We start from the raw sequence: 45990 nt of genomic DNA on the forward strand, positions 1-45990 counted from the left end.
TAATCCACATCAACCCGCCGAGCACGGATCCCCGCAGCCTCACACCGCGCCGCCAACGCATCCAACGACTCCGGCGCCCCCGAAACCACCACCTGCTCAGCCGCATTGACCGCCGCAACCACCAGCCCATCGGCCAGCATGCCCTCAACCACCTCGGCAGCCGCCACCACCGACAACATCCCACCAGTACCCGCCAACGCCACCAACGCCCGACCCCGCGCGATCACCAGACCAAGAGCGTCCTCCAACGACAAAGCCCCCGCGAAACACGCCGCAGCGAGCTCACCCTGCGAATGACCCACCACAGCCGAAGGAGCGACCCCCGCGGCCTCCCACACCCGAGCCAAACCGACCATCATCACAAACAAAGCAGGCTGAACAACCTCCACCCGCTCCAAACCAACCCCGGACACCAACGCATCCCGCAACGGAAAGTCCACCAACCGCTCACACTCGGCCACGAACTCCGCGAACACCGGCGAACAGGCCAGCAGCTCACGGCCCATCCCCAACCACTGAGACCCCTGACCCGGGAACACAAACGCCACATCACCGCCCGACACCAACGGCCCACCCGACTCCACCCGCACCAGAGCCCCATCCAACTCCACACGGTCAACACCCAGAACAACCGCCCGGCACCCGAGTCCAGCCCGGCCACCCGCCAGCGACACCGCAACATCCGCGACCGGCGTCCCAGCCGGAACATCCGACACCAGCCGACCCGCCAACGCCGCCAGCCCCGCACCCGACCGGGCCGACAACACCCACGGCACCACACCGCCCGTCACCACCGGCGCGACGTCGTCCTCGCGAGGTGAGACCAGCTCGGCAGGAGCCTCCTCCACGATCACATGTGCGTTCGTCCCGCTGATCCCGAACGACGACACACCCGCCCGGCGAGGCCGCCCGCCGGACTCCCACGGCCGCTCCTCGGCCAGCAGCCGCACCTCCCCGGCCGTCCAGTCCACATGCGGCGAAGGTTCGTCGGCGTGCAGCATCGCCGGGAGCACCCCGTGCCGCATCGCCTCGACCATCTTGATCACACCGGCCACACCGGCCGCACCCTGGGTGTGCCCGATGTTCGACTTCACCGACCCCAGCCACAACGGCCGGTCCTCGGGCCGGTCCTGCCCATAGGTCGCCAGCAACGCTCGTGCCTCAATCGGATCCCCGAGCGTGGTCCCGGTCCCGTGCCCCTCAACCACATCCACATCACCCGGGACCAGTCGGGCGTCAGCCAGCGCCCGGCGAATCACCCGCTCCTGCGACGGACCGTTCGGCGCCGACAGGCCATTGGAAGCCCCGTCCTGGTTCACCGCACTGCCCCGCAGTACCGCCAGCACCGGATGCCCGAGCCGCTGAGCCTCCGACAGACGCTCCAGCAGCACCACCCCGACACCCTCGCCCCAGCCCGTACCATCGGCAGCGGCCGAGAACGGCTTGCACCGGCCATCGGACGCCAAGCCGCCCTGCGCCGCGAACTCCGCGAACACCCCTTCCGTCGCCAGCACCGTCACACCACCGGCCAGCGCCAGCGAGCACTCCCCGTTCCGCAGCGCCTGAGCCGCCAGGTGCATCGCCACCAGCGACGACGAACACGCCGTATCCACCGTCACCGCCGGACCCTCAAGACCGAACGTATACGCCACCCGGCCGGAAACGACGCTCGACGCGTTCCCCGTAAGCCGGAAGCCGCCCGCGTCGCTGTCGGACAGCCGCGAGCTGTAATCCTGGCCGGACAGTCCGGCGAAGACTCCGGTGTCGGAACCGCGCAGCCCGGTCGGGTCGAGGCCCGCCCGTTCCAGTGCTTCCCAGGACACCTCCAGGAGCAGTCGCTGGTGCGGGTCCATCGCCACCGCCTCACGCGGCGATATCCCGAAGAACTCGGCATCGAACTCGGCGGCGTCAGACAGGAAACCGCCCACCCGCGCATACCCGGCCGACTCGGTTTCCCAGCCGCGATCGGTCGGGAAGTCGCCGATCGCGTCCACGCCCTCGGACACCAGCCGCCACAAGTCCTCCGGCGATGCCACCTCACCCGGATAACGGCACGCCATCGACACGATCGCGATCGGCTCACCCGCCGACCGCTCCAGCACCACCTTCTTGTCCCGGGCGGCCGCGCCGGTCACCTGGGCGACCAGATGTTCGGCCAGCAGCTGCGGGGTCGGATAGTCGAAGACCGCGGCCGGCGACAGCGCCACTCCGGTCGCGCCCGTGAGGCGATTGCCGAATTCGACGCCGGTGAACGAGGTGAAGCCCAGATCGTGGAAGGTCAGCGTGGACGCGATCGAACCGGGATCGTCGTGGCCGAGCACCGCGGCAGCGTGACCACGGACCAGATCGAGCACGAGCCGGGAGCGTTCGGCCTCGGGCGTCTCGGCCAAACGGCGGGCCAGCTCGCCCACCGGACCAGTGCCGGCCGCCACCGCGCGGCGCGGGGGGCGGCCGAGGCCGTGCAGGAGCGGGGACAGCGGCAGCCCGGCGCCGAGCGCGGCCCGTACCACGGCGATGTCCAGCCCGGCCGCCACCACCGGTTCCTGGCCCGCCACCGCCGCGTCCAGCAAGCTCAGCGCGTGCTCGGTCTCCAGCGCCACGCCGCCGCCGCGGGTCAGCCGGTCCGCGTACACGATGGGCAGGTCTTCGGTCAGAGCGCTGCTCTGCTCCCACATGCTCCAGGCGATCGAGACCCCCGGCCGCCCTTCGGCCCGTCGGCGGGCGGCCAGCGCGTCCAGGTAGACGTTGGCCGCGGCGTACGCCCCGAAGCCGGCCGTGCTCAGCAGCCCGGACAGGGAGGAGAACAGCACGAAAAGGCCCAGGTCCAGGTGCGCGGTGGCCTCGTGCAGATGCCACGCCGAGACGGCCTTCGCCCGCAGCGTACGCACGAGCCCGTCCGCTGTCAGCGCCTGCACCGGCTCGGGGGCCAGCACCCCGGCCGCGTGCACCACCCCGGCCAGGTCCGGGATGCTCGCGACCAGCGCGTCGGCTGCCGCGCGTTCGGCCAGGTCCGCGGCCACGACCCGAACCCGGGCCCCGGCCGCTTCCAGCTCGGCGACCAGTTCGGCAGCACCGCGCGCTCCCGCGCCCGAGCGACTGGCCAGCACCAGGTCCCGGACACCGTGCCGGTCCACCAGATGCCGGGCGACCAAGCCGCCCAGCGTCCCGGTCCCGCCGGTGACCAGCACCGTACCGTCCAGGGCGGGCCATCCGGGCAGCCGCGTCGCGGGGAGCGGGCGCAGCCGGGGCACCCGCACCTCGCTGCGGCGTACGGCAACCTCCAGCTCACCGCCGGCCGCCGCGCCCGTGAGCACGGCGGCCAGGTCGTCGGTATCGGTGTCGGCCAGCACCAGGACGTGGCCGGGATGCTCACCCCGGGCCGCACGCACCAAACCCCACACCGGCGCCTGGCCCAGACCCTCCACCGTGTCACCCGGACCGGCCGCCACCGCCTGCCGAGTCACCACCACCAGGCGAGATCCGACCGGCCGATCCACACCCGTCCACTGCCGCACAACACCGAGCACCCAGCCCAGCGGATCCTCGCCCTCGCACACCGCGGCCACCGTCACCGGCTCGCCACCCGACGCCGGAACGCTCTCGCCGGGCCGGATCACCGTCCACTCCGCCATCCCGGGGCCGTCCGCCGACACCGGCTCCCAGCGCAGGCCGAGCAGATCGCCACGCCCCGGCCCACCATCCGGCGCCGAACGCGCGGTCATCCGCGCGATCTCCAGAACCGGCTGCCCGCCACCGTCCACGGCCAGCAAACCCGACCCGTCCGAGCGGACCCGGAGCTCCCGCGCCCCGGCCGCATGCAGCCGTACGCCCTCCCACCGCGACGGCACCTCATCCGGGCCCAGGTTCAGCGCGGCCTCCAGCAGCGCCGGGTGGATCGCATAGCCGGCGGCGTCCGCCACCTCCACGGCCACCTCGTCGCCGACGTGATCCGACACCGGCCGCATCTGCTCCGAGACCACCGCGCTGGCGTACCGCACCCACTCCACCGCCCCGGCCGGGCGCGCGAACACCTCCAACCGCCGTTCGGCGACACTCACCTGTACCTGCACCGGGCCCTCCGGCGCCAACGCCTCCTCGAACACCAACTCCTCGAGCACCGGCCAACCGGCCTGCCCCGCCGCGTGCACCGCCAGCTCAGCCACCGCCATCGACCCGTCAATCAACGGATCGGGCACCAGCCGCCCCGCAAACACCGTCCCGGCACCACTGGCCAGCGGCACGCCTTCACCCAGCACCGGATGGCCCGACCCCGACGCCGCCCGGCCCGCCGCCCAATACCGGCGATGCTGGAACGGATACGTCGGCAAGGTGACCGGGCCACCCTCGGGAACCAGGCGCGTCCAATCCACCGCCGCCCCGTGAGTCCACGCCCGCGCCAGACCCGCCAGCAGGCGCCGGGCCCCGGCGTCATCGCGCTCGGCCAGACCGGCCGCCCACACCTGCGCCCCACCGTCATGGACCACGGACGACAGCACCGTGTCCGGACCGAGCTCAACGAACCCGGCGATACCCCGCTCGTGCAGGAACCGGACCACATCGTGGAACCGGACCGTACCGATCGCCTGCTCCACCCAGTGCCCCGGATCGCCGAGCACATCCGCGCCTGCCACCGCCCCGGTGACCGCCGAGACCAATGGGATCCGCGGCTCGGTGAACTGAACCCCCGTCACCACCCGCGCCAGCTCATCGGCGATCGGACGCATCAACGGGGAATGGAACGCGTGGCTGACCTCCAGCCAACGCACCTTCCGACCGGCCAGCCGCCCAACCGCCTCCTCCACCGCATCCCGGTCACCAGAAAGAACCACCGCCGACGAACCATTCACCGCCGCCACCGCGACCCGGTCCTCCAGACCGGACAAATCCACCTCATGCTCGGCGGCCTGCACCGCCGCCATCGCCCCACCCGACGGCAACCCCTGCATCAACGCACCACGCGCCACCAACAACCGCACCGCGTCCTCCAACGACACCGCACCCGCCACATACGCCGCCGTCACCTCACCGACCGAGTGACCAGCAACGAAGTCCGGCTTCAAACCCGCGGCCTGCGCCACCGCGGCCAGACCAGCCTCGAACGCGAACACCGCCACCTGCGTAAACCCCGTCTGATGCACCTCAGCACCGGAAAACATCACCTCCCGCAGCGAACGCCCCAGCAAGGGATCCGCCACCGCACACACCTCATCCAGCACACCCGCGAACACCGGCGAACACTCCGCCAACTCACGCCCCATGCCAACCCACTGCGACCCCTGACCCGGGAACACCCACGCCACCGGACCCCGCGCCACCGCCCCGGTCGGCTCGACCCGGGTCAATCCCGCGTCCAGCTCCTCCCGGTCAACGCCCAGCACCACCGCCCGGAACTCCAGCCCCGCCCTCGACGCCGCCAGCGCCCCTGCCACATCCGCGACCGGCGTCCCGACCGGGACATCCGACGCCAGACGCCCAGCCAGCGCCCGCAATCCCGCATCCGACCGCGCCGACAACACCCACGGCACCACACCACCGGCCACCACCACCGGCGGCACCGACGAAGCCCCAACCGGCCCAGCGGAAGCCTCTTCGAGGATCACATGCGCATTGGTCCCGCTGATCCCGAACGACGACACACCCGCCCGCCGCGGACGCCCCTCCGACTCCCACGAGCGCGCCTCGGTCAGCAGCCGCACCTCGCCCGCCGTCCAATCCACATGCGGGGACGCCTCATCCGCGTGCAGCGTCGCCGGCAGAACCCCATGCCGGAACGCCTCGACCATCTTGATCACACCAGCGACACCGGCCGCCGCCTGAGTGTGCCCGATGTTCGACTTCACCGAGCCCAGCCACAACCGCTGGTCCTCCGACCGCCCCTGCCCGTACGTCGCCAGCAGTGCCTGCGCCTCGATCGGGTCCCCGAGCGCGGTCCCCGTCCCGTGCCCCTCCACCGCATCCACGTCCGAAGCGGAAAGCCGGGCATCGGCCAGCGCCCGCCGGATCACCCGCTCTTGAGACGGACCATTCGGGGCGGTCAGGCCATTGCTCGCCCCGTCCTGGTTCACCGCACTGCCCCGCAGGACCGCCAGCACCGGATGCCCGAGCCGCCGCGCCTCCGACAGCCGCTCCAGCACCACCACCCCGACACCCTCGGCCCAGTTGGTGCCGTCGGCATCAGCGGAGAACGCTTTGACCCGCCCGTCGGCCGCCAGCCCGCCCTGCACCGCGAACTCCGTGAACATCCCCGGGGTGGACATCACCGTCACACCACCGGCCAGCGCCAGCGAGCACTCCCCGTTGCGCAGCGCCTGCGCCGCCAGGTGCATCGCCACCAGAGATGACGAACACGCCGTATCGACCGTCACCGCCGGACCCTCAAGACCGAACGTATACGCCACCCGGCCGGACGCCACGCTCGATGTGTTCCCCGTCAGCCGGAAGCCGCCCGCATCATCCTCCGGCAGCCGCGAGGCGTAATCCTGCGAGTACAGCCCCGCGAAGACCCCGGCGTCCGTGCCCTTCATCGCGGCCGGGTCCAGGCCGGCCCGCTCCAGGGCTTCCCAGGACACCTCGAGCAGCAGCCGCTGCTGCGGGTCCATCGCCACCGCCTCACGCGGCGACACGCCGAAGAACTCCGCATCGAAGTCCGCCGCGCCGGACAGGAAACCGCCCGCCCGGGCGTACCCGGCCGACTCCGTATCCCAGCCGCGGTCGGTCGGGAAATCACCGACCGCGTCCACGCCCTCGGACACCAGCCGCCACAAGTCCTCCGGCGAAGACACTCCGCCCGGGAATCGGCACGCCATCGATACGATCGCGATCGGCTCACCCGCCGACCGCGGCCGAACCACCTCACCGGCAGTCTTCTTCGTACCCGAGCCCAGCCGCACCAGATGCTCGGCCAGCGCCTGCGGCGTCGGGAAATCGAAGACCGCGGTCGGCGACAGCGCGACTCCGGCCGCTCGGGCCAGGCGGGTACCCAGATCGACACCGGTGAACGAGGTGAAACCCAGGTCGTGGAAGGCGAGCGTCGGGGCGACCGCACCCGGATCGTCATGGCCGAGCACGGCGGCGGCGTGCTCGCGCACCAGGTCGAGCATGACCAGCGTACGTTCGGTCGGTGCCAGCCCGGCCATCCGCCGGTCGAGGGCGGCGCCGGTCGCGTCCGGTTCCGGCGCGGCCGCTGAGCCGAGCCAGTAGCGGGAGCGCTGGAACGCGTACGTCGGCAGGGGCACATGGGCGGCCGGGGGCGCGCCGAACACCGCGCTCCAGTCAATCCGTACGCCTCGGACGTGCATTTCGGCCAGAGCGGCGATCACGGACCGCGTCTCCGGCTGCCGGGCCTGAAGCACGCTGACGAACACGGCGTCACGGCCGGGCAGACAGGACCGGCCCATCGCGGACAGCGCCGTGTCCGGGCCGAGCTCGACGAACGTGGTGACTCCGGCCTCGTCGAGGGCGCGGATGCCGTCGTGGAACCGTACGGTCTGCCGGACGTGCCGGACCCAGTAGTCGGCCGAGCTCATCTCGTCGCCGGTGACGACGCGCCCGGTGACGTTGGACACGACCGGAATGCGCGGCCTGGCGTAGGTGAGACGCTCCGCGACCTCACGGAACTCGTCGAGGATCCGGTCGGTGTGGGAAGAGTGGAAGGCCCGGTTCACCTCCAGCCACTGGCACCTGCCGCCGTCGGCGCGCCAGCGCTCGGCCAGGTCGGTGAGCTGGTCGCGGTTTCCGGCAAGGGTGGTGCTGACCGGACCGTTGAGCGCGGCGATCGAGACGTCCGTCGCCGCCGACTCGTCGAGGAACGTGCGTACTTCATGCTCCTCGCCGCGCAGCGACAGCATGGCGCCGTCCGGGAGGTCCTGCATGAGCCGGCCGCGCTCGGCAACCAGCGTGCAAGCGTCGTCCAGGCTCAGAATGCCGGCCACATGCGCGGCCGCGAGCTCACCGATGGAGTGCCCGGCCAGCAGGTCCGGGGTGATGCCCCAGCCCTCGTAGAGGCGGAACAGCGCGACCTCGACGGCGAAGAGGGCGGGCTGGCTGTAGGCGGTCTCATGGAGCAGGTCGGGGTCACGCAGGATCTCGGCCAGGGGGTGGTCGAGGTGCAGATCCATGACCCTCTCGACCTCGGCGAAGGCGCGGGCGTACGCCTCATGCGCGGCGGCGAGTTCGAGGCCCATCCGAACGTGCTGGCTGCCCTGCCCGGAGAAGAGGAATGCGGTGCCGGCGGCGTCGGCCGTGCCACGGACGACGCCGCGGCGAGCGCGGTTGTCCGCGATGGCGGCCAAACCGGTGGTCAATCCCGCGCGGTCGGGGGCGATCACGACGGCACGGTGCGCGAACGCGGTGCGCGTGGTGGCCAGCGCGTGCGCCAGCTCCGCCAGCTCCGCTGCGGGCAGCTCCGGCCGATCGAGGTGAGTGGCGAGGCGCGCGGCCTGGGCGGACAGGGCCGCGTCGGTTGCTCCGGAGACGACCAGCGGAAGGACACCGAGCTCGGGACGGTCCGGCGCGGTCGGCGCCGGCGCGGTCCACTCGCCCAGGACGACGTGGCAGTTCGTGCCGCCGATGCCGAACGAGCTGACTCCCGCGATCAGTTCGTCCTGCGGACGGGGCCAGGGGGAGGTGTCCCTCTGGACCCCCAGACCGAGCTCGTCGAACGCGATCGCCGGGTTCGGCCGCTCGAAGTTGAGGCTGGGCACCAGTTCCCGGTGGGCGATGCAGAGCACTGTCTTGATCAGTCCGGCAATGCCGGCCGCGCCCTCGAGGTGGCCGATGTTCGTCTTCACCGAGCCTATCCGCAGCCGGGCGTTCGCCGGCCGGTGCCGGGCCAGTGCGGCACCGAGCGCGACCGCTTCGACCGGGTCGCCGACCCGGGTGCCGGTGCCGTGCGCCTCCACGTACTGGACGTCGCCGACCGTCACCCCGGCCCGCTGGTAAGCGCTGGTCAGCAGTGCCTCTTGGGCCACCGCGCTCGGGTCGGTCAGGCGCTCGCCGTCGCCGTCGTTGTTGATGGCGCTGCCCCGGATGACGCAAAGCACCCGGTCGCCGTCGGCGATCGCCGCGCTCAGCCGTTTGAGGACGACCAGACCGGCACCCTCGCCCCGGACGAATCCGTTGGCCCGCTCGTCGAAGGCGTAACAGCGGCCGTCGGGTGACATCGCGCCCATCCGGGCGGTGAGTTGGCCACTGTCCGGGTCGGCGATGAGGCTGACGCCGCCGACCAGCGCCGTGTCGCACTCGCCGCGTCGTAGGCTCTCGACGGCCAAGTGGACGGCGACCAGCGACGAGGACTGTCCGGCGTCGATGGTCAGGCTGGGTCCGTGCACGCCGAGGAAGTGCGAGACCCGGTTGGCGATGATGCTGCGGTAGACGCCGGTGGCGCTGTACGCGCTCGGGCCGTCCGGGTCGCCGAGGGTCAGCCGGGCGTAGTCGTCGCCCATCACACCGAGGTAGACGCCGGTCGTGGTGGAGTGCAGAGAGGCCGGGACGATGCCCGCCTCTTCAAGCGCCTCCCAGGCCAACTCCAGGACGAGGCGCTGCTGAGGATCCATGGCGTGGGCCTCGGCCGGCGGGACCCCGAAGAAGCCGGCATCGAACTCGTCGATCCGGGCGAGGAAGCCGCCCTGTGCCGGCACCGTCGGATCGGCGGGACGACGATCGCCGGAGGCTGCTCCCACCGTCTCGACGCCGTGCCGCAGAAGGTCCCAGAACGCCGTCGGGCCGTCCGCGCCGGGCAGTCGGCAGGCGACGCCCACCACCGCTACAACGTTGTCATGACGACCATGGTGCTCGGAAGACATAGCGCGACCTTAGTCTTGTGTGTCAGAGCATTGGCGGAGCTGCCGAGAGAATCGCCGAACCTGTGGTCGACAACTAATAGTTCACCCAGGACTTCGCGGATACGAACCCGGGATCTGAGCATGCCTCAGTGGAATCGGCGCTCGAAATCAGGGTCGGAGAGTGTGTTTGCGGATCTGCTGCGGGCGTTGGCGCGGACAAATCTGCCCGGGGTCAAGCAGCATTGGCCGCACCCCGGCCCCCGGGCCGCTCCAGCATGGATCCCCCGTTACCGCGACGCGGCCGGATCGTGCTGGGTCAGAGAGGTCGCCAGAAGACCATATCAACCGGTTGATCCACAAATCAATGTGGTCGATCTAACAGAGATGATCTACCGTCAACGGCGGCCGACGCTCACGCGCCGTCACCGCCCGCCTCCTGAGCGGAGGAGTGCACCCGGTCGTGCAACGCCTTGGCCACCTCATCGATGGTGGAAAAACGACCGAAGAAGTCCGGCTCGATCTCGAACTCGAAGGTCTCCTCGATGCTCAGACCGAGCGCGACCATTGTCAGCGAGTCCACTCCGGAATGCATGAGGTTCTCGGTGGTGTCCATCTCCTCGGGCGACCTCTCCAGCTTCGCCGCGAGGTAATCCGTCAGCCAGTCGCGGATTTCGGTGAGGGTAGCGGTACGCGCTTCCATTCCGTCCCCTTCGGTGTTACGCAGATCGGTGTTACGCAGACGCTTGTCGATCGGTACATCGTGGATGCGCGGCACTCCCGGGCTCCGTAACGCGGCTTCGCGTCGAGCCGCGTGGAGCACATCCCCGGCCGGGCGACATAAGCGTATCAAGGGTCTCCCCCGATGATCGGGATTCCGGGTAACCGGAGTACCGCACCACCCCTGGCCGCCCCGCCACCGAACGAGAGATCATGGTGGCCGGCGTGGGACGAGCCCACCGGGCAGAGCGGAGCGACAGAGGGTGGAAGCGATGACCGGCCGGACAGTGACCACAGCCTCCGCCCCCGTGGAGGCCGAGACCGGTTACACCGAGCACCTGGTGTCCGAGGTCAGCAAGATCTCATCGCGAGAGCTGACCGAGCGGGTGATCGAGCGAGCGCGACACGCCGTGCTCGACTGGCTCGGGGTCAGCATCGCCGGAGCGCAGGAGCCGTCGGCCCGCGCGATCCAACAGCTCCTGACGGCCGAGGGCGGCAGCCCCACGGCCCAAGTGATCGGCACTTCACACCGGCTGACAGCGCGGCAGGCGGCGCTGGCGGGCGGCATCGCCGCTCACGCACTGGACTACGACGACATGAGCATCGGCGGCCACCCGTCGGCCGTCGTCCTTCCCGCGGTGTTCGCCCTGGCCGAGGAGTTGGACACGGACGGACCGACGACCATCCAGGGGATGCTCTTCGGCTATGAGGCCAGAAAGATGGTCGCCGTCGCGTGCGGCAACGCCTCGTACGACCGCGGCTACCACGGCAGCAGCACCTTCGGCGCATTCGGCGCGGCGATGGGCGCGGGCCGCCTTCTCGAGCTGGATCCGCCGCGGCTGCGGCACGCGCTGGGGATCGCCGGAACCCAGGCGTCGGGCTTGCGGGCGAGCTTCGGGACCATGTCGAAGCACCTGAACGTCGGGAACGCGGCAGCGGTCGGAATCCTGTCGGCCCGGCTGGCGGAAGCGGGCTACACCGGGGACACCACCATTCTTGAGGCGCCGCAGGGATTCGCCGCCACACACAACAACGGGCCCGCCGACTTCAACCCGGCGGGCCCGGGAACGTCGCTGCGCCAACGGCTGGCCGTCGAGTGGCTCGTGTTCAAGCCGCACGCGCTGTGCGGCGCCACGCACTCCGCGATCGACGGCTTCCAGCTCCTGAGGGAGCAGCACGCGTTCTCCGCCGACGATGTCGACGAAGCCGAGGTGTTCGTCTCCGCCCAGCACCTGGAGGTGTGCGACATCGCGGAACCCAAGACCAGCGTCGAAGGGATGTTCAGCATCCGCTACGCCGCGGCGCTGGCCCTCGCGGGAAGCGCGACGGGACCCTCCGCGTTGACCGACGAGAGGATCCAGGACCCCACCATGGCCGCCCTCCGCGGTCGCGTCCGGGTCACGCCGGTCACGCGTGTCCGCAACATCACCATGCCGACCGAGGTCCGGGTACGACTCACGAACGGCGAGGAGCTGAAGGCGCGCGTCAACGCGCTGGCCGCCAAGCCCGACAACGAGCTGCCACGCCAGTGGGAGACTCTGAAAGCCAAGTTCGTCGGCCTCGTCAGCCCCATCCTCGGCGCCGACCGCGCCGACGAGATCATCGCCCTGGTGCGGCGCATCGAGACGCTCGAATCAATCCGCGAACTCACCGACCGGACCTCGGCCGAGCGTTGACATCCGCCCTGCCTTCGTCAACAAGTCCGCCGGCAGTGCGAGGACCGCACCGGTGCGATCACCTTCGAGGGACCCGTTTCGCCGTTGTGCCGGTCGCGCCGACGGGGCTCACTTGAGGAAATCGGCCGCCCGCTCGCCCCATGTACGGAGGTCGGCGCGGGTCTCGGACACGTGCAGGGTCGAGCCGGGGATCGCGGCGGCGAGCGTCTCCGACAGGGACACCGGATGGCCCGGGTCGCCGGCCCAGGCGAGGATCAGCGTCGGCTGGGTGATCCGCGCGATAACGTCCAGCGGCGGCAGATCGCTGAGGCCCGCCCCGAGCAGAACGGCCGGGAGCAACTCGGCCGTGACGTCCGGGGTGGGCGGAAAGCCCTCCACCTCCGCGAAAACGGCCGGCACCGGGGCATTCGCCAGGACCTTGGCCAGGGCCTCCACCCCGTTCTGCTGGGCGTAGTCCGCCAGTTTCCGGTACACATCGCCCTGCGCGGCTCGTGCCTCCCAAGCCGTCGGAGGCGCGGTGAGGACGAGCCGGTCGAAGCGCTCCGGATCGGTCGTCACGGCGTGCAGCAGCGCTCCGGTGCCCATCGAGCAGCCGATCGCCGAGACGGGCGCCGCCGGGGAGAAGTGCCGGGCGAGCTCGACCATGTCCTCGCCGAGCGACTTCCATGAGTAGTCGGCCGGGTCGCCGGTCCCTTCGGACTCGCCGTGGCCACGGGCGTCGTAGGAGATGAGGCGGCGGCCGGCGGAGGTCACCACGGAATAGTCGGTCAGGTTCGCCCGCCGTTCGGAGGCCCGGCTGCCGCACAGCCCATGGGCGGTGAGGACGACCGGGCCGGAGCCCTCGTCGGAATAGGCGAAGCGGATTCCCCGCAGACTTAACGTCACTGTTCTGCCTTTCGAGTGTCGGCCACTCCCGTCGAGGACGATCTTAGAGCGCGGTGACGCGGTGAGAAGGGCGCCGATATCGGAGGACGAGCATCAAGCAAGCAGCGTATACAGTGCAGTTGCGACAGATGTGATCATCATCGGCCAGGTAGCAAGGAGGCTCGTCCCCCGTGAAAGCCACCCCGCGGAACACCAACCCGCAGCGGCCGATCCCGCCGGAGATCTTCGAGCGCAACGGCTGCCCCTTCGATCCGCCCGCCGCCATGAAGGCCTTGCACGACCGGGGCCCGGTGACCCGGATCGACCTGCTCAACGGTGCCCACGCGTGGATCGTCTCCGGCTACGAAGAAGTGCGCGCCGTACTCGGTGACGCCCGCTTCAGCTCCGATCGCCTCCGCTACCCGAGCACATTGAGCATGTCACCCGAGGAAGTGGCCAACCGCCAGGCCCAGCCGGGCGGGCAGTGTCCTGTCGCCCCGCGGGAGCGCAAGGACGGCATGTTCATCTTCATGGACGCGCCCCAGCACCCGCGGCTGCGGCGGCTGTTGTCCGGCCAGTTCACCGTCAAGCGCATGAAACACCTGGAAGACCACGTCCGCGAACTCGCCGTGCGGCTCATCGACGTGATGCGGGCCGACGGCACGCGGGCCGACCTGGTCAAGGCCTTCGCGCTGCCGCTGCCGTCGCTGGTGATCTGTGAACTGCTCGGCGTCGACTACGCCGACCGTACCGAGTTCCACCACCGCACCGCGATCGCCCTGGACCTGTCACGCCCCAGCGAAGAACGCCGGCAGGCCAGCGGCGAGCTGCGCCAATTCATGGCCAGGCTGGTGGGCGCCAAACGCAGGCACCCGGGCGACGACATCATTTCCGGGCTGATCCACGACGACTACGATCCGCCGCTGACCGACCGGCAGTTGGCCGACATCGCCACCACCCTGCTCAGCGCCGGCCACGAGACCACCGCCAACATGCTCGCCCTGAGCGCCTTCGCCCTGCTGGAAAACCCCGACCAACTCGCGTGCGTACGCGACGACCCGACCCTGCTGGACAACGGCGTCGACGAACTACTGCGCTACCTGTCGGTCTTCCACAATGGCCCGACACGGTTCGCCACCGAGGACCTGACCGTCGGCGATGTCACCATCCCGGCCGGCGACACCGTCGTCATGGCCGTACCGGTCGCCAACCGCGACGAGCAGCGCTGGCCCGAGCCCGACCGTCTCGACCTCACCCGCCCCCGAACGTCCCACCTCGCCTTCGGCCACGGCGCCCACCTGTGCCTGGGCCAGCAACTCGCCCGGGTCGAGCTGCGCACGGGCCTCGCGGAACTGATCACCCGCCTGCCCGGCCTCCGGCTCACAACCCCGGCGAGCGAGATCCCACTGCGCGAGCAAATGGTCGTCTACGGCGTTCACTCGCTGCCCGTCGCCTGGAACTGACGCACGGTCAGCCACTCAGGGGCCTCGCGCACGCGAGGCCCCACGACGGGATCAGACGGTGAGGACGAGCTTGCCCTGGAGGTGACCGCGGTCGAGCAGGCGGTGCGCGTCGGCGACGCGCTCGAACGGGAACGTCTCCTGCACATGGACCCGGAGCCTGCCCTGTTCGACGAGTTCGACGAGACCTCGCAGGGCGACCGGATCGGGGTCGACCGCGATGCCGCTGAAGCGCATGCCCGCCGCCTCGTACTTGGCGACGAGTTCCGAATCCTCCTCGGCGACCGCTGTCACCAGGTGACCGCCCGGGCGGAGCACGTCCAGCGACCGCTCGACGGTGTCGCCGCCGATCGTGTCGAGCACGACGTCGATGTCGCGGACCGCCTCGCTGAAGTCGACCGCCGTGTAGTCGATCACCTCGTCGGCGCCGCACCCCTCGACGAACTTCCGCTTGCTCCCGCCGGCGGTCGTGATCACGTGCGCGCCGAGCGCTTTCGCGATCTGGATCGCGACGTGGCCGACCCCGCCACCCCCGCCGTGGACCAGGACGCGGTCGCCCTCTCTCACGCCGCCGAGGTCGACGAGGCCCTGCCACGCCGTCAGCCCGACGACCGGCAGCGCCGACGCCTCGACGTGCGAGAGCGACGACGGCTTGCGTACCAGGTGCAACGCCGGGGCCGACACGACCTCGGCGTACGCGCTCGCCGCCCGCGGGAACAGCGGCATCCCGAACACCTCGTCGCCGGGCCTGAACCGATACGTCAGCGACCCCTCCTCGACCACGCCGCTGATGTCCCAGCCGAGGATGAACGGCGGCCGGCCGATCAGCGGGGGGAACGCGCCGGCGCGCAGGAGCGCCTCCAACGGGTTCAGCCCGATCGCCTTGACCCGGACGAGGACCTCGGTCGGGAGGGGCTGGGGCTCGGGCGCGTCCACGATGGTGAGCACCTCGGGACCGCCGAGTGTCTGCTGGGTGATGACTCGCATGACTCTCCTGGCTCTGGAAGGGGAGAGAACCCAGGCTAGGTTTCCGATAGGAACCACCAGGTACCTTTGGCGCCATGAGCGGTTTCGGTCCCGGTGATCCCTTTCTCTCCGACTGCCCGGCGCGTCTGACGGTCGAGCTCATCGCCGACAAGTGGACGGCGGTCGTGCTCTACGGCCTCAGCAAGGGCCCGGTGCGCCATGGCGAGCTGATCGAGATCATCGGCGGCATCTCCCGCAAGATGCTCACCCAGACGCTCCGACGGCTCCAGGCGCACGGACTCATCCGCCGCCACGCCTACGCCGAGGTGCCGCCCCGCGTCGAGTACGAGCTCACCCCGCTCGGGGCGACGCTGATCGATCCGATCCACATGCTGACCGAGTGGGCGAGGGCGAACGGCGACGCGGTGCTCGATGCGCTCGACGCCGATCCCGAGCCGGTCGCCCCTGGCAACTGAGGCCCTCGCCAGTCTCAGCCGGCGGCTGATGGGGTCAGCTCGTCCCGGGCGAAGAATTTGATCACGTCCTCGAGCGTGGGGTTGTCGGGGTCTTCGGCTGTCGCGAGCTGCTCGGCACTGCGGGGGAACATCGCTTGCTCGTATGCGGAGAGCGCGGTCTCGATGTCGCCGGGGTGCGCGGCGAGGGCCTCACCGAGTTCGGCGCCGTCCAGCATGGCCAGGTTGGCGCCCTCGCCGTTCGGGGGTATGAGGTGGGCGGCGTCCCCGACCAGGGTCGCCCCCGGCACCCGGTCCCACCGGTGCCCGGCTGGCAGCGTGTAGAGGGGGCGCAAAACCGGTGCGGTGTCGCTGTCGGTGATCAGGGCGGTGAGTTCCGGCGCCCAGCCGTCGAACGCCCGCGCGATCCGTGTGGCGGCCGCGGCGGGATCGGTGAAGTCGATACCGCCGAACCAGTCCAGCGGCTCGGACAGCATCGCGTAGACGTGGAGGGTCCCGCCTTTCTCCCGTTGAGCCCCGATCTGCCTCTTGCCCTGATCGCCTGCGAACATCGACCCGCCACCGACCGCCTTCGCGGCAGCGGGGTGCCGCGTGTCGGCGTCGAACAGGTAGGTCTCGACGAACGACGTGCCGGCGTACACGGGGTCGGCGGTGGAGAGCACCGGCCGGACCCGTGACCAGGCGCCATCCGCACCGACCAGCAGGCTCGTGACGACGGTGCCGTCGTCGGCGAAGGTCACCTCATGGCGGCCCTCGCCGAGCCCGCGAACACCGCTGACCTTGTGCCCCCACCGGACGGTGCCCGCCGGGAGCGAGTCGAGCAGCATCTGCCGCAACTCGCCGCGTTGCACCTCGGGGCGTCCGCCCGTACCGTCGTCGTCCTCGTCGACCAGGACGTTTCCCTCCCGGTCCAGGCCCCGCACCGCCTGGCGGCCCTCCAGGACGATGCTGCGGAACTCATGCATCAGACCGGCCGCCCGCACAGCCAGGAGGCCATTGTAGTCGTGGATGTCGAGCATCCCGCCCTGCGAACGCGCCGTCGGTGAGGCCTCCGCCTCGTAGACGGTGGCCGGGATGCCGTGGACGTGCAGGACTCGGGCGAGCGTGAGCCCGCCGAGTCCGGCACCGATGATCGTGACGTGAGTGGTCATGCTGATTCCTTGCCTGTCGCACACCTGCCGGATGGACACCCGGCAGGCTCTGCGGCAAAGCTCCGGCCCTCCGCCGACAAGCCACCGGCATCGGACCGACACCCCCGACATATCACCGACACCACGGCTCCGCGCCGCCTGGACCGATCACGCCCCAGATGGCAGGTCTCGGCATACGAAGATGCGACCCCCTCGGCGTGCCGCGCTGGTCAGCCGCCGCTGCCGGGCTGTTGCTGGAACACATCGTTCATGATCTTCTCCGCTGTGTCGCCGTGGCCGGCCGGAGCCGTGACGCGCAGCCACAGGAAGTAGTCGCGTGGTGTCCGGTCCTTCTGTCCGGGCAGGCGCCACCAGGTCCTCAGGGAGCGGACCAGGTAAGCGGTCCTGCCTTCGTCGGTGTCGACGAGACGGTAGCGCGTGTAGGCGTCGTGCCGGGGCAAGGTGTCCGGACTCGGGCCGGGGCGGCGAGAGTAGAACGTGTCACGGTCGCCCTCTGTGCAGGCGGAGGGACATTCGTACACCACCAGCTCCATGCGCAGCGGCCCGTCCGGGGTCTTGAGCGTGCACGACAGTCCGTCCTCGTGCGCTTTCTCTTCGCCGTACGGTGTGTCGGCACAGCGCACGGAGCGCGGCAGCCGCAGGGCCATCCAGAATTCGCTGTGCAGCTGGATCCCGAGGATCTCGGAGCGCTCATCGCCGCGCCACCGCGCGCCGTGGAGTCGCTTGGCGGGCTCGTCGCGGTACAGACCGAACCGGGACCTCTTCGGCAACTGCGGGCGCGGCAGATCCCGCAGCATGCGCTCGCCTGGCCGCGCGCGGCTGATGAGTTCGGCGTTGCGCAGCACGGTACGCGCGATGACCTCCGCCATCCCGCGCACCTGGGCCGCCGTGGCGAATTCCATGCTGACGTCCACGACCACCACCGCGTTGTCGGCCCGCGCCCGCATGACGCCCATGGGGATCGAAGCGGTGCCGCTCAGCCGCGGGGCGGTCGGATCGGTGACGGGCAGGGAGGCGTCGCTCGCCATTGCCGAGTCTCCGACGCCGTCGCGCCGTACGGCGTCGCGCATCCGAAAGCTCCGTACCCACTGTTCGGCGGACTCGCTGCTGCTACGGCCCGGCTCGGCCGCGGTGAAGCCCACGCCCACGGTGACCACGGCGTCCGGACGGAACGGAGTCTGCTCCGCGTAGACGCAGCTGCTGGTGCTGTGCGGTTTCGGGTAACCCACATCGATCAGCTTGGGCGCGCGCCAGACCCCGATGTCCTTGTTGTAGCCGGTCACCCTGGCCGGGTCCGCCAGTACGGGACGCAGATCACGGGGTGTGAGCAGGGCGCAGGCCCGGTCGAGCGAGCGGATCGGACCTGCCGCCGGGGGACCGCCCAGGGCCCCGGTGATCAGGGCGAGCGCGGCCAGCGACGCCACGAGGCCGCCCGTCATGGCCAGCGCCCTGTCCTCCAGCTCGACGCGGCGGGCCGGCAACCGCTCGGACTCCTCGTCGAGCGGGAACTCCTCGCCGCCGGTCTGCTGGGTTCGGCGGGTGGCCGCGTCCGCGGCGAGCGCGTGCTGTAGCTCCAGGTGCCGGAAGCGGTAGGAGCCGCCGGACTGCCGCAGTACTCCGCGGCGGTGCGCGTCCCGCAGGAAGTGCGTCAGGCGCCAGGGCAGATGCCCGCCGAGGCCGAGCCAGAACCGCGCGGCGCAGTATCGGCCCCAGGCGGAGACGGCGCAGCTCCACACCCCGACGCCGATGGCCAGCGCGACGGCGGCCGTGGTCCAACGGGCCGCGTCCACGAGGTCCTGCCCCTGCCGGAGCCCCCACAGAGGCACAGCGATCGACACACACGCCAGAAGGCCCTTGTGGAGGCGCAACGGGGCCGGGCTGCCGGGGAGGGAGACGACGGCGAACCAGAGCGCGGCCCGGCGGTCGGCCCGCAAGAGGGCCTCGGGGCCGTGGGTCTCGGGGTCGGCTGGAGCCCGCACGGCGTTGCGCAGGGCGATGAGGCCCAGGGCCAGCAAGCCCCCCGTGCAGGTCACGGCGGCGGTCCGCGTCGTGTCGCCACCTGTCGTAACGGCCGCCACCCACAGGACGCCGAGCAGCGCAGCGCCGAGGCCGAGCGACATACGCCAACGGGGCTTGCGCAAGGCCGACCGGACGTCGCGGGGCGTGGGGCGCCGTAGCCGCTGCGGCAGCGGGAGTTCGTCGTCCGCGGTCTGGTACCAGTCCGCGACCACGGCCCCCACCCCGCCGATGAGGGCGACCAGCCACATGGGCAGCGGCATCGTGGAAGCGCTCTCGGCCCATGGCAAACCGGTCAGGGAGACGATGATGGCGAGCAGCGCGGGCAGGGGCAGCGTCAACAGCATGCGGGCGCGCACCGGCACCATGCGGTCCACGTGCCACCAGGCGATGTCCGGCTGCTCCGTCTCGGTCTGGCGCAGTGCCAGTTCACCGAGCCAGCGGTGGGCTTCCGCACCCGTCCATGTCGGTCCGGCGCCAGGTGGGGCGGTGCTGTCGCGCGCGTAGGCGGCGTCCACGAAGGCGCTGAACAGGTGCCGTTCCAGGTCATGTGCGGTGCGAAAGCGCCCGGGAGTCAGGAGTTCCGCGGGGTCGGCGCTGGTGTCGCTGTAGGCGGCACGCGCGAGCGAGACCATCAGCGGCGTACGCAACACGGCGCGCAGCAGCCGTACTTCATGTGCGTCGTCACGCTCATCCGCCAGCGGGGCGAGCACCGGGTCCCATTTGGTGCCGGTGCTCCCCTCCCGCGGCGCCTTGACCGTGCGGGGGCGCGCCGAACGCGGCAGGTAGGCGCGTACGTCCGCCACGTCCAGCGGGCGCAGTTCGACGGCGGCCATGCCGGCCAGCCGTACGTCCCCCTCCTCCACCGCCATGGTGAAGGCGGCGCTGCGGCTGGTGAGGATCAGCGGCCCGGTGCCGCGCAGACTGTCACGCAGCTGTCTGAGCGCGGTCACGCGTACCCTGGCGGGGAGTTCGTCGAAACCATCCAGTACGGGCAGCACCAGCCCGGACGTGATCAGCTGATGGGCCACCGCACGGCGTGGTGCGACGGGCGAGGTGAGTACGTCGGGGTGGTCTTCGGCCAGAGCTCCGGCAGCCCACCACCACAGGGACGGTTGTACGCGCGGATTCCAAGAACCCAGCGGCAGGACGACCGGCACCGGCTCGGTGACACGGCGTCGGCGCAGCAGATCCCTGGCGAGGCGGAGGACGAGGACGGACTTGCCCGCTCCCGGAGCGCCGAGCACCAGCAGCCGGCCGCGTGGCAGCCGAGTGTACTGATCGACGATATGCCTGAACTCGCCTTCCAGAACGGGGGCTTCACCGTCATCGGCGAGGCTCTCGTGGTGATCGCCCAGACCGGGCGCCGCGGGCGCCCAGCGAACGGTGAGCGGCATCGGATCGTCCGTGCGGCCGCGCGCCTCCTCTTGTTCGTACCGTACGACCAAGGTCTGGGCGAGCGCCTCCGCGGCGTCGTGCAGGCCGCGCTCGGGAACCTGGATGAGAAGGCGGCGGGCCTCGCGGCGATGACGCGACACCAGCCCCGCACCCAGTAAGACCGCGAGGCCCACGCACCCCGCCGCCGCCAGCCACCTGGCTCGGGCTCCGGACACGAGGCTGCTGCCCCCAGCCCCCAGGAATACCCCCAGCGCGACCAGGACGGCACCGGCGAGCGCGGCAAACAGATAGTCCCGGCCCACCGGCCGCACCTGGGCGATGACGCTGCCCACACTCTGCGCCTGGATGACGGGGCCATGGAACGTACCGCCCGATATCTCATTGCGGCCGCCGCGCACAGGACCGCTCCCGCGGGCCTCTCCCAGCTTCCGCCGCATGGCCGAACCACCTCCCCCCAGGCAGACCGCGATCCCATACTGCACGCTCTGTCCACGGGCGGGACCCTCACGCGGCCCGCTGTTGCGCACCCGTGATCCCGGATACCGGGCCTCCTCAAGCGGACACGGCGCCCAGCCGCGGCTGCGCGACCTCGCGTGGGCGGACGGCTAGATCCATATCAGCACGATCGAGGCGACGAGCAGCCCGGCCAGCAGCAGATTGACCGCGCCCCATTGCCGGTCGGTACGCAGCAGCCTCGCCAGAAGCAGACCTGCCAGACACCAGAGCGACAGCGACAGGGACGCCGCCACGGCGAAGGTGGCCCCCATCAACACGGCGAGCTGGGCCGGCCCGGCGGCCAGAGCGGCGAACGAGGCCGCGGCACCCAGTGTCATGGTCCACCCCTTGGGGTTCTGCCAGAGCATCCACACCCCGCCCAGAAACCCGACAGGCCGCGCGGCGGCCCCCGGACTGCCGGGTGCGCCCGCACGCGCGGTGCCCACCGCCAACCACAGCAGATAGAGACTCCCGGCCAGCTTCATGACCACCTGCAGCCAGGGAACGGCCAGCAGAACGCCGCCGAGCCCCGCGGCGGCTGCGGCGGCCATCGAGGCGAGCCCCGCGGCGATCCCCGCCATCAGCGGAACCGAACGCCGGAAGCCGAAATGAGCGCCCGATGCCGTGGCCAGCGTCGTGGCACCGCCTGGCGTGACGGTCGCGATCAGCGCGAAGACGACCAAGGGAGAGAGTTCCGCGACATCCATGGTCAAAGGTTGATCGCGCCACCATGGATTAGTACAGCGAATGTTTCACATGTGGTCCATTACGAAATATGATGTCTGGATGTCGCGTGATCTCGACCTCACACTGCTCCGGACCTTCGTCGTCGTGGCAGAGCGGGCCAGTATGACCGCAGCGGGAAATGCCCTGCACGTGACGCAAGGAGCGGTCAGCCAGCAGATCGCCCGGCTCGAGTCGGCCCTCGACTGCGCGTTGTTCATCCGCAGCAGGCGGGGCCTCCGCCTCACTCCGCACGGTGAGCGCCTGATCGGCCGGGCCCGCACCATGCTCAGCCTCAATGACGAGATCTGGGCCGACATGACCGAGAACACCGTCACGGGTGCGGTGCGTCTCGGCGCTCCCAACGATCTGGTCGGCACCATCCTTGCCCACGCGCTCAAGAATTTCGCCGAACGCTGCCCGGACGTCGAACTGACGCTGCTCTCCGGCTCCTCACCAGAACTCGCTCAAGCCCTGGACAGAGGTGACCTCGACGTCGCCGTGCTGGAGGAGCCGACCGGGCCCACCCCCGGGGAATGTCTCATGACCGACCAACTCGTCTGGGTGGGCGCACGCGGCGGCACGGCCCACCGGACACGGCCACTGCCCGTGTCCATGGTCTCCACCACCTGTGCCTTCAGGCCCGCCGTCCTGACAGCACTCCGCACGGGCGGAACCGACTGGCGCACCATGTTCGAGAACGGAACCATCGAGGCAACCGCCGCGACGGTCCGCATGGACATGGCCGTCACCCCCATGCTCGCCTCCACGGTCCCCCAGGACCTCGCCGTACTCGATCACCACACCGCGCTGCCGCCGCTGCCCTCATTCGCCGTCAACCTTCACCTCCCCGACACCGGACCCAGCCCGAGCGCCCACGAACTCGCGGCACGACTGCGCGAAGCGATCCCGCACCGGCCCGGATGACGACCACATCGAGCCGCCGCACCCGCGAGGACGAGACCGCCGCGGCTCCGGCCCTCCCAAGGTCCGTCGGGCGGAATACTCTGTCGGTATGAGCGAACGAGGAATGCAGGAGCTGGCCCTGCTGCTGCTGACGGCGCTGGCGAATGCCCCTCGGCACGGGTATGCCATCGCCCAGGAGGTCAAGACCATCACCGACGGCCGAGTGGCGCCGCGTACCGGGGCGCTCTACGGGGCGCTGGACAGGCTGCTGGCGGAGGGTTTGATCCAGGTGGAGCGCGAGGAGGTGGTGGGCGGCCGGGCTCGTCGTATCTTCGCTCTCGCTCCCGCCGGGCGGGAGCGGCTGGAGACCGAGGCGGAGCGGCTGGCCGCGACCGCTCGGGAAGTCAGGCGGCGGCTGGCCGACGGTACGGCTGCGCCGGCGTGAGCGACCTCCTCGTCCGTCTGTATCCGGCTGCGTACCGGGATGCTTACGGGCAGGAAATCATCGACGTGCACCGGGAGATGACGGCGGACCTACCGCGTCCGGCCCGGCTGCGTGCGGACGCCGACCTGGCCGCGCACGCCCTGCGGGTTCGGCTGGGGCTCGACTCGGCGTCGCCCGCGGGGCGTTTCTTCGCCCTGGCCGCCCCGTTCGCACTGGCAGCTGGTGCGGTGGGCAGCGGGCTGCATCTGACGCGCTGGTACGCCGGGCTTGTTCTCTCGCCGGCCCCGGGATGGGTGCAGCTCTCCGCCATGGATGGTGCGTTGAGCCTGTACATCCTGCTCTCACTGCTGGTGTGCGTCGGCGCGGTCATCGCCTTGACCGGCCGGTGGGGACCGGGTGTGGGGCCGGCAGTGTGCGGGCTGCTGGGGACGGCCGTGCAGTGGGCCGCCGGCGCACACGTGTACGACGACGGGGCCATCGCTCCGGTCGCGGCGTTGCTGACCGTCGCTGTCCTCCTCGCCTGCCCTCCGGATCGACGCGGTGACAGGCGGCTGTCGGCGGCGGCCGGAGCCATGGCCGCCGCAGGGTGGTTTCCCGTCGTCGTCGTGAACACCGGGGCCTACACAGGGGCCCTCGGTGTGACCACGGACTACGGCGCCTGGCCGATGCTGGTCCTCGCCTTCACGGGGGCCGTCCTCGCCCTCCGCGCGCGTTCGTCAGGTCTGCGTGAGATGGGCGCGATGGCCGTGGCCTCTCCGCCGCTGATCGCCTACTCCTACGCGGCTGTCTGGGGCGATCTCCGGCCCGTCCTCGGCACCCTTCTCCTGCTGTCGGTCGTGGCCGCGCTCACGGCGTTCTTCCAGACGGTGCGCCGCCGAAGCTGACCCCGCTTCCTTCCGGCCGGCCGGTCGCCCGCGAACGGGCGGCCGGCTTTGCCGTGTCGGTGATGTGTCGTGCCCGGTGGCTTCCCCATGCCGGCAGCACACCGTGCCCCGCACACGTTGCAATAGTCCGTTGAGATGAATACTCTCTCCGGAGTTCTATCCGTGAGCGCTGTCCGGGCCGGCCGTGCGATCTCGGGTGCCCCCAGCGAAAGGGCGCCCGCGGTGCGGCGTGCGGCGACCCCGCCCGGTCCCTTCCGAGCAGAGAAGATCATCGAGTTGCCGTTCACCTTGTCCCACCCCGCTGCAGTGCTGCCGCTGATGCGTCGGCCCTTCGTTCCGGCGTCTCTGGTCGCGGGTGCCGTGGCACCCGACGTCCCGTACTTCCTGGCCGTCCTCGGCGTGTCCGAGACCAGCCCCCGGGACTGGTACGGGCCGCTCCTCAACGCCACGGAGACCCACTCCCCCGGTGTGGGCCTGGTGTCCGATCTGTTCCTTGCCATCGGTCTGGTCGCCGCCTGCCGGATGCCGCGCGCGCCGATCACAGCACTGCTCCCATCCGGCCTCCGCCTTCCGGAACCCGAGCGGACGACCGGCCTGCCGGACAAGGTCCGGTACACCATGTGGCTACTGGTCTCCGCCTTGATCGGTATCGCGTCCCACCTCGCGTGGGACTCCTTCACCCACGGCGACGGCTTCCTGGTCACCCACGTGCGGCCGCTGCGCGCCCCGGCCCCGGGAGGCTTGACGGTCGCCCGGCTGCTGCAGTACGCGAGCACTGTCTTCGGCCTGGCGGCCGTCGGCTGGCATCTTTGGCGGCGCCGGGACCGTCCGCGCACCCGCGGTGGCACCGACACCGTTGCCCGCCTGGGTCCCGTCATGCGGTGGAGCGTGGTGACTCTGCTGGTCGCGGCACCCGTGCTGGGCGGCGCCGTCAACGCCCGTGACGACTTCAACGCCTACCGCCATGTGACCGAAGTGGACTACAGCCAACCGACTACCGTCGACCTGGGCGACGGCGCGAGCGAGACCACCTATCCCTCCAAGAGGGTCCATGCTCCGTGGGGGACCCTCGCCGAAGGCGTGTTGACCGGGGCCGCCAAGAGAGCGGGCGCTTCGTTCGCGGTCGCGCTGCTGCTGTACTCCGCCACCTGGCAGATCGGCGCCATCTCGCGCCGGCCGGCGACGGCGTCCAGCCCCTGAAGGGTGTGATTATTTACGAGCGGGAGCGGGCCGCCAGGAGTCGGTGGCGGTCGCGGCGAGCGCGAGAGGGCCGAGGACGACCAGCAGCAGGACGGGGGACATGGTCACCAGGACGGCGGCGGCAGCCGTCGAGCCGGCCAGCAGCACGGGTACCAGCGGCTGCCCCGGCACCGACCGGAACGCCGCGGCGAGGACGGCACGCCAGCGCAGTCCGTCCCGCCAGGCCGCGGCGCACCGCAGCCCCAGTGCGGCGAGGACGGCTGTCGCGACGGCGAAGACCGGACCGGCGTCCGGTCCATGGGCGTCCAGGGCGAGCGCGTCCAGCCACAACAGGGCCAGCACCCCGGTGGGTGCGAGCCAGACCGAGGGCCCCGAGCGCACCACCCGGCGCAGCGCCGCCAGGAAGTGGCGAGGGGTCACGCCGGTGCCGCCGTGCGCCTGCTCGCGCAGCACGGTGCAGCCGGCCACCAGGGCGGGATAGGCGGTGACCACGGGGAGCGAGGCGAGCAGCAGGAACACACCGAGCAGCAGGCAGTCGGCGAACGGGGCGAACCAGGAACGGCGCATGTCCCCGGCCCCTATCCCTTGAGCCCGGAGGTGTGCACGCCTTCGACCAGCAGCCGCTGGAAGGCGAGGAAGAACAGCAGCACGGGTACGAGGGTGAGCACCGACATGGCGAACATCGGCCCGAACGCCGCGCTGCCGGACTGGTCGACGAACATCCGCAGGCCCAGCTGCAGCGTGTAGTCCCGCGGGTCGGCGAGATACATCAGCTGGGAGAGGAAGTCGTTCCAGCTCCAGATGAACGAGAAGATCGTCGTGGTGACCAGGGCCGGTTTGAGCAGCGGCATGATGACGTACCAGAAGGTGCGGTACGGCCCGCAGCCGTCGATGACCGCCGCCTCGTCGAGTTCGCGCGGCAGCGAGCGGATGAACTGGACGATCAGGAAGACGAAGAAGGCCTCGGTGGCCAGGAACTTCGGCAGGATGATCGGCAGGAAGGTGCCGACCATGCCGAGCTTCTGGAAGATGATGTACTGCGGGATCAGCACGACGTGCATCGGCAGCATGAGCGTGCCGATCATCACCGCGAAGTAGAGGCCGCGGCCCCGGAAGCGGAGCCGGGCGAAGGCGTAGGCGGCGAGGGAGCAGGACAGCACGTTGCCGACGATCGCGCCGGTGGAGATGAGCAGCGAGTTGCCGAACAGCCGCCACAGGGTGATGCCGCTGACGCCCTCGGCGGCCTGGGTGTAGTTGCCCGGGGTGAAGGCCTTCGGGACGGGGCTCAGGTTGGAGAGGATCTCGGTGCCGGACTTCACCGACGCCGTGACCAGCCACAGCACCGGGTAGAGCAGCACGAGGCCGATCGCCACGCAGACGATGTGCCACACCGCGGAACGCAGCGGCGGGGTGGCGGCGGCCGGGGACGTCGCGGTCGTCATGACGCCTCCTCCTGTCCGTAGAAGACCCACATCCGGGAACTGCGGAAGACCAGGAACGTGACCAGGGCGATGACGGCCAGCAGGACCCACGCCATCGCGGAGGCGTATCCCATGTGGAAGTTGGTGAATGCCTGTTGGTACAGGTACAGCGAGTAGAACAGCGTCGAGTCGGACGGGCCTCCGGTGCCATTGCTGACCACGAACGCCGAGGTGAAGGACTGGAAGGAGTGGATGATCTCCATGACCAGATTGAAGAAGAGGACGGGCGTCAGCATCGGCAGGGTGATGGAGAAGAAGGTACGGATCCGGCTCGCTCCGTCGATCGAGGACGCCTCGTACAGCTCCTTCGGGATCTGCTTCAGCCCGGCCAGGAAGATCACCATGGGGGCGCCGAACTGCCAGACGGTCAGCATGATCAGCGGGTACAGGGCGTAGTCGGGGTTGTCGGTGAGACCGCCGATCTCAAGGCCGAAGAAGGCCAGGGAGCGGTCGGTGAGACCCCCGGTGGCGAACAGGGACCGCCACACCAGGGCGACACTGACGCTCGCGCCGAGCAGTGACGGGGCGTAGAACGCGGCGCGGTACAGGCCGACTCCGCGGCGGGCGCGGTTCAGCAGCAGCGCCACGGCGAGGGCGGCCGCGAGCTTGAGCGGCGCGCCGATGAGGACGAACTTCAGGGTGACGCCCACCGAGGTGAGGAACCGGTCGTCCGCCAGCATGTAGCGGTAGTTGGCCAGCCCCACCCAGTTCGGCCTCGAGAAGAGGTCGTAGTCGGTGAACGACAGATACAGCGAAGCCAGCATCGGGCCCAGGGTCAGGACGACCGCGCCGATCAGCCAGGGCGCCAGGAAGACGTGTGCCGACAGAGCCGTGGAACGGCGGCGGCGCCGCACCGCGGGAGCGGCGTCGGTGACGCCGCCGCCGGGGCGGGGCAAGGGACGGGGCGGTGCGGTCGCCTGGGCCATTCGTGCTCCTGCAAGGCGAGGATGGATGACGGCGGCAACGGTTGCATGCGATCGCGCCTGCGGCAAGAGGTGGGATTCGGCGAACTTTCCCTGATGATTCGGTTCTTGACATTGACTGAGGCCTGCTGGCGAGCGTAATTTCCGGCTCAGCCTGCAACAGAGTGGCAACGTTTGCAGTCATCCACAGTCATCCTCCGCCGTCCCCCGACCCACCGAGTGAAGGGCCGCGATGTCCGCAACACGCCGTCCCCCCACCCCCATCTCGCCCTCGCGCCGCCGGCTGCTCGCTTCGCTCGGCGCACTGGGTCTGGGCGCCGCCACCGCGGGGTGCGCCACGCCGAAGGCCGCCGCCGACGACGCGGTGACGCTCGGCTTCCAGTGGTGGGGCCCCGACGATCGCAACCTGGCCACCGCCAAGGCGCTGCGGATCTTCGAGAGCCGCCATCCGAAGGTCGAGGTCGAGACCTCGTTCACCGGGTACGACGCCTACTTCCAGCGGCTGGCCACCCAAGTGGCGGCCGGCAGCGGCCCCGACGTTCTGCAGATGGACTACTACCAGATGCGGTCCTACGCGGACTACGGGCTGCTCGCGAACCTCGACGGCCCCGAATTCTCCGCCCTCTCCCTGGACCAGGTGCCCGCCACCTATGTGAACGCCAACCGGTTGGGCGGCAAGCTGTACGCGGTACCGACGGGCCTCACGACGCAGGCCCTGTTCGTCGACCCCACCCTCTGGCGCAAGGCGGGGGTCGGCCTCCCGAAGAAGGGGTGGACCTGGGACGACCTGCTGGACGACGTCGGCCCGGCCCTGAAGCGGGCCGTGCCCGGTCGAAGCCCGCTCACCGATTTCGGCGGCTACAGCGAGTGCTTCAACGTATGGCTCGCCCAGCGGGGCAAGTCGATCTACAAGGCCGACGCCTCGGTCGGCTTCACCACGGCCGATCTCGCCGGATTCTGGGAGCTGACCTCGCGGCTGCGGGACAAGGGCATCTTCACCCCGCCCCACATCACCGCCTCCTACGACGGCTCGATCGAAAGCTCTCCGCTGGTACGGAAGATCTCCACGGCCGAGTTCAAGCTCACCTCCTCGGTCACGCCCTACTTCGAGGCCTACGGCGAGGTCGCCGCCGTGCCGTTCCCCACCGTGTCCTCCGGCGCCCCGCTCGGACTGACCGCGGGTGCGGGAATGATGTGCGTACAGCAACGCTGCCCGCACAAGCGGGAGGTCGCGCTGCTGCTGGACTTCCTGCTCAACGACCCCCAGGCGGGACGCGCGCTCGGCGTCGTACGCGGACTCCCGCCGAACCGGCCGAACCTCAACCGCCTCGCCCCCGGCTTCAGCAAGGGCGACCGCATGGTCTACGACTACGTCGAGGAATTCGAGAAGGACTTCGCGCCATCTCCGCTGCCTCCGCCCGGCTCCGACGAGGACAAGCTGGAGTTCGAGGGCGTCTACCAGGACGTGATCTTCGGCAAGCGGAGCGTACGGGCGGCGGCCGCCCACATGATGGAGAAGTACACCACGACCGTGCCACAGGGCTGAGCCATGATCATCCGTGAACTGCGGGTCACTCCCATCGCCTTCCGCGACCCCCCGCTGCTCAACGCCGACGGAGTACACCAGCCCCACGTCCTGCGCGCGGTCGTCGAGCTGGTCGTGGACGACGGCCGCGGTGGCGAGGTGACCGGCCTCGGCGAATGCGCCGGTCACGCCTGGCAGCTCGACTGGCTGACCCTCGCCGGCGCACATCTGGCGGGCATCCACGTCTTCGATACGGCGGCGGTCGGCCGGACCGTCCGCGCACTGCTGGCCGGCCGGGCGGACGGCGTCGACTACGGCACCGGCGCGCCTTGGCGGCGCTGGGCCGACCGCACGAGCCCGCCCGAATCACGCGGCCCCGCCCCGATTCCCGCGCCCGCCTTCGACGTACGGCGCGTCTACGCGGCGATCGAGGTCGCCTGCCTGGACGCACAGGGCAAGCTGTCCGGCGTACCGGTCGTCGACCTCCTGGGCGGCCGGGTGCGCGACGCGGTCCCCTACAGCGCCTACCTCTTCTACAAGTGGAAGGAGCACCCGGAACGGAACGGTGCTCCGGCGATCGGGGACGACTGGGGGGCCGCCCTGGACCCCGACGGCATCGTCGCCCAGGCGCGGCGCATGGTGGACCGGTACGGGTTCCGCTCGCTCAAGCTCAAGGGCGGGGTCTTCCCGCCGGACGAGGAGATCGCGGCCATCCACGCGCTGCGGGCGGCGTTCCCCGGGCATCCGCTCCGTATCGACCCGAACGCCGCGTGGACCCTCCAGACCTCCCTGGCCGCGGTTCGCGAGCTCGAAGGCGTCCTCGAATATCTGGAGGACCCGGTGGCCGGGGTCGCGGACATGGGCGCCCTCGCCGCGCACACCTCGATCCCGCTCGCCACGAACATGTGCGTGAACTCGCTGGAGACCATGCGCCCCGCCCTCGACCACGGCGCCGTGCGGATCGTGCTGGCCGATCACCACTACTGGGGCGGGCTGCGGGGCACCGCCGCGCTGGGCGACGTGTGCAAGGCCGTCGGCTGGGGCCTGTCCATGCACTCGAACTCGCACCTGGGTATCAGCCTCGCGGCCATGACCCACGCCGCCGCTGCCACCGAGGACCTGGCCTACGCGTGCGACACCCACTACCCGTGGAACGCCGCGGACGACGTGGTGGCGCCCGGCACCCTTGCCTTCACCGACGGAGCCGTGGAGGTCCCGCGCGGCCCCGGGCTCGGGGTCGAGCTGGACCGCGCCGTACTCGACCGGCTGCACGCCACGTATCTGGGCCTGGGACGCGAGCACCGGAACGACAAGACCTACCTGAGGACCGTCGAGCCGGATTTCGATCCGACACTGCCGCGCTGGTAGCAGCCGCTCCGCCGGCGAACGTCGCCCCGCCGGTGGCCGAGGTCTCTCACTCGACCTCGGCCGTCGACCCCCGTACCACCAGATGCGTCTCCAGCACCCGCTGCATCGGCTCCGCTCCGTCCACCGCGGGCGTGCCCAGGATGCGGGACAGCAGATCGACGGAGGCCCGCGCGGCGTACGCCTTCGGCACCGACACCGTGGTCAGCGGCGGCGCGGCCATCCCGGACAGCGCGATGTCGTCGCAGCCCACCACGCTCATCTCGTCCGGCACCCGCACCCCACGCGCGGTGAACCGGCTGATCAGCCCGAACGCGACGATGTCGTTGAACGCCACCACCGCGCTCGCCCCGCTGGCGAGCACCACGTCGGCGGCCCCGGTGATTCCGCCGTCGAACTGCGGGGCCACGCTCCCCACATGCACGATCTCGACCTTGCCCGACTCCGCCATCGCCTCGACGCCCGCCGCCCGCTCCCGCGCGGCCCATGAACTGCGCGGACCGCCGACGTACGCGATCTTGCGGTGGCCCAGTGCGTGCAGATGGGCCACCGCGTCGGTCATGCCCGCTATCAGATCGGCCGTGACGCTCGCGAAGCCGGGCTCGCGGCGGTGCAGCAGCACAGTCGGCTTGTCGACGAGTTCGTCCAGCGACCGCAGCTCATCGCCGCTCAGCTGCGGGGAGACCAGGACAAGGCCGTCCACCTGCGGGGCGAGGGTGCGGATCGCGTCCAGCTCCAGGGCCTCGTCCCGTTCGGCGTCGGACACGAACACCGAGTAGCCCAGGCCCCGGGCCCGGGACTGCACCCCCTTGCAGCACTCCGCGAAGAAGGGATTCAGCAAGTCCGGGACGATCACTCCCAGTTGGCCCGTACGTCCCGTGATCAAGCCTCGCGCCGCACGGTTGGGCTGGTAGCCGAGCCGGTCGGCGGCGGCTCGTACACGCTCGCGCGTCGTCGGGCTCACCGTCCCGCCGGGCGCCAGCGCCCGTGACACCGTAGAGGGGGAGACCCCCGATGCCCTTGCCACGTCCCGAATCGTCACCTGCACGACCCGAGGTTGGCACCCCTTTCCACCAGCGTCAATCAAGATCGACCACGAGGCTCAGCGGCGACTGTCCGAACCCGTGCCGAGCAGTCCGTTGACCACGAGCGTCGCCAGCGATTCCGCGGTGGCCGTGAGCTGTTCCGGCGAGGAGGCCTCGGACCGGCCCAGGCGCCTCGCCAGAGGCACCTCCACCATTCCCGAGATCGGGGGGATGATGGCGAAGAACAGCACGTCCATCGGGATGGGCGCCATACGCCCGGAGGCGACGAGCCGATCGATGCTGGGCACCAAGGTCTGCAAGGTCGGGGCGATGTAGTGCTCGTACAGGTAGTCCAGCCGCTCGGTGTCCAGGGTGAATTCGTTGACGAAGAGACGTCCGATCAGCGGCGCGTCCGCCGCGGTCCGGTAGAAGCCGGTGATGGTCTGCCGCAGCAGCTCGGCATCCTCGAGTGACTCGTCCACCTGCGGGATACGCGCCAGCTGCGCCCCCAGCGCCTGATCCACCACCGCCCGCCAGAAGGCCGCCTTGGACCCGTACCGGTCGTTGATGAAGTTGTGACTGACGCCCAGACGTCGAGCCAGCTCGCGCGCGGAGGCGCCCTCGTAGCCCAGTTCCGCGAAGGCTTCGAGCCCGCGCAGCAGGATGCTCTCCCCCTCGGGTACCACGGGTGTGCCCGCGCCAGGACGCCCCGGCCGTCGAACGGATTCGGCTCGCGCTGCCACCACTGCCTCCATTGCCACGTACTCGTTCCTGGGTGCCATGAACAGCTTACTTGACACCTGTCAGATTCAAACTAATCTGACAGGTGTCAGAGGTCGTGACGAGCTCCGCCGACGCAGCCATCCGCACCGCGCCTCCGGCCTCCCCCCTTCCCCCGTCTCTGGAGTTGTCGTCATGCCCCGACCCCTCGCCGACGCATCCGCCGGCGCGGCCGTCACGTCCCTCTCCTCCGCCGACGCACCGCCCCGCCATCGCTGGTGGATCCTCGCCGTCATCGGCCTGGCCCAGCTCATGGTGGTGCTGGACGCGACGATCGTGAACATCGCCCTGCCCTCGGCACAGAAGGACCTGGGGTTCTCCGACGGGGACCGGCAGTGGATCGTCACCGCCTATGCCCTCGCCTTCGGCAGCCTGCTCCTGCTCGGCGGCCGCATAGCCGACCTGTTCGGCCGCAAGATGACCTTCCTCGTCGGGCTGGCCGGCTTCGCCGGGGCCTCCGCCCTGGGAGGCGCCGCGGGCAGCTTCGAGATACTCGTCGCCGCCCGCGCCGCACAGGGCCTGTTCGGCGCGCTGCTCGCCCCGGCCGCCCTCTCCTTGCTGACCACGACCTTCACCGACGCCAGGGAACGCGCCAAGGCCTTCGGCGTCTACGGCGCCATCGCCGGTGCGGGCGGTGCCATCGGCCTGCTCCTGGGCGGTGTGCTGACCGAGCACCTCACCTGGCGCTGGACCCTCTACGTCAACCTCGCCTTCGCCGCCGTCGCCTTCATCGGCGGCGTCCTGCTGCTGCGGCGCGCCACCCGCGACACGACCGCCACCATTGACCTCCCCGGCGCCGTCCTCGTCTCCGCCGGTCTGTTCGGCCTGGTCTACGGCTTCTCCAACGCCGAAAGCCACGACTGGGACTCCCCGGCCACCTGGGGCTTCCTCGTCGCGGGCGCGGTGCTGCTCGCCGCGTTCGCCTGGTGGCAGACCCGATCCGCACATCCCCTGCTGCCCCTGCGCGTCCTGCTCGACCGCGACCGCGGCGCCTCCTTCATCTCCGTACTGATCACCGGCGCCGGAATGTTCGGCGTCTTCCTCTTCCTCACCTACTACCTGCAGCAGAGCCTCGGCTACTCGCCCATCAAGACCGGACTGGCGTTCCTGCCCATGGTCGCCGCGCTCATGCTCACCTCCGCCCTCGCCTCCACCGTGCTGGTCCCCCGGATCGGCCCCAAGACGGTGGTGCCGCTGGGCATGGGCACCGCCGCCGCGGGCATGGCCTGGCTGACCGCCCTCGACCTCCAGAGCGGCTACACCACCGACATCCTGCCTCCGCTGGTCGTGGCGGGACTCGGCCTCGGCCTGGTCATGGCCCCCGCCATGAGCCTGGCCACCGCCGGGGTGAGCGCCGAGGACGCCGGTGTCGCCTCCGCCGCGGTCAACACCATGCAGCAGGTCGGCGGCTCCCTGGGCACCGCCCTGCTCAACACCCTCACCACCAGCGCCGTCACCGACTACCTGGACGGCAAGAATCCCAGGGACCCTGCCGTCCTGGCCCAGGCCGGCCTGGAGGGCTACTCCACCGCGTACTGGTGGTCAGCCGTCTTCTTCGCCGCCGGCCTGATCATCAGCGTGATCCTCTACCGGCGCGGCACACCCGCCCAGGACCCCGACGCGGCACCCGTGGTCCACATGTGAGGCCTCGGAGGGCCGGAGGCCGTACCGGCCCTCCGGCCCCCGGCCCTCCGGCCCTCCTGACCCGCGCACGATGCGCAGCAGCCCGCGTTCTTCCAGGACGCCGAACGCCTGGCGCAGGACGTTGCGGCTGACCCCGAAGACTTCCGAGAGCTCCCGATCCGCGGGCAGCGCGTCACCGGGTCGCAACCGTCTGACTTCCACCAGTTCGAGGATGCTGTCCACGACCGTCTCGTAGAGCCTCCGCGACCCGGGGCACAGGCTGCCCCGGCCACCGCCGCGTCCGCGATCGAGATTCGGGACGTACCCAAGAGCTTCGGCTCCATCGGTGTCCTGCGCGGAATCGACCTGCGGATCGAACCGGGACAGGTGGTCGCCCCCTGGCGCAGTTGTCCGACGGGCAGCAGCAGCGCGTGGCGATCGCCCGCGCGCCGGCCATGCGCCCGTCGGTGATGTTGGTCGACGAGCCGACCAGCGCCCTGGACATGAACCCGCGATGCCACGCCGGCAGGGTGCCGGGCGTGGCCATGAATACCCCACGCCACCGGTAGCGGGGTATCAGGCCCGACAGCGCAACCGGCCGGCCCTGGCGTCACCTGCAGCGACGGCTTTTCGAGCCCCGCAGGCCACCTCACACCGCCCCGCCGCCCTTGTCGTGGACGCGCTGCGGATGGCCCACGGCCGGGCCGCACCGCGGCCCGGCTGCATCACACACAGCGACCGCGGCAGTGAATACATCTCGGCCGAATTCCGGTGTGTAATAAGGGAGTTGAGACTACGGCAAAGCCGCGGACGCACCGGATCGTACTTCGACAATGCCGCCGCGGAGGGTTTCCGGGCCCTGCTCGAGACGCTTGGCTACCTCACACCAGCTGAGATCGGACAGCGGCAGCAACATGCACTCGCAACACAGGAATCGAGTGTCCAAAATCATGGAAAAGCTTCAGTCAACAGGGGAAAGATTCAGTCAAGACGTCCACCCGGGAAGGGAGTTGCGTCGCTGCCGCGCGAGGCCCTGCCCACGGTGCGGGCGATGGGCATCACCGCACAGATCATCGTCCGCGCCGACTCCGCGCATTTCTCCGCCAAGGGTCCGTCTTCCACGCCAGAGCGAGGAAGACGGCGCCATCCGCCGCCGCCTGATCCACATCCCGGCGCGCATCGCAACCAGCGCTCGCCGCATCATCCGCCACCTGCCCTAATGCCGGTGCGGGAAAGCGGACTTCGCCGACCTGTGGACCGCCGCCGGCCACCGTCTGCGCACCTGAAACGGCAGTGGTAGTTCCGGTGTCCGTGCCGGTCGGGGGCCGCTTGGGGGATGAGTACGGCCACCGCGATGATGATGCAACCGATGCCCGCAATTCACACGGCGATCGAGGCTGAGTGCATTATCACGATGCGCGACAATAGATCATGGAATAACCTGCATGGACGCGGCCTTTCGATGGAAAACGCTACGGACCGCAACCGAAACAATTCAAGATCATTCCCGCACTCGCCCAAGTTAAATCCGAGTATCGGGAGTCCAGAGCAGTGATCGCAAGCACTGAGATAGCTTCACATGTGCGGACATCGGAGCTAGGATCTTGTGCGGCTACAGGCATTGACACGGGGTGTTTTGACGTCGCTACGAAAAGTAGCGACAGACGGGGGACTTTTCAGGATGGCTCCTGTGGAGTACATGGACGCGCTCTCTCAACTCAGAGAAATATATCGAGAAACGTCCGACGGTAATGCAGGCATATTCCTCGTTCGCGGTGGGATGGCGAGCGGTAAAACCAGACTTCTCTACGATTTCCTGCTGAATTCGCGGGACGCGGGGGCGCTCACGTTAATTGCGCACGGCTCCCAGGTTGAGCGCACGGTCCGCGGCGGGGTGATCGAGCAGGTCCTGCGCGGCGGCGGGCTGGGCATGGACGCCAGCATGGACGCATGCGCCGACGACGGCAGCGCCGACCGGCTGGTCCAGCGAGTGTGCGAGCGGCTGCTGGAGGTGTCGAGGGAACGCCCCGTCGTCATCGGCGTGGACGACGTGCATTTCGCGGACGACGTCTCCCTGCAAGCGCTGCTTCATCTGCACCGCCGCATCCACGGGACGCGCATACTCGTGGTGCTCAACATGTGGGAACGATCCCGCCCGACCATGTCCTTATTCTGCGCCGAACTGAACCGGCGCCCCGTCCACACGCTGCGGCTCGCGCCGATGTCGCGGGACGCGGTCGTCGAGCTGACGGCCGGTTCGCTCGGCCGGCAGACGGCGCTGCGCATCGCGCCGGTCTTGATGGAGCAGAGCCGGGGAAACCCGCTGCTGGTGAACGCGCTGGTCGAGGAATGGAGCGTCGACCGGGTCGGCAAGGACGGGCCGCCGGAGCCGGGAACCGAGTTCGGGCTTGCCGTCCTCGGCAGCCTGCACCGCTGGGAACCGGAGCTGCTGGACGTCTGCCACGCGCTGGCCGTGCTCGGCGAGCACGCCACGGAGTCGCTGCTCGTCCAGCTCGCGCAGGCGCCGCCGGAGTACGTCACCGAGGTCATCGAGATCCTCGACGCGGCGGGGTTGCTCGCCGACGGGCAGTTCCGGCATTCCGCCGTCCGCCTGGCGGTCCTCGGCGACCTGGCCCCCCACGCGCGCTCGGCCATGCACCGGCACGCGGCTGAGCTGCTCCAGCGGCGCGGCGTGTCCGCGACCGACATCGCCGAGCACTGCCTCGCCGCGGGCGGCATCAGCGGCCCCTTCCAGATAAGGACCCTGCGGGAGGCCGCCCGGCAGGCGCTCGCCACCGACCGGCCCGCGCGGGCCCAGCGCTACCTTGAGCTCGGGCTGGCGGCCTGCGACGACGAGCAGGAGCGGTTCGAGCTCACCAGGGCGTGCGCCGAGGTCGCCTGGCGGGTCCACCCCTCCACCGCCGCGTACTCGTCCGCGGCGGTCCTCGACCGGGACCTCGCCGCCCTGACCAGCCGGGATGCAGTCACCGTGGTCCAGCGCTCCCTGTGGCACGGCGAGTTCGGCGCCGCCGCCCGGGTCCTGGCCCGGCTCGGGGAGTCCGGCGTCCTGCCGGAACCGCAGGTCTCAGCCGAGCTGCGCCTCACCCTGCACTGGTACTACGGCGCCACCGTCGACCGTTCCTGCGGGCCGGTCGACATCACGGCGCTCGGCGAGCACTGGACGCCCGCCGACGACCCGTGGACCGCCATCGCCGACTCCCTGAGCACGCTGTGGACCGGAGCCGACAGCAAGGAGGCCGTGGACAGCGCCGAACATGTCCTGAGGAGCTGCCGGCTCGACGAGATCGGGCTGGAAGTCCTGGCCACCGCACTGCTGACCCTGGCGTACGCGGGTGAGGGCGACGAGGCGGCCCGCCAGTGCGACCGGCTCATCGACGAGGCCGTGCGGCGCGGCGGCGTCACCTGGCAGGCGCTGCTGCGCGCGGTCCGCGCGGAGATCTCGCTCGCCCAGGACGATCCCGGGTCGGCGACGACGCAGGCGGTTCAGGCGCTGCGGCTGCTGCGTCCCGGAGAGTGGGGGGTGCTCATCGGGTATCCGCTGACGTGCCTGCTGTTGGCCGACGCGGCGCGCGGGCGCGCCGACGCGATCGCCGAACCGCAACAGCTGATCGTTCCAGAGACAATGTTCGACACCGTCATCGGCCTTCGGTACCTGCACGCCCGCGGGAAGTACTACCTGGCCACAGGGCATCTGCTCACCGCGATCACCGACCTGCAGGCGTGCAGACAGATCATGCGCGACCGGGGCCTCGGCGCGCCCATGCTCGTGCCGGTCGACAGCGACCTCGCCGAGGCCCGGATGGCGCTCGACCGGGGTCCGCTCCGGGCGCCGGAGCCGCCCGTCCTGAGCGACGCCGAGCACCGGGTCGCGGTGCTGGCCGCCGACGGCCACTCCAATCGGGAGATCAGCCGCAAACTCTGGATCACCGTCAGCACGGTGGAGCAGCATCTGACGCGCGTCTACCGGAAGTTGGAGGTAAGCGGCCGGCCGCAGCTCCAGGACCGGCTGGCCCGCTGGTCGTCGGTCGGGGTCCAGCCGAGGGGCGCCTGACGTGCCGGCCCGCGGCTGGTGCGGTGCGGCGCGCGCGGACGGGTCGCGCCGACCGCCCCGTGGTCAAGAACGCGGGAGGCTCCGTTTCTCGCGTCACTCGGGCGAGGACCCCTCCCCCGGCTTGCTGATCGGCGCGGGGCGGCCCGTGCGTTCCGGCGGGGCCCGCGCCTTGTGGGGTTCGGGGATGAGCAGCTCCTGGATCCCGCGGTCGAGCACCGCGCAGATGATGTCGAGGTCGGCGAGCTTGATGCCGGCCGGCTCTCCGGACCACAAGCTCGGCATCTTCCCGGCGCTGATCCGCAGGCCGTGGTCGGCGAGCATCCGCCGCAGCTCGCCGGACTTCCAGATGGCGCGGTTTGCGGCGGCCGGCCGCAGGTTCCCCTTCACCGTCGCAGCCCTCCCGGCCGGCCACGCACCCCGTGCCGCCCGTCGGACCGGGGATCCTCGACGCGGTTCCGGATCACGCGGGACTCCCGGACGGCGGGGTCGGCGGCCGGCGGCCGGCTCGACTCAGGCGTGCCCGAGCAGCGCCTGGATCTCGGTCAGGTCCCGCCCGGCGCGCAGGAGGCGCACGACGCAGTAGTACCGGAGCGCGTGCGGGGTGACGGGCTCGGCAACGCCGAGACCGTGCGGGCGGCCCTGGCCGAGACCGTGCGGGCGGCCCTGGCCGAGACCGTGCGGGCGGCCCTGGTGAGCGCCGCCCGCACGATCTCGGCGCTGTCCGGACCCCTGCGCTCGGACGGCAGCGGTGGCGCGCCCAGGGGCGCGGGGTCGGCTCCGGACCGGCCCCGGACGTCCTCGACGAACCGCGGCAGCGTCGCCGCCGCACCGGCGGTCATCGGCACCACACGCCCGTGCCTCGCGGCGTGCGCGCCGCCGCCCTCGGACGCGGGCGCGAAGCACGGCCGCGGGAGGCGGCCGTCGAGCCGCACGCGGCCGGGGCCGGTTCCGGCCCCGCGGGAGGGGCCGGAACCGGCGGCACGGCCCCCTGCGGGGGACAGGGGGCCGTGCGCTGGGAAATATGGCGTTCTCCGTGGGGTCCCCCGCCCCAGCGGATGTCGGACAGGGTGAGGGCGCAGACCTCGCCAATGCGCAGGCCGAGCTCCCACCTCAGGCGGCAGGCGGTGTGGTTGCGCGCCGCCGCGAGCCCGTGCGTGCGGCAGGTGGCCAGTTCCTCGCGCCGGCCGGCGAACAGGGACCGCATCCGCTCGGTGGAGGGCGGCGGGCGGAGTTCCGAGCGGCGGACGTCGGCGGGCTGGCCCGGCCCGTCGACAGGGCATTCAACGGGCCAGCCGGTCAGCGACCGGACCTGCGTCCGGTATCGGAGGCCGAGGAAGAGGAAGTAGATCCCGATCGACCGCGCGCTGCGGAGGCGGGCGCCTCGGGAGGCACTGCTCAGCACCATCCCCAGGTTCAGTACGGCGTCCTCGGCCCCGAGGTCCCGGAGCGACCGGCCGCACCACGCCCTGGTCTGCTCCGGGCAGGTCACCTCGGAGCCGGTCGTCCGGTCGGACAGGCCGACGGCCGCCCGGGCGAACACGGGTTCGGCGGGTATCTCTGGCTCCAGCTTCTCGAGCGTCTCCGGCAGGGGTGTCAATGGGCCCTTTCGCACTACCGCCAGGCTCAAAACCCATCCCTCCTCTTTCCTCTTTCTCGCGCCGCCCACGAACGATCCGCTTCGATGGCCCCGGTTCTCGGACTTCACGAGGCCCGCTCGGGTTCCCCGCGGGCCGCCCGCGTTCACTTTCCTGCGACCGCCGCGGCGTCCCCCTCCTGCTGCCGCTTCGCCGCCGAGACGACGGGGACGCGGCGCAGCAGCAGACCGACGCCGACCGCGCAGGCGGCGACGACGCCCATGCCGGTGATCGCGGCGACGTTCATCCCCTGGACGAACGCGTCTCTGGCCGTGGCCAGCAGGTCGGCCCCGCCGCCGGGCAGGTGGGCGGCGACCGCATCGGCGCCGGCGAGCGTGCTGCGCGCGGAGTGGACGGCGTCGCCCGGTGCCCCGGCGACGGTGACGTCCGCCATCTTCTGGTGGTAGACGGCGGCGCCGACGCTGCCGAGGATGGCGAGGCCGAGGGCACTGCCGAACTCGTCGCTCGTCTCGGTGATGGCGGACGCAGCGCCCGCCTGCTCCTCGGGAGCGGAGTTCAGCACGAGGTCGGCCACGATCGGCCCGGTGATCATCACTCCGGAGACGACGGTGCCCGCCCCGACCAGCACGAGCCACAGATGCGAGTCGGCGGTGATCCGGGTGACCACGACGAGCCCGACGCCGATCACCACGAGCCCGCCGATGAGGATCCGCGCGGGGGGCACCTTGGCCGACAGCGCGACCGACGCCACCATCGCGAGCATCAGCGCGGGGAACGCGCTGAGCGACCAGAGCGCGGCCTCCAGCGGCCGCATGCCGAGGACGAGTTGCAGGTACTGGTTGGAGAACAGGCTGATGCCGGTCAGCGTGAACGTCGCGATGATCTTCACCAGGACGGACGCGCTGAACATCGGGGCGCGGAACAGCCGGACGTCGATCAGCGGGGACGCGTGGCCGAGCTGCCGGAGCACGAACAGGGCGCCGAGTACCAGTCCCACGGCCAGGCTGCCGACCGCGAGGGTGCTGTAGCCGTCGACCGCGAGTTTCTTGATCCCGTAGATCGCGGCGAGGACGCCGCCGAGCGACAGGGCGGCTCCGAGGAGGTCGAACCTTCCGACGCGCGGAGGCCGGAACTCCGGCAGCAGGATCGGGCCGAGGACGAGCAGCAGCACCATGATCGGCCCGTTGATGAGGAAGACCGACCCCCACCAGAAGTGGTTCAGCAGCAGGCCGCCGATGACCGGGCCGAGGACCGCGCCCGAGGTGAGGGCGCCAGTCCACATGCCAATCGCGGCCTTGCGCTCCTTCTCGTCGCGGAACATGTTGCGGATCAGCGCGAGCGTGGACGGCATGAGCGTGGCTCCGGCGAGTCCGAGCAGCCCGCGCGCGGCGATGAGCATCTCCGCGTTGGGCGCGTAGGCGGCCACCACCGAGGCGCCGCCGAACGCCGCGGCGCCGAGCAGGAGCAGGCGGCGGCGCCCGATCCGGTCGCCCAGCGCCCCCATCGTGATCAGCATCCCGGCCAGCGCGAAGCCGTACATGTCCATGATCCATAACTGCTGGGTACCGGACGGCTCGAGCTCGGCACTGATGAACGGCAGCGCGAAGAACAGCACGCCGATATCCATGGAGATGAGCAGGCAGGGCAGGACGAGGACGGCCAGGCCGATCCATTCTCTTGAACCTGCCTTAAGGCTCGTGTCAGGCATATGTGTCCCACCTCTCAGGTTGCTGTGCCAGGCTGCGAGAGTGGCACTGATTATGGCGCATACTTTTTAGTATGGGCCGCATACAGTTGCTTGACGTATATAGTGCACACAGAAGAGGGTGGATCGTCAACCCCGGACAGCGAAGGGGGATCTGTGAGAGAGACCGACGGTGCGAAATTGCCGGCTGCCATCGAGGCGGTCTGGGGGCTGCGCGAGCGTCCCCAGAAGGGTCCGAAACCCGGGCTGAGTCTTGAGCTCATCATCGGCGGCGCCGTCGCGATCGCCGAGGCGGAAGGCATCGGCGCGGTCTCGATGAACCGGGTGGCCGTGGACCTCGGTGTCACCACAATGGCGCTCTACCGCTATGTCGGCTCCAAGGACGAGCTGCTCGTCCTGATGACCGACGCGGCGTTCGGCGCTCCGCCCGACCTGGCGGCCGAGCCCGGCGGCTGGCGGTCCGGGCTGACCCGCTGGTGCCGGGCGCTGCTGCACGTCCAGTGCAAGCACTCCTGGATGCTGCGGATCCCGGTCAACGGCTACCCCACCACGCCGAACCAGCTCGGCTGGCTGGAGACCGGTCTCGCCTCGCTGGGCGACACTCCGCTGAACGAGCACGAGAAGCTGTCGGTGATGCTGACGCTCTCCGGCTTCGTCCGGATACAGGCGACACTGGCGTCCGACATCGACGACTACACCCGGGCGACCGGCACCGCCGCCGACGAGGCGCCCGCTTCCTACGCCCGGGTGCTGGAGAAGCTCGCGAGCCCCGAACGCTTCCCCGCCCTCAACGCGGTGATCGCGTCCGGCGTCATGGACAGGCACGACGAGCCCGACACCGAGTTCATCTTTGGGCTGGAACGATTCCTCGACGGAATCGAGCTTCTCGTGCGGGAGAAATCCTGACGTTCTCGGAAAGGAAGGCGTTTCCGGAAGGAAAATGGAACCTCCCGGGGACGGAGGTGGCCGTAGCTCGCGGCCCCGTCCCCGGGGAGGTCAGCCGGAGAGTCCGAGCTCGTTGTCGAGGATGCCGAACAGTTCCTCGGCGGTCGCCTCGTCCAGCTCCGGCCCGGACGCGTCCGGTACCGCGAAGAACTCCGTGTGCAGGTACTCGGCGACCGCCGCCACCGTCGGGTAGTCGAAGATGAGGGTGGGCGGCAGCCGGTGCCCCGTCACGGCGGTGAGCCGGGTCCGCAGTTCCAGGGCGGTCAGCGAGTCGAACCCGATGTCCAGGAATCCCCGGCCGGTGTCGACCGCGCCGGACCGCTCGTGCCCGAGCACTGCGGCGGCCTGCGCCCGCACCTCGTCGAGCAGGGCGCGCCGACGGTCGGCGTCGGCCCGTCCGTCGAGCCGTTCCCGCAGCCCGGAACGGGCGGCGGCGTCCACGCCGGCGCTCGCCGAGCGGCGTGCGGACATGGGCGTGAGGCCGCGCAGCAGCGGGGGGATCTCGCCGGTGCGGGCGCGGAGCGTGGCGTGGTCCACCCGGAGCGGCACCAGCAGCGTGTCGTCGCGGCCGAGGGCGGCGTCGAACAGCTCGAGGGCGTCGTCCACCGGGATCGGCGGCAGGCCCTGGCGGCGCATCCGGTGCCGGTCGGCATCGGTGAGCATCCGCTCCATCCCCGCACCGCTCCACAGCCCCCAGGCCTGCGACTGCGCGGGAAGCCCCGCGGCGCGGCGGTGCGCGGCCAGCGCGTCCAGGAACACGTTCGCCGCCGCGTACGTCGCCTGACCGGCCGCCAGCACCATGCCGCCGGCCGAGGAGAACATCACGAACATCGCCAGGTCGGCGGTGGCGGTCAGATCGTGCAGATGCCACGCCGCGTCGGCCTTCGCGCTCATCACCCGCCCCAGGCCGACGGGCGTCTGCGTCTGGACCAGCGCGTTGTCGATCACCCCGGCGGCGTGCACGATCCCGGTGAGCGGATGCTCGTCCGGAACGGCGTCGAGGGCTTCGGCGAGCCCGTTCCGGTCGCCGACGTCGCAGGCCAGAATGGTCGCCTCGGCGCCCAGCGCGGCCAGCTCCGCCCGGAGTTCCGCCGCCCCGGGCGCCGCCGGCCCGCGCCGGCTCAGCAACAGCAGCCTCCGGACGCCGAACCGGGCGGCCAGGTGCCGCGCGACGACCGCGCCGAGCCCGCCGACACCGCCGGTGACCAGCACGGTCCCGTTCCCGTCCAGGCGCGGCGGGGACGCGGCCGCCGCGACCGCCCGCGCCAGCCGCGGTACCAGCACCCTGCCCTCGCGCAGCGCGCATTCGGGCTCCGCGAGGCCCGCCACGGCGGGCAGCAGCCGCGCCGACTCCTCGCTCCCATCGACGTCCACCAGGACGAACCTGCCCGGGTTCTCGGCCTGGGCCGCGCGGACCAGGCCCCACACGGGCGCCGCGCCGAGGTCCGCGTCCTCGCCCGGGGCGGTCGACATGGCACCGCGTGTCACCACGACCAGCACGGACTCGGCCCGTTGCTCGTCCCCCAGCCATTCCTGGAGGGCTCCGAGCGTACGCTCCGCCGTCTCCCGTGCGCGCGTGGGCACGTCCCCGGAGAGCGTCTCGATCTCCAGGACGGTGACGCCGGCGGTGTCCCCGCCGGGCTCGCCAGGAGGGACGCGGTCGGCGGGCAGCGGCGACCAGGTGACCCGGTACAGGTCGCCGCCGCCCGCGCGTCCGGCGCCCAGTTGGTCCGCCGTCACGGGGCGGCCGGCGAGCGACCGCGTGGACAGCACCGGCCGCCCGATGCCGTCGGCCACCTCCACCGCGACCGTCCCGCGCTCCCCCGGCGCGATCCGCACCCGAAGCACCGAGGCCCCGGTCGCGTGCAGCGCCACGCCCGACCAGGCGAACGGCAGGACCGTCGCCCCGGACGACTCGCCATCCGCGACGAGCCCCGCGTGCAGCCCCGTGTCCAGCAGCGCGGGATGCAGCCCGTACCGCTCCGAGTCGGCGTCGACCGGGGCGGGCAGCGCCACCTCGGCGAAGACCTCGTCCCCGCGCCGCCAAGCCGCCCGCATCCCCTGGAACGCGGGCCCGTAGCCGTAGCCCTGGTCGGCGAGCCGATCGTAGAAGCCGTCGAGCACCATCGGGCTCGCGTTGGGCGGCGGCCACTCCGCGAGGTCGAAGCCGGGCGGGACGGCGCCGGAGACGAGCGACCCCTCGGCGTGCAGGGTCCACGGCAGATCGTCCGCGGTCTCGTCCTGCCGCGAGTACACCTTGATCGTGCGCCGCGCGGTCTCCCCGGACTCGTCCAGAACACCGACCACGACCTGGACCGACACCCCGCCCCTCTCCGGCAACGCAAGCGGTGCCTGGAGGATCAGGTCCTCAATGAGATCGCAGCCGACATGGTCGGCGGCGCGCATGGCCATCTCCACGAATGCCGTTCCCGGCAGTAGCACCGTCCCCAGGACGGTGTGATCGGCCAGCCACGGCTGCCCGTCCACCGACAGCCTCCCCGTCAGGATCGCCCCGTCCGAGTCCGGCCGGGCGATCGCGGCCCGCAACAGGGGATGCTCCACAGCCCGCTGGCCGATCCGCGAGACGTCGTCGGCGACCTGCGGCTTCAACCAGTAGGAGCGATGCTGGAAGGCGTAGGTGGGGAGGTCGATACGGCGGGCGCCGGTTCCGGCGAAGAACTTCTCCCAGGCGATGGGAACACCGTCGGCATGAAGGCGCGCCAACGCGGCGATGAGGGTCATCACTTCACCACGATCACGGCGAGAGGCCGGGACCACCGACGCGTCGTCGACAGTGTGCTCGACCATCGGGGTCAACGCCGCATCCGGACCCACCTCAAGAAACGTGCGCACACCCGCTTCCGCCACAAACGCGACCGCATCCGCGAACCGGACCGGACGACGCACCTGGCCCACCCAGTAGCGGACGTCGACCACGGTCAGCGGCTCCCCGGTCACAGTCGACACCACCGGGATCCGCGGCGACCCGAACGTCATGCCATCAAGAGCTCCGGCGAACTCCTCCAGCATCGGCTCCATCAACGCCGAATGAAACGCATGCGACACCGCCAACCGACGCGTCTTCCACCCCCTGCCCGCACACACCCCCACCACCTCGGCAACAGCCTCCCCACTGCCGGAAACCACCACCGACACCGGACCATTGACCGCCGCAACCTCCACACCATCAGGCAACAGCGGCACAACATCGCCCTCCGCCGCCTGCACCGCCAGCATCGCCCCGCCGGACGGAAGCGCCTGCATCAACCGGCCACGCGCACCCACGAGAACACACGCGTCGGCGAGCGAAACCATCCCCGCCACATGCGCAGCCGCAATCTCCCCCACCGAATGCCCAACCAGATAATCCGGCCGCACACCCCACGACTCCAACAGACGGAACAACGCCACCTCCACCGCGAACAAACCCGCCTGCGCCCACACCGTCTGATCCAGCAGACCCTTGTCGTCCCCCCACACAACCTCACGCAGCGAACCGTCCAACACACCATCGAACCCCGCACACACCTCATCGAACACCGCCGCGAACACCGGGAACGCCGCATGCAACTCACGACCCATCCCCAACCGCTGCGCACCCTGACCCGCGAACACCCACGCCGACAGACCATCAGCAGTCCCGAGCACGGCGTTCGCCGCGGGCTCACCGGCCGCCACCGCCCGCAGACCACCTACCAGCTCATCCCGGTCACGCCCGAAAACCACCGCCCGGTGCTCAAACGCGGAACGCAGAACCGCACACGAGTACCCCACATCAACCGGCTCCAACAACGG

The 45990-nt window shown here is 70.7% G+C and carries 31 protein-coding genes and 1 pseudogene; 14 read left to right on the plus strand and 18 right to left on the minus strand.

Translation table 11 applies throughout. The features are described 5' to 3' along the window. Both JK364_RS50330 and JK364_RS56445 read right to left on the minus strand, forming a co-directional pair. Positions 1-9803: type I polyketide synthase (locus JK364_RS50330; RefSeq protein ID WP_201858196.1), on the minus strand; the 9803-nt coding region annotated here is incomplete at its 3' end. 391 nt (positions 9804-10194) lie between these two features. After that, positions 10195-10557 carry an acyl carrier protein gene (locus tag JK364_RS56445; RefSeq protein ID WP_201858197.1) on the minus strand — a complete coding sequence of 121 codons (363 nt, stop codon included), beginning with the start codon at positions 10555-10557 and terminating at the stop codon, positions 10195-10197. Between the two features lie 214 nt (positions 10558-10771). Here JK364_RS56445 and JK364_RS50340 point away from each other — a divergent pair, with 214 nt between their 5' ends. Then, on the plus strand, positions 10772-12175 hold the full coding sequence (locus tag JK364_RS50340; protein WP_201858198.1) for an MmgE/PrpD family protein: 1404 nt from the start codon (positions 10772-10774) through the stop codon (positions 12173-12175). 108 nt (positions 12176-12283) lie between these two features. Here JK364_RS50340 and JK364_RS50345 read toward each other — a convergent pair whose 3' ends face one another. Next, the gene (locus JK364_RS50345) at positions 12284-13060 is read right to left on the minus strand and encodes an alpha/beta fold hydrolase (RefSeq protein WP_201858199.1); all 777 of its coding nucleotides are present in this window, start codon (positions 13058-13060) and stop codon (positions 12284-12286) included. Positions 13061-13230: 170 nt separating this feature from the next. Between JK364_RS50345 and JK364_RS50350 the strand changes: the two genes are divergently transcribed. Beyond that, positions 13231-14502 (plus strand): cytochrome P450, encoded by a 1272-nt coding sequence (locus JK364_RS50350; protein ID WP_307841664.1) that lies wholly within the window; start codon positions 13231-13233, stop codon positions 14500-14502. Between the two features lie 51 nt (positions 14503-14553). Here the strand turns inward: JK364_RS50350 and JK364_RS50355 are convergent, their stop codons facing one another. Continuing rightward, entirely contained in the window at positions 14554-15486 is a 933-nt protein-coding gene (locus JK364_RS50355) for an NADP-dependent oxidoreductase (protein WP_201858200.1), read from the minus strand. A gap of 74 nt (positions 15487-15560) precedes the next feature. On the opposite strand from JK364_RS50355, the gene JK364_RS50360 reads away from it, so the two are divergent. Further along, the gene (locus JK364_RS50360) at positions 15561-15941 is read left to right on the plus strand and encodes a winged helix-turn-helix transcriptional regulator (RefSeq protein ID WP_201858201.1); all 381 of its coding nucleotides are present in this window, start codon (positions 15561-15563) and stop codon (positions 15939-15941) included. 14 nt (positions 15942-15955) lie between these two features. Here the strand turns inward: JK364_RS50360 and JK364_RS50365 are convergent, their stop codons facing one another. From JK364_RS50365 to JK364_RS50375, 3 genes are all read right to left on the minus strand, one after another. Next, complete coding sequence (locus JK364_RS50365) at positions 15956-17089, minus strand: FAD-dependent oxidoreductase (protein ID WP_201858202.1); 1134 nt, start codon at positions 17087-17089, stop codon at positions 15956-15958. A 209-nt stretch (positions 17090-17298) separates the two neighbouring features. Beyond that, positions 17299-20940 (minus strand): NACHT domain-containing protein, encoded by a 3642-nt coding sequence (locus JK364_RS50370; RefSeq protein WP_201858203.1) that lies wholly within the window; start codon positions 20938-20940, stop codon positions 17299-17301. Between the two features lie 168 nt (positions 20941-21108). After that, positions 21109-21705, minus strand: coding sequence for a LysE family translocator (locus JK364_RS50375; protein ID WP_201858204.1), 597 nt, complete (start codon positions 21703-21705; stop codon positions 21109-21111). 79 nt (positions 21706-21784) lie between these two features. Here JK364_RS50375 and JK364_RS50380 point away from each other — a divergent pair, with 79 nt between their 5' ends. From JK364_RS50380 to JK364_RS50395, 4 genes are all read left to right on the plus strand, one after another. Further along, positions 21785-22648 carry a LysR family transcriptional regulator gene (locus tag JK364_RS50380; RefSeq protein ID WP_201858205.1) on the plus strand — a complete coding sequence of 288 codons (864 nt, stop codon included), beginning with the start codon at positions 21785-21787 and terminating at the stop codon, positions 22646-22648. 88 nt (positions 22649-22736) lie between these two features. Next, positions 22737-23072, plus strand: coding sequence for a PadR family transcriptional regulator (locus tag JK364_RS50385; protein WP_201858206.1), 336 nt, complete (start codon positions 22737-22739; stop codon positions 23070-23072). Further along, on the plus strand, positions 23069-23956 hold the full coding sequence (locus JK364_RS50390; RefSeq protein ID WP_201858207.1) for a hypothetical protein: 888 nt from the start codon (positions 23069-23071) through the stop codon (positions 23954-23956). The genes JK364_RS50385 and JK364_RS50390 overlap by 4 nt, the downstream gene beginning before the upstream one ends. 162 nt (positions 23957-24118) lie before the next feature. After that, positions 24119-25156: a DUF4184 family protein gene (locus JK364_RS50395; RefSeq protein ID WP_201858208.1), complete on the plus strand. Its 1038-nt coding sequence runs from the start codon at positions 24119-24121 to the stop codon at positions 25154-25156. A 9-nt stretch (positions 25157-25165) separates the two neighbouring features. On the opposite strand, the gene JK364_RS50400 is transcribed toward JK364_RS50395, so the two are convergent. The 3 genes from JK364_RS50400 to JK364_RS50410 are packed head-to-tail and all read right to left on the minus strand — an operon-like array spanning position 25166 to position 27563. After that, positions 25166-25723: a hypothetical protein gene (locus JK364_RS50400; protein ID WP_201858209.1), complete on the minus strand. Its 558-nt coding sequence runs from the start codon at positions 25721-25723 to the stop codon at positions 25166-25168. A gap of 11 nt (positions 25724-25734) precedes the next feature. Further along, positions 25735-26598: a carbohydrate ABC transporter permease gene (locus tag JK364_RS50405; protein WP_201858210.1), complete on the minus strand. Its 864-nt coding sequence runs from the start codon at positions 26596-26598 to the stop codon at positions 25735-25737. Beyond that, positions 26595-27563 (minus strand): carbohydrate ABC transporter permease, encoded by a 969-nt coding sequence (locus JK364_RS50410; RefSeq protein WP_201858211.1) that lies wholly within the window; start codon positions 27561-27563, stop codon positions 26595-26597. The genes JK364_RS50405 and JK364_RS50410 overlap by 4 nt, the downstream gene beginning before the upstream one ends. A 229-nt stretch (positions 27564-27792) precedes the next feature. Here JK364_RS50410 and JK364_RS50415 point away from each other — a divergent pair, with 229 nt between their 5' ends. Further along, positions 27793-29106 carry an ABC transporter substrate-binding protein gene (locus JK364_RS50415; RefSeq protein ID WP_201858212.1) on the plus strand — a complete coding sequence of 438 codons (1314 nt, stop codon included), beginning with the start codon at positions 27793-27795 and terminating at the stop codon, positions 29104-29106. A gap of 3 nt (positions 29107-29109) precedes the next feature. Next, the gene (locus JK364_RS50420; protein WP_201858213.1) at positions 29110-30453 is read left to right on the plus strand and encodes an enolase C-terminal domain-like protein; all 1344 of its coding nucleotides are present in this window, start codon (positions 29110-29112) and stop codon (positions 30451-30453) included. A 46-nt stretch (positions 30454-30499) separates the two neighbouring features. On the opposite strand, the gene JK364_RS50425 is transcribed toward JK364_RS50420, so the two are convergent. Both JK364_RS50425 and JK364_RS50430 read right to left on the minus strand, forming a co-directional pair. Further along, complete coding sequence (locus tag JK364_RS50425; protein ID WP_307841666.1) at positions 30500-31477, minus strand: LacI family DNA-binding transcriptional regulator; 978 nt, start codon at positions 31475-31477, stop codon at positions 30500-30502. Between the two features lie 75 nt (positions 31478-31552). Next, the gene (locus JK364_RS50430; protein WP_201858215.1) at positions 31553-32230 is read right to left on the minus strand and encodes a TetR/AcrR family transcriptional regulator; all 678 of its coding nucleotides are present in this window, start codon (positions 32228-32230) and stop codon (positions 31553-31555) included. Positions 32231-32390: 160 nt separating this feature from the next. On the opposite strand from JK364_RS50430, the gene JK364_RS50435 reads away from it, so the two are divergent. Continuing rightward, positions 32391-33899 carry an MFS transporter gene (locus JK364_RS50435; protein ID WP_201858216.1) on the plus strand — a complete coding sequence of 503 codons (1509 nt, stop codon included), beginning with the start codon at positions 32391-32393 and terminating at the stop codon, positions 33897-33899. Here JK364_RS50435 and JK364_RS50440 read toward each other — a convergent pair. Further along, positions 33798-34265 carry a FadR/GntR family transcriptional regulator gene (locus tag JK364_RS50440; protein WP_307841669.1) on the minus strand — a complete coding sequence of 156 codons (468 nt, stop codon included), beginning with the start codon at positions 34263-34265 and terminating at the stop codon, positions 33798-33800. The two genes, JK364_RS50435 and JK364_RS50440, sit on opposite strands and share 102 nt — an antisense overlap. A gap of 14 nt (positions 34266-34279) precedes the next feature. On the opposite strand from JK364_RS50440, the pseudogene JK364_RS56450 reads away from it, so the two are divergent. Continuing rightward, positions 34280-34381 (plus strand): annotated as a pseudogene (locus tag JK364_RS56450) (ATP-binding cassette domain-containing protein); the annotation flags it as partial. A 1196-nt stretch (positions 34382-35577) separates the two neighbouring features. Beyond that, entirely contained in the window at positions 35578-37950 is a 2373-nt protein-coding gene (locus JK364_RS50455; protein WP_230993797.1) for an AAA family ATPase, read from the plus strand. Positions 37951-38043: 93 nt separating this feature from the next. Here JK364_RS50455 and JK364_RS50460 read toward each other — a convergent pair whose 3' ends face one another. From JK364_RS50460 to JK364_RS50475, 4 genes are all read right to left on the minus strand, one after another. Beyond that, positions 38044-38337, minus strand: a complete 294-nt coding sequence (locus JK364_RS50460; RefSeq protein WP_201858219.1) for a helix-turn-helix domain-containing protein — start codon at positions 38335-38337, stop codon at positions 38044-38046. Positions 38338-38492: 155 nt separating this feature from the next. Further along, positions 38493-38789 (minus strand): hypothetical protein, encoded by a 297-nt coding sequence (locus tag JK364_RS50465; RefSeq protein WP_201858220.1) that lies wholly within the window; start codon positions 38787-38789, stop codon positions 38493-38495. Beyond that, positions 38786-39547, minus strand: a complete 762-nt coding sequence (locus tag JK364_RS50470; RefSeq protein ID WP_201858221.1) for a site-specific integrase — start codon at positions 39545-39547, stop codon at positions 38786-38788. The genes JK364_RS50465 and JK364_RS50470 overlap by 4 nt, the downstream gene beginning before the upstream one ends. Positions 39548-39690: 143 nt before the next feature. Then, positions 39691-41253: an MFS transporter gene (locus JK364_RS50475; protein ID WP_201858222.1), complete on the minus strand. Its 1563-nt coding sequence runs from the start codon at positions 41251-41253 to the stop codon at positions 39691-39693. 153 nt (positions 41254-41406) lie between these two features. Between JK364_RS50475 and JK364_RS50480 the strand changes: the two genes are divergently transcribed. Beyond that, entirely contained in the window at positions 41407-42156 is a 750-nt protein-coding gene (locus tag JK364_RS50480; protein ID WP_307841668.1) for a TetR/AcrR family transcriptional regulator, read from the plus strand. A 90-nt stretch (positions 42157-42246) separates the two neighbouring features. Here the strand turns inward: JK364_RS50480 and JK364_RS50485 are convergent, their stop codons facing one another. Then, positions 42247-45777, minus strand: a complete 3531-nt coding sequence (locus JK364_RS50485; RefSeq protein WP_230993791.1) for a type I polyketide synthase — start codon at positions 45775-45777, stop codon at positions 42247-42249. On the opposite strand from JK364_RS50485, the gene JK364_RS56455 reads away from it, so the two are divergent. Next, on the plus strand, positions 45760-45990 hold a 231-nt coding region (locus JK364_RS56455; RefSeq protein ID WP_230993792.1), incomplete at its 3' end, for a hypothetical protein. The two genes, JK364_RS50485 and JK364_RS56455, sit on opposite strands and share 18 nt — an antisense overlap.

Origin of the sequence: Streptomyces endocoffeicus (genome assembly GCF_016741935.1) — a bacterium.
Lineage (GTDB): Bacteria > Actinomycetota > Actinomycetes > Streptomycetales > Streptomycetaceae > Streptomyces > Streptomyces endocoffeicus.

Bases quoted from the DNA above. Each gene is read 5' to 3' on its own strand.
- JK364_RS50465 (WP_201858220.1), bottom strand. From the start codon at position 38,789: ATGACCGCCGGTGCGGCGGCGACGCTGCCGCGGTTCGTCGAGGACGTC.
- JK364_RS50455 (WP_230993797.1), top strand. From the start codon at position 35,578: ATGGACGCGCTCTCTCAACTCAGAGAAATATATCGAGAAACGTCCGAC.
- JK364_RS50430 (WP_201858215.1), bottom strand. From the start codon at position 32,230: ATGGAGGCAGTGGTGGCAGCGCGAGCCGAATCCGTTCGACGGCCGGGG.
- JK364_RS50360 (WP_201858201.1), top strand. From the start codon at position 15,561: ATGAGCGGTTTCGGTCCCGGTGATCCCTTTCTCTCCGACTGCCCGGCG.
- JK364_RS50405 (WP_201858210.1), bottom strand. From the start codon at position 26,598: ATGACGACCGCGACGTCCCCGGCCGCCGCCACCCCGCCGCTGCGTTCC.
- JK364_RS50435 (WP_201858216.1), top strand. From the start codon at position 32,391: ATGCCCCGACCCCTCGCCGACGCATCCGCCGGCGCGGCCGTCACGTCC.
- JK364_RS50485 (WP_230993791.1), bottom strand. From the start codon at position 45,777: ATGGGTCGTGAGTTGCATGCGGCGTTCCCGGTGTTCGCGGCGGTGTTC.
- JK364_RS50355 (WP_201858200.1), bottom strand. From the start codon at position 15,486: ATGCGAGTCATCACCCAGCAGACACTCGGCGGTCCCGAGGTGCTCACC.
- JK364_RS50375 (WP_201858204.1), bottom strand. From the start codon at position 21,705: ATGGATGTCGCGGAACTCTCTCCCTTGGTCGTCTTCGCGCTGATCGCG.
- JK364_RS50400 (WP_201858209.1), bottom strand. From the start codon at position 25,723: ATGCGCCGTTCCTGGTTCGCCCCGTTCGCCGACTGCCTGCTGCTCGGT.
- JK364_RS50340 (WP_201858198.1), top strand. From the start codon at position 10,772: ATGACCGGCCGGACAGTGACCACAGCCTCCGCCCCCGTGGAGGCCGAG.
- JK364_RS50410 (WP_201858211.1), bottom strand. From the start codon at position 27,563: ATGGCCCAGGCGACCGCACCGCCCCGTCCCTTGCCCCGCCCCGGCGGC.
- JK364_RS50415 (WP_201858212.1), top strand. From the start codon at position 27,793: ATGTCCGCAACACGCCGTCCCCCCACCCCCATCTCGCCCTCGCGCCGC.
- JK364_RS50475 (WP_201858222.1), bottom strand. From the start codon at position 41,253: ATGCCTGACACGAGCCTTAAGGCAGGTTCAAGAGAATGGATCGGCCTG.
- JK364_RS50420 (WP_201858213.1), top strand. From the start codon at position 29,110: ATGATCATCCGTGAACTGCGGGTCACTCCCATCGCCTTCCGCGACCCC.
- JK364_RS50365 (WP_201858202.1), bottom strand. From the start codon at position 17,089: ATGACCACTCACGTCACGATCATCGGTGCCGGACTCGGCGGGCTCACG.
- JK364_RS50380 (WP_201858205.1), top strand. From the start codon at position 21,785: ATGTCGCGTGATCTCGACCTCACACTGCTCCGGACCTTCGTCGTCGTG.
- JK364_RS50370 (WP_201858203.1), bottom strand. From the start codon at position 20,940: ATGCGGCGGAAGCTGGGAGAGGCCCGCGGGAGCGGTCCTGTGCGCGGC.
- JK364_RS50385 (WP_201858206.1), top strand. From the start codon at position 22,737: ATGAGCGAACGAGGAATGCAGGAGCTGGCCCTGCTGCTGCTGACGGCG.